At 57.7% G+C, this 55,809-nt stretch carries 59 protein-coding genes, 1 tRNA gene and 5 pseudogenes (1 of these 65 only partly in view); 34 read left to right on the plus strand and 31 right to left on the minus strand.

Translation table 11 applies throughout. The annotated features are described in order from the left end of the window. From TU79_RS26365 to TU79_RS21900, 15 genes and pseudogenes are all read left to right on the plus strand, one after another. A partial coding sequence (locus TU79_RS26365) for a hypothetical protein (protein WP_057009949.1) occupies positions 1-558 on the plus strand: 558 nt, incomplete at its 5' end. A 42-nt stretch (positions 559-600) separates the two neighbouring features. Next, a complete protein-coding gene (locus TU79_RS21860; RefSeq protein ID WP_231986815.1) occupies positions 601-891 on the plus strand; it encodes a hypothetical protein in 291 nt (96 codons plus the stop codon). 1,173 nt (positions 892-2,064) lie between these two features. Continuing rightward, positions 2,065-2,322, plus strand: coding sequence for a hypothetical protein (locus tag TU79_RS26160; RefSeq protein WP_139136811.1), 258 nt, complete (start codon positions 2,065-2,067; stop codon positions 2,320-2,322). Positions 2,323-2,371: 49 nt separating this feature from the next. Then, a complete protein-coding gene (locus tag TU79_RS21865) occupies positions 2,372-2,821 on the plus strand; it encodes a deaminase domain-containing protein (RefSeq protein ID WP_197675625.1) in 450 nt (149 codons plus the stop codon). After that, a complete protein-coding gene (gene imm2 / locus TU79_RS21870; protein WP_057009951.1) occupies positions 2,821-3,174 on the plus strand; it encodes an Imm2 family immunity protein in 354 nt (117 codons plus the stop codon). The genes TU79_RS21865 and imm2 overlap by 1 nt, the downstream gene beginning before the upstream one ends. A 375-nt stretch (positions 3,175-3,549) precedes the next feature. Beyond that, positions 3,550-3,822 (plus strand): hypothetical protein, encoded by a 273-nt coding sequence (locus TU79_RS21875; protein ID WP_057009952.1) that lies wholly within the window; start codon positions 3,550-3,552, stop codon positions 3,820-3,822. A gap of 108 nt (positions 3,823-3,930) precedes the next feature. Further along, the gene (locus TU79_RS25660) at positions 3,931-4,053 is read left to right on the plus strand and encodes a tyrosine-type recombinase/integrase (protein ID WP_231986818.1); all 123 of its coding nucleotides are present in this window, start codon (positions 3,931-3,933) and stop codon (positions 4,051-4,053) included. A gap of 99 nt (positions 4,054-4,152) precedes the next feature. Next, complete coding sequence (locus TU79_RS27100; RefSeq protein WP_139136810.1) at positions 4,153-4,350, plus strand: DUF4926 domain-containing protein; 198 nt, start codon at positions 4,153-4,155, stop codon at positions 4,348-4,350. Positions 4,351-4,601: 251 nt separating this feature from the next. Next, positions 4,602-5,012 carry a hypothetical protein gene (locus TU79_RS21880; RefSeq protein ID WP_231986820.1) on the plus strand — a complete coding sequence of 137 codons (411 nt, stop codon included), beginning with the start codon at positions 4,602-4,604 and terminating at the stop codon, positions 5,010-5,012. Positions 5,013-5,114: 102 nt separating this feature from the next. Further along, positions 5,115-6,152, plus strand: a complete 1,038-nt coding sequence (locus TU79_RS21885) for an IS256 family transposase (protein WP_057009953.1) — start codon at positions 5,115-5,117, stop codon at positions 6,150-6,152. A gap of 175 nt (positions 6,153-6,327) precedes the next feature. Beyond that, positions 6,328-6,651 (plus strand): hypothetical protein, encoded by a 324-nt coding sequence (locus TU79_RS25670; RefSeq protein WP_082638665.1) that lies wholly within the window; start codon positions 6,328-6,330, stop codon positions 6,649-6,651. 129 nt (positions 6,652-6,780) lie between these two features. Next, positions 6,781-7,008 carry an HNH/ENDO VII family nuclease gene (locus TU79_RS27105; RefSeq protein ID WP_082638683.1) on the plus strand — a complete coding sequence of 76 codons (228 nt, stop codon included), beginning with the start codon at positions 6,781-6,783 and terminating at the stop codon, positions 7,006-7,008. Next, entirely contained in the window at positions 6,959-7,456 is a 498-nt protein-coding gene (locus TU79_RS25680) for an SMI1/KNR4 family protein (protein WP_231986822.1), read from the plus strand. Before TU79_RS27105 ends, TU79_RS25680 begins: the two co-directional genes overlap by 50 nt. A 15-nt stretch (positions 7,457-7,471) precedes the next feature. Further along, positions 7,472-8,080, plus strand: a pseudogene (locus TU79_RS25685) (group II intron maturase-specific domain-containing protein); the annotation flags it as partial. After that, positions 8,049-8,879, plus strand: a pseudogene (locus TU79_RS21900) (hemagglutinin repeat-containing protein); the annotation flags it as partial. The pseudogenes TU79_RS25685 and TU79_RS21900, both read left to right, overlap by 32 nt. A gap of 280 nt (positions 8,880-9,159) precedes the next feature. On the opposite strand, the gene TU79_RS26170 reads toward TU79_RS21900, so the two are convergent. Continuing rightward, complete coding sequence (locus tag TU79_RS26170; RefSeq protein ID WP_139136844.1) at positions 9,160-9,339, minus strand: hypothetical protein; 180 nt, start codon at positions 9,337-9,339, stop codon at positions 9,160-9,162. Between the two features lie 602 nt (positions 9,340-9,941). On the opposite strand from TU79_RS26170, the gene TU79_RS21905 reads away from it, so the two are divergent. After that, complete coding sequence (locus TU79_RS21905) at positions 9,942-10,421, plus strand: hypothetical protein (protein WP_057009957.1); 480 nt, start codon at positions 9,942-9,944, stop codon at positions 10,419-10,421. Between the two features lie 12 nt (positions 10,422-10,433). Further along, on the plus strand, positions 10,434-10,676 hold the full coding sequence (locus TU79_RS21910) for a hypothetical protein (protein ID WP_057009958.1): 243 nt from the start codon (positions 10,434-10,436) through the stop codon (positions 10,674-10,676). A gap of 87 nt (positions 10,677-10,763) precedes the next feature. Here TU79_RS21910 and TU79_RS21915 read toward each other — a convergent pair whose 3' ends face one another. The 5 genes from TU79_RS21915 to TU79_RS21935 form a co-directional block, all read right to left on the minus strand. Beyond that, positions 10,764-11,204, minus strand: a complete 441-nt coding sequence (locus TU79_RS21915) for an NUDIX hydrolase (protein WP_057009959.1) — start codon at positions 11,202-11,204, stop codon at positions 10,764-10,766. A 108-nt stretch (positions 11,205-11,312) separates the two neighbouring features. Continuing rightward, positions 11,313-11,399 (minus strand) — tRNA-Leu (locus tag TU79_RS21920). Positions 11,400-11,533: 134 nt separating this feature from the next. Beyond that, positions 11,534-12,061, minus strand: a complete 528-nt coding sequence (locus TU79_RS21925; protein WP_057009960.1) for a DinB family protein — start codon at positions 12,059-12,061, stop codon at positions 11,534-11,536. 40 nt (positions 12,062-12,101) lie between these two features. After that, the gene (locus TU79_RS21930) at positions 12,102-12,713 is read right to left on the minus strand and encodes a LysE family transporter (protein WP_057009961.1); all 612 of its coding nucleotides are present in this window, start codon (positions 12,711-12,713) and stop codon (positions 12,102-12,104) included. Positions 12,714-12,752: 39 nt separating this feature from the next. Then, positions 12,753-14,036, minus strand: a complete 1,284-nt coding sequence (locus TU79_RS21935) for an arsenic transporter (protein WP_057010040.1) — start codon at positions 14,034-14,036, stop codon at positions 12,753-12,755. A 252-nt stretch (positions 14,037-14,288) separates the two neighbouring features. On the opposite strand from TU79_RS21935, the gene TU79_RS21940 reads away from it, so the two are divergent. Beyond that, a complete protein-coding gene (locus tag TU79_RS21940) occupies positions 14,289-14,504 on the plus strand; it encodes a hypothetical protein (RefSeq protein ID WP_057009962.1) in 216 nt (71 codons plus the stop codon). Between the two features lie 86 nt (positions 14,505-14,590). Beyond that, positions 14,591-14,944, plus strand: coding sequence for a hypothetical protein (locus TU79_RS21945; protein ID WP_057009963.1), 354 nt, complete (start codon positions 14,591-14,593; stop codon positions 14,942-14,944). Between the two features lie 148 nt (positions 14,945-15,092). Here the strand turns inward: TU79_RS21945 and TU79_RS21950 are convergent, their stop codons facing one another. The 11 genes from TU79_RS21950 to TU79_RS21995 all read right to left on the minus strand — a co-directional run bounded on the left by TU79_RS21950 (position 15,093) and on the right by TU79_RS21995 (position 24,810). Next, a complete protein-coding gene (locus TU79_RS21950; RefSeq protein ID WP_057009964.1) occupies positions 15,093-15,797 on the minus strand; it encodes a YoaK family protein in 705 nt (234 codons plus the stop codon). A 142-nt stretch (positions 15,798-15,939) separates the two neighbouring features. Continuing rightward, the gene (locus TU79_RS21955) at positions 15,940-17,574 is read right to left on the minus strand and encodes an ABC-F family ATP-binding cassette domain-containing protein (protein ID WP_057009965.1); all 1,635 of its coding nucleotides are present in this window, start codon (positions 17,572-17,574) and stop codon (positions 15,940-15,942) included. Positions 17,575-17,698: 124 nt separating this feature from the next. Continuing rightward, on the minus strand, positions 17,699-18,715 hold the full coding sequence (locus TU79_RS21960) for a DNA topoisomerase IB (protein WP_057009966.1): 1,017 nt from the start codon (positions 18,713-18,715) through the stop codon (positions 17,699-17,701). A gap of 73 nt (positions 18,716-18,788) precedes the next feature. Beyond that, positions 18,789-19,868: a molybdenum ABC transporter ATP-binding protein gene (gene modC / locus TU79_RS21965; protein WP_057010041.1), complete on the minus strand. Its 1,080-nt coding sequence runs from the start codon at positions 19,866-19,868 to the stop codon at positions 18,789-18,791. Positions 19,869-19,873: 5 nt separating this feature from the next. Continuing rightward, on the minus strand, positions 19,874-20,554 hold the full coding sequence (modB, locus tag TU79_RS21970; RefSeq protein WP_057009967.1) for a molybdate ABC transporter permease subunit: 681 nt from the start codon (positions 20,552-20,554) through the stop codon (positions 19,874-19,876). Beyond that, complete coding sequence (gene modA / locus TU79_RS21975) at positions 20,555-21,307, minus strand: molybdate ABC transporter substrate-binding protein (protein WP_057009968.1); 753 nt, start codon at positions 21,305-21,307, stop codon at positions 20,555-20,557. Positions 21,308-21,403: 96 nt separating this feature from the next. Beyond that, positions 21,404-22,462, minus strand: coding sequence for an NAD(P)H-dependent flavin oxidoreductase (locus TU79_RS21980; protein WP_057009969.1), 1,059 nt, complete (start codon positions 22,460-22,462; stop codon positions 21,404-21,406). A 69-nt stretch (positions 22,463-22,531) separates the two neighbouring features. Further along, entirely contained in the window at positions 22,532-23,563 is a 1,032-nt protein-coding gene (ada, locus tag TU79_RS21985) for a bifunctional DNA-binding transcriptional regulator/O6-methylguanine-DNA methyltransferase Ada (RefSeq protein WP_057009970.1), read from the minus strand. 75 nt (positions 23,564-23,638) lie between these two features. Continuing rightward, a complete protein-coding gene (gene alkB / locus TU79_RS21990; RefSeq protein WP_057009971.1) occupies positions 23,639-24,304 on the minus strand; it encodes a DNA oxidative demethylase AlkB in 666 nt (221 codons plus the stop codon). 4 nt (positions 24,305-24,308) lie between these two features. Next, entirely contained in the window at positions 24,309-24,482 is a 174-nt protein-coding gene (locus TU79_RS26370; protein WP_169793810.1) for a hypothetical protein, read from the minus strand. Positions 24,483-24,507: 25 nt separating this feature from the next. Next, positions 24,508-24,810: a DUF1883 domain-containing protein gene (locus tag TU79_RS21995; protein WP_003230751.1), complete on the minus strand. Its 303-nt coding sequence runs from the start codon at positions 24,808-24,810 to the stop codon at positions 24,508-24,510. A gap of 213 nt (positions 24,811-25,023) precedes the next feature. Between TU79_RS21995 and TU79_RS22000 the strand changes: the two genes are divergently transcribed. Together TU79_RS22000 and TU79_RS22005 are read left to right on the plus strand one after the other, a co-directional pair. Continuing rightward, on the plus strand, positions 25,024-25,374 hold the full coding sequence (locus tag TU79_RS22000) for a hypothetical protein (protein ID WP_003230749.1): 351 nt from the start codon (positions 25,024-25,026) through the stop codon (positions 25,372-25,374). 90 nt (positions 25,375-25,464) lie between these two features. Further along, on the plus strand, positions 25,465-25,695 hold the full coding sequence (locus tag TU79_RS22005) for a hypothetical protein (protein WP_057009972.1): 231 nt from the start codon (positions 25,465-25,467) through the stop codon (positions 25,693-25,695). 11 nt (positions 25,696-25,706) lie between these two features. Here the strand turns inward: TU79_RS22005 and TU79_RS22010 are convergent, their stop codons facing one another. Then, entirely contained in the window at positions 25,707-25,988 is a 282-nt protein-coding gene (locus TU79_RS22010; RefSeq protein ID WP_003230746.1) for a YgdI/YgdR family lipoprotein, read from the minus strand. Between the two features lie 143 nt (positions 25,989-26,131). Beyond that, positions 26,132-26,317 (minus strand): hypothetical protein, encoded by a 186-nt coding sequence (locus TU79_RS22015; protein WP_003230745.1) that lies wholly within the window; start codon positions 26,315-26,317, stop codon positions 26,132-26,134. 241 nt (positions 26,318-26,558) lie between these two features. Here TU79_RS22015 and galU point away from each other — a divergent pair, with 241 nt between their 5' ends. Further along, positions 26,559-27,398 (plus strand): UTP--glucose-1-phosphate uridylyltransferase GalU, encoded by an 840-nt coding sequence (gene galU, locus TU79_RS22020; RefSeq protein WP_003230743.1) that lies wholly within the window; start codon positions 26,559-26,561, stop codon positions 27,396-27,398. A 107-nt stretch (positions 27,399-27,505) separates the two neighbouring features. Then, complete coding sequence (gene gorA, locus TU79_RS22025; protein WP_057009973.1) at positions 27,506-28,864, plus strand: glutathione-disulfide reductase; 1,359 nt, start codon at positions 27,506-27,508, stop codon at positions 28,862-28,864. On the opposite strand, the gene TU79_RS22030 is transcribed toward gorA, so the two are convergent. Next, a complete protein-coding gene (locus TU79_RS22030; protein WP_057009974.1) occupies positions 28,865-29,872 on the minus strand; it encodes a DNA-binding protein in 1,008 nt (335 codons plus the stop codon). 170 nt (positions 29,873-30,042) lie between these two features. Here TU79_RS22030 and TU79_RS22035 point away from each other — a divergent pair, with 170 nt between their 5' ends. From TU79_RS22035 to ahpF, 3 genes are all read left to right on the plus strand, one after another. After that, positions 30,043-30,975, plus strand: coding sequence for a site-specific integrase (locus TU79_RS22035; protein WP_057009975.1), 933 nt, complete (start codon positions 30,043-30,045; stop codon positions 30,973-30,975). A gap of 133 nt (positions 30,976-31,108) precedes the next feature. Beyond that, positions 31,109-31,672: an alkyl hydroperoxide reductase subunit C gene (gene ahpC, locus TU79_RS22040; RefSeq protein WP_003191303.1), complete on the plus strand. Its 564-nt coding sequence runs from the start codon at positions 31,109-31,111 to the stop codon at positions 31,670-31,672. A gap of 124 nt (positions 31,673-31,796) precedes the next feature. Next, entirely contained in the window at positions 31,797-33,362 is a 1,566-nt protein-coding gene (gene ahpF, locus TU79_RS22045) for an alkyl hydroperoxide reductase subunit F (protein WP_057009976.1), read from the plus strand. A gap of 50 nt (positions 33,363-33,412) precedes the next feature. Here ahpF and gloA read toward each other — a convergent pair whose 3' ends face one another. Beyond that, on the minus strand, positions 33,413-33,934 hold the full coding sequence (gene gloA / locus TU79_RS22050; protein WP_015372046.1) for a lactoylglutathione lyase: 522 nt from the start codon (positions 33,932-33,934) through the stop codon (positions 33,413-33,415). Positions 33,935-34,110: 176 nt separating this feature from the next. Here gloA and TU79_RS22055 point away from each other — a divergent pair, with 176 nt between their 5' ends. Next, the gene (locus TU79_RS22055; RefSeq protein WP_057009977.1) at positions 34,111-34,647 is read left to right on the plus strand and encodes a DUF4946 domain-containing protein; all 537 of its coding nucleotides are present in this window, start codon (positions 34,111-34,113) and stop codon (positions 34,645-34,647) included. Positions 34,648-34,758: 111 nt separating this feature from the next. Here TU79_RS22055 and TU79_RS22060 read toward each other — a convergent pair whose 3' ends face one another. Together TU79_RS22060 and TU79_RS22065 are read right to left on the minus strand one after the other, a co-directional pair. Continuing rightward, positions 34,759-35,124 (minus strand): histone-like nucleoid-structuring protein, MvaT/MvaU family, encoded by a 366-nt coding sequence (locus tag TU79_RS22060; RefSeq protein ID WP_003230735.1) that lies wholly within the window; start codon positions 35,122-35,124, stop codon positions 34,759-34,761. Positions 35,125-35,320: 196 nt separating this feature from the next. Continuing rightward, positions 35,321-36,862: an EAL domain-containing protein gene (locus tag TU79_RS22065; protein ID WP_057009978.1), complete on the minus strand. Its 1,542-nt coding sequence runs from the start codon at positions 36,860-36,862 to the stop codon at positions 35,321-35,323. Between the two features lie 400 nt (positions 36,863-37,262). Here TU79_RS22065 and hppD point away from each other — a divergent pair, with 400 nt between their 5' ends. After that, positions 37,263-38,339, plus strand: a complete 1,077-nt coding sequence (gene hppD, locus TU79_RS22070) for a 4-hydroxyphenylpyruvate dioxygenase (protein ID WP_057009979.1) — start codon at positions 37,263-37,265, stop codon at positions 38,337-38,339. Between the two features lie 49 nt (positions 38,340-38,388). Here the strand turns inward: hppD and rarD are convergent, their stop codons facing one another. Further along, entirely contained in the window at positions 38,389-39,270 is an 882-nt protein-coding gene (gene rarD, locus TU79_RS22075) for an EamA family transporter RarD (RefSeq protein ID WP_057009980.1), read from the minus strand. 109 nt (positions 39,271-39,379) lie between these two features. Beyond that, positions 39,380-40,690, minus strand: a complete 1,311-nt coding sequence (locus TU79_RS22080) for an MFS transporter (protein ID WP_057009981.1) — start codon at positions 40,688-40,690, stop codon at positions 39,380-39,382. Between the two features lie 160 nt (positions 40,691-40,850). Between TU79_RS22080 and TU79_RS22085 the strand changes: the two genes are divergently transcribed. Beyond that, positions 40,851-41,957 (plus strand): sugar diacid recognition domain-containing protein, encoded by a 1,107-nt coding sequence (locus TU79_RS22085; protein ID WP_057010042.1) that lies wholly within the window; start codon positions 40,851-40,853, stop codon positions 41,955-41,957. Between the two features lie 90 nt (positions 41,958-42,047). Continuing rightward, entirely contained in the window at positions 42,048-43,187 is a 1,140-nt protein-coding gene (locus TU79_RS22090) for a glycerate kinase (RefSeq protein WP_057009982.1), read from the plus strand. Here the strand turns inward: TU79_RS22090 and TU79_RS22095 are convergent. Continuing rightward, positions 43,184-44,752, minus strand: a complete 1,569-nt coding sequence (locus TU79_RS22095; RefSeq protein ID WP_169793811.1) for an alpha/beta fold hydrolase — start codon at positions 44,750-44,752, stop codon at positions 43,184-43,186. The genes TU79_RS22090 and TU79_RS22095 overlap by 4 nt on opposite strands. A 199-nt stretch (positions 44,753-44,951) precedes the next feature. Here TU79_RS22095 and TU79_RS22100 point away from each other — a divergent pair. Then, positions 44,952-45,464 (plus strand): annotated as a pseudogene (locus TU79_RS22100) (GNAT family N-acetyltransferase). A gap of 13 nt (positions 45,465-45,477) precedes the next feature. Next, positions 45,478-45,591 (plus strand): annotated as a pseudogene (locus tag TU79_RS25690) (DUF4174 domain-containing protein); the annotation flags it as partial. A 58-nt stretch (positions 45,592-45,649) separates the two neighbouring features. Here the strand turns inward: TU79_RS25690 and TU79_RS22105 are convergent. Then, entirely contained in the window at positions 45,650-46,924 is a 1,275-nt protein-coding gene (locus TU79_RS22105; RefSeq protein WP_082638673.1) for a GGDEF domain-containing protein, read from the minus strand. A 373-nt stretch (positions 46,925-47,297) separates the two neighbouring features. Next, positions 47,298-47,651: pseudogene (locus TU79_RS22110) on the minus strand (group II intron maturase-specific domain-containing protein); the annotation flags it as partial. 364 nt (positions 47,652-48,015) lie between these two features. Between TU79_RS22110 and TU79_RS22115 the strand changes: the two are divergent. Further along, a complete protein-coding gene (locus TU79_RS22115) occupies positions 48,016-48,510 on the plus strand; it encodes a hypothetical protein (RefSeq protein WP_057009984.1) in 495 nt (164 codons plus the stop codon). 5 nt (positions 48,511-48,515) lie between these two features. Here TU79_RS22115 and TU79_RS22120 read toward each other — a convergent pair whose 3' ends face one another. From TU79_RS22120 to TU79_RS22130, 3 genes are all read right to left on the minus strand, one after another. Beyond that, positions 48,516-49,916, minus strand: a complete 1,401-nt coding sequence (locus TU79_RS22120; RefSeq protein ID WP_057009985.1) for a DUF1254 domain-containing protein — start codon at positions 49,914-49,916, stop codon at positions 48,516-48,518. Between the two features lie 135 nt (positions 49,917-50,051). Continuing rightward, positions 50,052-50,417, minus strand: coding sequence for a response regulator (locus TU79_RS22125; protein WP_057009986.1), 366 nt, complete (start codon positions 50,415-50,417; stop codon positions 50,052-50,054). A gap of 272 nt (positions 50,418-50,689) precedes the next feature. Then, the gene (locus tag TU79_RS22130; protein ID WP_083342416.1) at positions 50,690-54,256 is read right to left on the minus strand and encodes a hypothetical protein; all 3,567 of its coding nucleotides are present in this window, start codon (positions 54,254-54,256) and stop codon (positions 50,690-50,692) included. 274 nt (positions 54,257-54,530) lie between these two features. On the opposite strand from TU79_RS22130, the gene TU79_RS22135 reads away from it, so the two are divergent. Beyond that, positions 54,531-55,809, plus strand: the start of a protein-coding gene (locus TU79_RS22135) for a response regulator (protein ID WP_057009988.1). The gene runs 2,216 nt beyond the window's last position; only the first 1,279 of its 3,495 coding nucleotides appear in the window; it begins with the start codon at positions 54,531-54,533; the stop codon falls past the right edge of the window.

Genomic DNA, 55,809 nt, shown 5'->3' on the forward strand with positions numbered 1-55,809 from the left:
CCCGTGCCAGAAATCGACAAGCTGAAAGAAAATGTATCCGTATTTATACTGACGGGACTTTTTCCGGAATTGTTGGGCGCGCGAGCAGCTGGCTGGCTGGAAAAAATCACTGGAATGTTCAGTGAGTTTACGGAGGGAACAGCATTAGCGGGAGGGGGCACGAGGGCTGGGGCGAGTGGGGTGCTTGAGGGGGGATCAGGCGCAGAAGTTGCAAGTGGTGCAAAAGGTGCGCCCAACACATCTTTGCTTGATGAGTTAGCTGCTAATGGTGTGAAATTTACGCCAGAGAATGTCATAGCAACGACTCGCAACTCTAGCGGCCAAGTTGTATTCCTCGAGACTGGAAACTCGAAAGCCGGGTTGCAGCACATCATTGAGGAGCACGGTAGCCAATTTGCTCAGATGGGCGTGTCTGAGGCTGAAATTCCGGGTATGGTAATGAAGGCTGTTTCTGATGGGAAGCTCGTTGGCTATCAAGGTGCTGGTACTGGGCGTCCAATTTATGAGCTAACTATAAATAAATGGGCAGCCGCAGCGAATTGCTGTGACCATTGGTGACAACGGATTTGTCGTCGGTGCAAATCCAAGGGGGAGCCTTAAGTGAAAAATATAAAGTTGATGCCGGACTATCAATGTCATCCTCTTTGGAATATGTCACCCGATGAGTATGGGGACATAGCTCCTTGCGAACTTCCTATTTCTGAGGAGCTTCAGCGACGTTTATCAAAGTGGGCTGCCATGTACGATGAAACACTCGATTCTGATTATCCGCCAAATTCTGGATTCAAGAGCGAGAAATTAGAACGCGAATTCAAGCGGGAGGGCATGCTGCTAGCTGAGTGCTTGAGGGATGAGCTAGGTCCTGATTTTTCTATTTTTCTTAAAATTTAATTGGTCCAAAAGCACCTGCCCAGAGCGACAGTCCGCCCGTGAAGAATGGATGGAAGGTTTGTGATGATGTTTATAATCAAACGGCTAAAGGTAACGACCCTTCTTGGTCTGCTGTCCGGGCTAGGTTTTGGAAAAACGAGGCATCTGCTCCCGATGCTGCGAGTACATATGGATCAGAGAACCTTGATCGAATGAGTAAAGGGCTCGCACCGCAGCGATATAATGCGGATAAAGGTGGAGTTGAGTCTATGGAGTTGAGTCACGAACCCATTCCTGCTCGGGATGGATGGAAAGACTTTGTTCCTCGTTGGCCGCAAGATCACGCCGCTGTCGATCCTTACCGAAAGCCAGGATATTGATAAATGACGGAAACACTGTTTTCAATTTTTCAGCGGACTCGAGGGGCTCCTATTGAAGTTGCTGAGGGGCTTGCGCACCCGATTTTTCAAAAAAAGATTAGGGCAGGCCGAAGCAGATTCTTGGCTCGAAGGTTGAAATCATCTAAACAGCTGGTGTCTGGACTGCGTTTAAAAGTGGTAAAGGGCGAGCTAGAAGTAAATAACCAGCGTCACTCTGAAATAATTTTATGGTCTAATACTAGCCCGGGGTCAGTTTTTTTACGGTGGTTTCCAAAAAAGCTTGCGAACTAAAGGTCTGGAATGTATGGCGTGTGAACGATATCGTGCAGGCTTGGGTTGGGAACGCAGGAATTGTAATAAGTGAAGAGGGATGCATAACAAAATTGGAGTGTAGTGGCGGCACTGAGGTAGTCGACTTTTCTACTTTGGTTTTCCAGATCGAGTCGATTGATTAATATTCACTACTCGGTGCAAAAGGCATTCCCTCTATTCCTGACTCAGGAGCAAGTAGTGCAGCTAATGCTGCTAGACTCAAAATGCAAATGGTTGCTGAGCAGGCGGCCGGAGCAAGGGCACCTACACAGATCACTAGCTATTCAAATCACGCATTGGAGCAATTTGCAGGAAGGGATGGTGGCATTGGTGTAAGCCAGTCAGCACTCAGTGGAGCTTGGTCTAGTCCTCTAAAGATTAAATATGTCCCTTTAAAGTACGGTCCAACATTTAGGTATACGGGGACGGATGCAGTCATAGTGGTCAATGCTGAAGGTAAAGTTGTCACCGGTTGGGGAAAATCAGCTGCGGGGACCGGTAAATGAGTAGCCTCTTAACAAGCGCCCAATTACAGCTTTTATTGGCGTTGTGCTTTATGGCAGGAGAGCACCAACTGGCACTGGCTGAGAAATTACTTAATAGTTCATTATCCTCAAGTGAGGTGGATGAGCTTTGCGAGTTGATTTCTAATGAATTTTTAATAAATGGAATAGAGGAAAGCTTCGAGCCGAATGGTTATGGCCTTGAGCTAGAACTGCTTCTGGATGCGGTCAACAGAGGTCATGGTCAAGGTCGTTAGAGTTTCGTAATTTTTTGGCTCTTTGGTTGGTGCAAAAGCGACTGCGACCTTGATTGACACTGCTCCGATGGCCCAACGGGTCATGGGCGTGCGAGCTGGATTGCCGTCTGGTTTACGGCGAAGTGGTAACGTAGCTGTCGCGGAAATAGATATACTTGGAATACCTAATCAGATGGCCGCACACAGCCAAGTTTCTGATGCTGGTAAGGGGCTTATCGGCTCCGGAAATGGGAATTTTGTCGCTCAATTTGTACCCAATAAGGCTGGAGACTTGGTTTATCGGGGATTAGATACAGAGTACAAAATTCTAGATAATATCGCTGACCAGTTGGGGAGAAATACCTCCGTAAGCGGAACAGTAAATATCCTTACGGAGAAAGCGGCTTGTGCCAGCTGTCTGAATGTGACTGAGCAGTTTAAGGCAAAGTACCTTAATATTACCGTTAATATTCTTGACAATCAGGGTGTTATGTTACGCCCTCCGAGGAAGACGCCGTAATGGAAGATAGAGTGACTTATGGTGAAATCCGGGCTTGGTTTCTGGGTAGCTATTATAGCTATTGCAAGATCAAGCTTAGCCACCAAAGCTCATGGGCTGAAGGTGAAAGTGAAGTGGGTTATGCTTATGGCGAGCTTGAAAACTCATTTGAATTGCCTATTGAAAAGTTAATGCTAGAAGTTATAGCACTTATTCTTTCGGCAGGGCGATCTCCGGAAAAAGTCAAAAAATACCATCTGGATACCATCTCTAAATTGTTAGAGGAGATTGAAATCTCCTCGACCTTGGAAGATCTGCCTTTTGATGAAGTGGTAGAGCTCAAAAATGACCTTAGGTTATTAGGTGTATGCTAAGAGGCTAAGGCAGTTATAGTCCGAAATATTTGTTGGTGCAAAAGCAACTGGTCCGGTAGATAAGCTTCCACCTCTACGGCAAGCACATGTCGATGAAGTTAATAGTTTGTCAGAGATTAGTTTCAGTATGCGCGCAGCGGGTGCAACACCAGAGCAAGTCGCTCGCCAACTCCATCAGACACGCTGTGAGTTAGGTGTTCAATATAAGGATCTAACACCACCTGATAAGCTTGCAGAGATTTATGAGCGAAACTTTCGAGTATACGGGGACAAGCTTGGGCCATCCATTGATTGGCTGAGAGCTAAAGGCAAAAGCTGGGAGCAGATAACTGAGTCTGCAAGTCGTTCAGGCGGGAAGGATTTAGGTTTTTAAATATGACTGATGAATTTGCATCAATAGTGCTGGGTGATGAATACGATGCGGTGTTGCGTAACGCCCTACACATTGTTTTATTCAGGCTTGGTGCTGTAGGCATTGATAAGTCATGGGCGGTTGGAGGCTCTCAAGAAATTAAAGTGGCAGAGGTTGAGTTGATGGGTGGGAAAGTTAAAATTGAGTCAGAAACATTCGTAGGTCTTACTATATTCGGCCCCCAGTTTATTGTTGATGAAATAGCCGATAAAGTGCGTCAGGAACTTTCTCTATAAGGAAGGTCTGAAGTAAGCCAATTTTAAAGGACCTGAGTTGATCTGGCACCGGCCTTGCGCCGGTGTTTTGCACCCTATCTGCACCTTGGTAAGCGTGGCAGTTGCCATTTGTTCCGCCACACCATGGCCACCCTGATGCTGGAGAACGGCGCCGATATTCGTTTCATCCAGGCCATGCTCGGGCATGTCAGTCTGAACATCCCCTCATCCGAGCAGCGGTGGGTATGGTGATGGCGGTGTAGTTGCCCTGACGATTCACACTGGCATGATTCAATCGGATGGATCGCTCAAGCTGAATACACCATTTTCTGGGTTTACCAGGAGCCAAAAATGAAGTTAGCTCTATATTCTCGTGTGAAATATGTTGGCCCAAATGGGCACTATCACTGCATTGGTGACAATGAAATAGGCTACATCATAGAAGATTATGGTGATGGAAATTATGAGGTGGAGTTCTGTGAGCCTGATGGTTCCACAAGGGCCCAGTCCGTAATTCCCGAGAGTTTTTTGCAATCTGCTGAGGATTAGTTAATGCAGAAGTAGCTGGGCTGTTGTAGATGACACAATCAAGGCATTACCAGCCCCAAGGCAAATAGATGCATCGTGGAGCGCGAGCACTTATAACAAAGGCGGTTTGATGACAGGTGTTGAGCATGTATTCTATCGCCATGGACCTGACTCAAGATTTACGAATGTTAGTAAGTTTTCGCAAGGAACATCTGTTAAAGATATCTCTAGTTATGTTGATAACGCACTGAGATATGGGAAAGTAAATTCTAATGGCAGGTGGGCACGTTATTGAGTACAACGCAGGTAAGGTGATTGGAACAAACGCCTCAGGCGCTCCAACATCGACAATCAAAATAAATGTTCGGGGTGGGGTGATTCAGACTGCATTCCCGTACTGGTTAGGAATGATTATGAGCAGTGGCGGCACAATAATAGAACGATTTGTCGCTCAAGAGTTGGACGACAGCGTTCGCTCTATTTTGAAAGATGCCTTTGATGAGCGGATTTGCTCAAAGAGCGTTCTGTTTAGGGAGTTCGAGTTTAATTGCTTTGACGTTTCTTTGGACTTTGAAAAAGGCATCGTCACATTGCAAGATGTTCTTTCCGCAGGAGAGAGTAGCTTTCTTGATATACCGATACGTGATTTTATCTCTGCTTGTGGTTTGAATGTCTCTTGTTAATTGTAGAGGCCTAGATGTGATCTGACGCCGGCCTAGTGCCGGTGTTTTTGGGACTGTCATAAATTTTGTGTTCGGGCATAACATGTTGATAGAGGTGCATGTATGCCGACCAAAAAGAAACCGGGCCGTGAGGCCCCGCGAGACCTTCCATCCATTCCCCAAGAGCTGATCGACCAGTTCGTCAGCGGCCCGATGAGTGCCGAAGCCATTCAGGATGCCTCGATGGCGTTCAAAAAGGCGCTGATCGAGCGAGCCCTTGGTGCTGAGTTGGGCCACCACCTTGGCTATCCTCAGGGCGCGGAGCGCCCTGAGGAAGACGTCTCTCACAACTTCATCAGTTCTGTCACTGACGCAGTTTTGGAGGAGGTTACCGCCTGGCAACAGCGACCGCTTGAACCGATGTACCCGGTAATTTTCTTCGATGCATTGCGAGTCAAAATTCGCGACGAAGGCCTGGTTCGCAACAAAGCGATCTACTTGGCACTGGGCGTATTGCCGGACGGAACGCGAGATATCCTGGGCATTTGGATTGAAACAACCGAAGGCGCCAAGTTTTGGATGAAGGTCTTTAACGATCTGAAAACCCGAGGCGTCGAAGACGTCTTGATCGCCGTAACTGACGGTCTCAAAGGCATGCCCGAAGCGCTGAGTGCTGTGTTTCCTGAGACGGCGTTGCAGACCTGCATCGTCCACCTGATCCGTAACAGCCTCGATTACGCCCCGTGGGACAAGCGCCGTGAGCTGGCCAAGGCACTGAAACCGATCTATCAAGCACTCAATGCTGACGCCGCAGAACAAGCGCTACTGGCTTTCGAGGCCGGGCCTTGGGGTAAGCAATATCCGACAGTCGTATCGGCTTGGAAACGTGCTTGGGATCGAGTTATCCCGTTCTTCGTGTTTCCCCCGGCGATACGCAAAGTGATTTACACAACCAATGCCATCGAGAGTATCAATGCCCAGTTGCGCAAGGTCATCAAGACGCGAGGCCACTTCCCAACGGATGAGGCCGCGACAAAGCTAATCTGGCTGGCATTACGAAATATCACCGCGAACTGGGGCAGTGCGGCTCATGATTGGAAGAGCGCGATGAATCAATTTGCGATTCTGTACGGAGATCGATTTATCAGGCCGACCTGGTAAAGATAGGGCCTGCCTGACGGCAGGCCGTAACCGGCCCGAACACAAAAAATCTGACACTCTCCATGAAAGATTTGTCGAATAAGATGAGTGCCCAAGCAGGGCGCGAAGTTAATTTTATGATCTATGACTCTGCGGCAACAGCCGCAAGTCGTGCTCCGAGTGCGGTGTTACCGAAATGACTATTGTGTATGATCTCTATGGTGCGGAAAAATCATGTCTTCTGTCGGCGAGAAGTGATCTGGAAAGAGCGCTGGGAGAGACTTTTGAGGAAAGGGATAGCTCTTATCAAGGTGGTATTTACTATATGTGGGGTAGGAATGATTCAGAGAATTTTGTTTTAAAATTAAATATTGATCCTTTTGACGGCGATCCAGTAGAGCAGGACTACGCGAGCTATAAAGTCTTGCTCTATGTAAACGCTACAAATCGTTCATCGGATATAGAAAAATTGATTAGTCAAGTTAGTGTTTTTAAGTTACTGAGGCATGAAATTCTTTAAATAACACCAAGGCTAGTCGGTGCAAAAGGTGTACTTCGAATAGACCCAAATGGAAGCTTTACTCAGAGGGATGAATTGGTTGACCCGAGTAGGGTGGATAGCCAAACTGGTCTGACAAATTTGGATCTCATGAAAAATGGATTGGCTCCATATGGGCCTGATGGAAAGAAGGTAAATCTGCATCATATGCTGCAAATCCAAGACGGTCCAATTGCTGAGGTTACGCAAAGCTTTCACCAACAAAATAGTGGTGCTATTCATATAAATTCGGGTTCTGATATTTCTTCTGGAATCAACAGGTCACAGTTTGAAAAGTGGAAAAAAGACTATTGGAGAAGCCGAGCAAGTAATTTTTGAATTATGGATTTTAGTATTGGAAGTTATTATGGATATTGATATAAGAGATGTTGTCGAAGAGCTGAAAAGCGTTCGTATGCCTCTTCCAAATGCGCAGCGACTTCCTGATGATGCTTTAATTATTTCTTATGAGCGTGAACTTGGTATCTCATTTTCGGATGAGTATAAAGTTTTTGCCAAGGAGGCAAGTGATAGTATTTTTAATGGTAAGGATGCGCTTCGATTAACCGTGGACAGACATAGCCCGAGAGAGCTTCTGAACGTTGTTGCGGAGGCTCGAGAGCAAGGAGTCCCAAAGTCGTGGCTCCCCATTTGCGAGGATAATGGGAACTACTATTGTCTTCTTGAGGATGGCTCTGTCAGTTACTGGGCGCATGATGGGCGCTCCAATGAAACTTGGCCCAGTCTCGCTAGCTGGATAAAACATGCATGGATAGATGGTAAGTAGCCTTGATAGGAATAACTCGACCGCGAACTGGAACGGCGAGGCCATCGCTTCGTGCGTTATGCCGACGACGCGAACATCTATGTGCGCAGTCAGCGAGCTGGCACGCGGGTGATGGCCGGTGTTGAGCGTTTCCTGAATCAGCGCCTGAGACTGACGCTGAACCGGGAAAAGAGCCACGTAGCACGGCCTTGGGTCTGCGACTATCTGGGTTATGGGATGAGCTGGCATCAGCAACCGAGGCTGAGAGTGGCGACGATGAGTCTGGGTCGCTTGCACGACCGGTTAAGAGACCTGATGCGCGGGGCGCGGGGCCACAAGATGGCGAATGTCATCGAACGGATAAACCCTGTGCTGCGCGGGTGAGCAGCCTACTTCAAGCTCAGTCAGAGCAAACGGCCACTTGAGGAAATTGACGGCTGGGTGCGGCGCAAACTTCGCTGCGTCGCCTGACGTCAATGGAAGCGGCCCTCAACGAGGGCACGTAACTTGATGCGCCTGGGGCGTAGCGAAGCTCGCTCCTGCAAATCAGCCTTCAATGGCCGAGGCTCATGGTGGAACTCGGGAGCATCTCATATGAATCAGGCGCTGCCGAAGCAACGAACAGGTCGCCGCGCTGACCCATGACATCGTGTGGCTGGAAGAGCACGAAGTGAACGGCGAAAAAGTCCTGGTGCCGGTGCTCTACCTCGCCAACGCCGGCACCCTGCGCGCCAGCAACAACCTCTCGGCCGCCGCCGGCAACGACCTGATCAACAGCGGCCGCATCGAAGCAGGCAACCGCCTGGACCTGCTGGCCGGCAACAACCTCGTCAACCAGTCCGGCGGCGTGATCGCCGGGCGGGATGTAACGCTGACAGCCGTGAAGGGCGATGTGATCAACGAACGCAGCCGCACCGGGCTGGGCATGGGCGAGGACAACCGCAGCTACTTCGGCGACGCGGCCCGCGTGGAAGCGGCCAACGACCTGACGATCAAGGCGGGCCGCGATTTCACCAACAGCGGCAGTGTGCTGAAGAGTGGTGCGGATACACTGATTAATGTTGGGCGGGATATCAATATTGTCGCCACGCAAACCCTCGATTCCGGCGACGGGGGCATGTGGAAACACACCTCCAACACCACGCAAAGCGGTTCAACCGTCAGCGCCGGCCGCGATGTGCAAATGAACGCCGGGCGCGACCTCAACGCCATTGCCAGCGTGATCGACGCCAAGCGCGATATCGGCCTGTCGGCCCGAGAAGACATGAACCTGGCCTCGGCAGCGGACGAGGACCACTCGCTGGCCAAGAGCAAAAAGAAAACCACCCAGGAAGATCACGTCAGCCAGGTCGGCACTGTCGTGAGCGCCGGGGCGGATATCCGCCTGAGCGCGGGGAATGGGGCGCTGAAATTTCGAGGAAGTGAAATTTTGGGCGGTAGTGACCCGCGAGAATCTATTGTGGCGTCTCATGGGAAATTAAAATTTTTCTGCGCTTTACGTCTTTCAGAATTATCTATCGGTACTGTAGTTGACGTAATCATTGACGAACGCTGTTCATATATTGTCGCGACACCCAAAAGTTTTGATATTGAACCCATTCTTGATGTGGGGTGGTCCGGAAGTTTGGCTGAGGATTTTAGTCTTTGTGGTCGTATCTGCGAAGAGAAGGGATTGCTTTTTAAGCCGGTTGGTGAGTTTGATGATCACGAGTGGGGTTTTGTGTCTATTGGGTCGCCGGAAATCCTGAAAAAATTATTGAGCTGAAAAATCCCAAAATCGAACCAACGAGAAGCTGGTCAGCTAGCTTGGCATGCAGGGCATTCCACGCCGTGCGCTTGGTGTCCCAAGCGCTAACAGCTGCAACGCTGGCCAGTGCAGTGCTCTTGTACATGTAGTTGCTCATGGTTTTGCTCCGGGAAAGCGCAGCCCTCCGGTTGCCCGCTGCAGCAAGTAGATTGAGCTAGTGGCGTATTGCAATTATGATCGTGTCCTTCACATGAGAGTAATTTGATGTTTCCACGATATTTTCGCTGGATTTCGATGCTAGGCATCCTTGCGGCAGTTGTTGTCTTCGTATTTGCTAGCCTGCAAATTTTTACCGGCATGGCGCCGGCGACAGATCTGATTCGACCGATCATCGCAGCGATCGCATTTGGATGGGCTTTCACGCAGTCCACAAAGGTCTGAGTCTGGACAAGGCTTCACTTAGATTTGTGCGTTATTCGTCGTCTTCGGCGTTCATCTGGAGCGACTCGGCGAATCCCGCTTGCCGTAACTTGCGCGCCACGTTTAAGGAAAGCACCGCACGATATCAGCCTTTTTTGATGCATCGTTACAACTGGATTCGGCTTCACCAATTCAACGATGGGTTGGCGCGGAAAACTTAACGTCGTCTCCGGGATTAGTTGACCACGACACAACGCACCTTGCCCTCCAGGTGAAATAATTTGAATTCAACGCGCGCCTTCTAGACAATCTCACTCCTGGTTCGAAAGGAGGCGTGCAATGAAGTTCGAAGGGACTTTCCAATACATCGGCAATCACGGGATCGTGTTCAGCGTCTCGCAGATCACCCTCACCGACAGCGAACGCGGGCGCCTGCGCGAGCTGCATTTTGGAGAGGCGCAAAACGCGCACTACGAGGTCAACCGTAAGGTCGTCGAGGTATATGACAAGATGTTGGCCAAGAACCTGCCGTGCCTGATGATGATCGGCATCTCCAAGCCGCTGACGCGGCAGCAGGGCGATGTACTCAACGCTCAACGTACCAAGATCGCCAATCTGGCGGCCTCGGCGTTCGCTGGCGCCACCTCTTATGTTGCCTCCCCCTATGTGGGTGCCCCTGTCGGCGCCGGTGTGCGCATGTATGTGAATGAAACCCTGCCCACCTATCATGCAGGCGACATACTGGTGAGTATTGAGGCTCAGGTGAATGGCGGCATCGGCCCGCAACGTACCGCCTCGACACTGATCATCAAGACCTGACGGAAGAAACCCATGTCTGACATTACCCAATTGGCCGCTGCTCTGGTGCTGTTCTTTCTGCTCGATCGGTTTCTTAAGTCGTATCCGCTTCGCAAATGGTTAGGGGTACTGCTGGTAGCGATAGGTGCGGCCGGTTGCGTTGCCGCGAGCCAAATCCGCTTGTCTGGATTTGACCTGGGGTTGCTGTCGATCTTTTCCGTTGCACTGGGGATGGGGTTGTTCCTAAAGCGGCGGCGGTTCGAGCAGATGGGTTGAAGGTGGCAGGTCTTTGCGTGGATTAGCACTCCACAGCCGGCCATGCGGTGGCGCCGAGGCAGTGGCTGTTTTCCATGGGGCTCCGTTCTACTTCTGCACCCACCCCAGCAGCTCGGAGAGCCCCTCAGGTACTAACTGGGATCCAGCATTGAAGCTTGAGCCAAAACGCCATGTGGCTTGAAACGCTGCCCCATCGCTTTCATGGCCCTCCAGCCAGGGTTTCTCATAGACTTCTGCGTCGTCGAACCTTGCATCATAGACGAAGACTATTTCATGCCCTGGCTTGCCTGCGTAGGTGAAAATACTTTCCAGCGTGCCAATCAATCGAATGTCGCTGATCGAAAGTCCCAGCTCTTCCTTCACTTCACGGGCGATGGCATCCACACCTCTCTCGCCGAACTCAATACCGCCGCCAATGGGGCGAAAGAGGGTTCGTGCTTCAACAGCGTCGTGGAACTGATTGACCAGTATTTTTCCGTGATGGTGAAAGACACATAGAGCAAGCGCTCGAATACGCGGTTCTGACATGAGAGCAACTACCTAATGTTCGTCCGGCAGCATGCCGCTGGAGGAAAATTACGGAACAAAAAAGACAAGGGCTTGCGCAGGTTTCCCTGGCAAGCCCTTTGATATCCATGGTGCCCGAACCCGGAATCGAACCGGGACGCCCTTACGAGCGGGGGATTTTAAGTCCCATGCGTCTACCAGTTTCGCCATTCGGGCGGTAGCGCGGTGCAGCAGGGTTGGGAATATATAGTCCCGGGCGTTTCGATGCAAGGTCGAAGGAGGCTTTTATCGATCCTCTGCGCGGGCTAAAAACCTTGGTAGATCAGTTATCTACAGAAAAATCCGACGATTCAATCCATCAACGCCAGCAGGTCTGTATCACCCACATCCTGTCCGGCCTGGCTCAATAACGTTGTGACCTGGCCGCGGTGGTGAGTCTGGTGATTGAAAAAGTGCACCAGCAGGCTGAAGAACGGCTTGCTGGCCGCGTCACCCGCCATGGTGTGGTAGCTCAATTGCTGGTCGAGGTCGCCATCATTCAAGGTGGCGGCCCAGTCGATGATCATCTGGTCCATCCACACGCGTAGGGCGGTGAGTTCCTGCAGGTCGGTGAATGCCAGTTGTTTCAGATTGGCGGGGGTGGCGAGGGTATTCAAGGGGGTCAGCGCCGAGAACCCGGCCGGATGCGTGGCAAAGCGTTTGAGCCAGACGATGTCGCCCAGGGCCAGGTGGTTCAAGGTGCCGAAGATCGAGGCAAAGAACGCCTGGCGGTCCCTGCGCAGGGCTTCATCGGTCAGTTGGGCGGCCGCGTGGTAGACCTTGCGGTTCATCCACTGGTTGTAGTTCGCCATCAGCGCAATCTGTTCGATCCGGTTCATGGGTCAGCGTCCATTCAGATAACGATTGGTATACATCGCGTCATATACCCTGCGCCGCGAGCACAGCCAGGTAAATCAGCACCAGCCCGCACATTGCGTAGCTGACGCGCTGCCAGGTGGGCGAAGCGTTCTGGCGCAGCAGGTTCACCAGTCCCGCCACCAGAAAGCACGACAGCACCGACGCGACCATGAAGCCTGCAAAGAACATCAGGGTCTGCCCGTGGCTGGGTGTGGCGCCGACGATGCCGGACAACGCGCTGCCCAGGGCGCCCCAGTAAACGATGTTCTTTGGGTTGGCCAGGGAAATCGCCGCGCCCACCGCCAGCGCACTTTGCCGGGAGCTGGCGGAGGCGTTATCGGCTGCCGGCAGGTGCCAGGCATCGATCAAGCTGCGCACACCGAGCCAGGCCAGGTACAACGCGCAAACCACGGTCAGCGGTACGCGGACGGCATCGTGCTGGATCAATAGCGCGATGCCGGTCAGGCCGATAACGGCCCATACCGCGTCGCCCACCAGCGAGCCGACCTGCACCAGCAGCGCCGGGGTGAAGCCGTGGAGCAGGCCACGGCGCAGGGTTTCTGCCAGAACGGCGCCGGGCGAGAGGCAAAACACGAAGCCGAACACCAGTGCGTATACAAAGATCGACAGCATGCCCACGTCCTTTTGACAAAAGCCGAGAGCATAGAGCCGTCAGAGACTCAGGCGCAAGGCGAGGGCGGCGAGGGTGATCAACAGCACCGGCAGGGTCAGCACGATGCCGACTTTGAAGTAGTAGCCCCAACTGATGGTGATGCCTTTGCGCGCGAGGATATGCAGCCACAGCAGGGTGGCGAGGCTGCCGATGGGGGTGATTTTGGGGCCGAGGTCGCTGCCGATGACGTTGGCGTAGATCATCGCGTCCTTGACCACGCCCACGGCATGACTGGACTCGATGGACAGCGCGCCGATCAGCACGGTCGGCAGGTTGTTCATCACCGACGACAGCAGTGCCGTGAGCACCCCGGTGCCCATGGCCGCGCCCCACACGCCGTGGGTGGCGAAGGTGTCGAGCCACGTCGCCAGGTAGTCGGTCAACCCGGCGTTACGCAGGCCGTAGACCACCAGGTACATGCCCAGGGAAAAGATCACGATCTGCCACGGCGCGTCCTTCAATACCTTGCGCGTGGAAATCGTGTGGCCCTTGGCGGCAATCACCAGCAGGAGCACCGCACACACGGCGGAAATCGCACTGATGGGAATGCCCAGGGGTTCCAGGGCAAAACAGCCGACCAGAAGAATACCCAGCACCCACCAGCCGGCGCGGAACGTGCCACGGTCACGGATCGCGCTGGCCGGGTCATCCAGGTCGGCGGGGTCGTAGGTCTGCGGGATGTCGCGGCGGAAAAACCACAGCAGCACCGCGAGGGTTGCGGCCACGCTGACGAAGTTCACCGGCACCATCACGGCGGCATATTCATTGAAGCCGATCTTGAAGTAGTCGGCGGAGACGATGTTGACCAGGTTCGATACCACCAGCGGCAGGCTCGCGGTGTCGGCGATAAAGCCGGCGCCCATCACGAACGCCAGGGTCGCCGCCGGCGAAAAGCGCAGGGCCAGCAACATCGACATCACGATTGGGGTGAGGATCAACGCCGCGCCATCGTTGGCAAACAGCGCCGACACCAGCGCACCCAGCAGCACCATGTAGGCAAACAACCGCCGGCCGCGCCCACGGCCCCAGCGTGCCACGTGCAGCGCGGCCCAGGCGAAGAACCCGGCCTCGTCCAGCAGCAGGCTGATCACGATCAACGCAACAAAGGTGCCGGTGGCATTCCAGATGATGTGCCACACCACTGGAATATCCGCCAGGCTGATCACGCCAAAGGCCAGGGCCAGGATCGCGCCCATCGTCGCGCTCCAGCCGACCCCGAGGCCCTTGGGCTGCCAGATGACCAGCACGATGGTGAAGATAAAAATGCCAATTGCGACAAGCATGTATGAACGCTCCAGGGGACCAACAGCCAATGCGCAGGCCTGCGGCGGCCTGACGTGCAGAGCATGGATCAGTTCGCCGACATAAAGTTCGCCTGCGCCGTCAACCGCCAGCATATTGCCAGATATTTCTGACAAAGCCTGTTGCGATTGATCTGGATCAAACGGCGGCGGATTGACCACAACTGTTTGAAATTAAAATGAAACATCCATGTCCTACAGTGCCTGCCCATTGCTGAAGAAGGAAAAATCCGCGTGACCCGTGCCACTCGCAACCTGCGCAAAACCCTCGACGCCGTCGCCGATAACAACGAAACGGCGGCGTACGAGTTGATGCGCGCCGTCGAAAAGCTCGGCGATGAAGTACTGCGCCAGCGCCTTCTCAACACCATTCACCGGCTTAACCAGGACGCCTGCGACTTGCGCGCGGCGCGCGATTCGGTGGAGCTGGTATCGGTCAGGCTCGCTTGAGCAGGATGGTCACAGGCAACGGCCCGATCAGGCGAAAAAAGCCCGCTGCAGTGGTAGAGTCGCCTTTTTTCCAAGGAAGCGATGGCATGCGCAACGTGGTATTAGGTGCATTGGTAGCGGCAACCCTGACGGGGTGCGCCGGTTCGAAGATGAAAGAGGCGCGCGCGGGCAGCCCTTACAAGACACTGGCGTCGGACAAGGCCACGCTGGTGGTTGCTCAATGCATCCAGTACGGCTGGCAGGATGAAAGCGTGTTTGGCGTGGATGCCGGCGGCTTCAAGGAGCCGAGCGGGGCGGGCGGTTTCACGGTCTACACCACCGGCGGCGATTACTTTGTGGACGTGCAAAGCGCAGGCGCAGGTTCCAGCGTGAAGTATTACGCCGCTGCCGACAGCATGCCCGCCAAGCGTCGCTTGGCTGCACTGGCGACCTGCCTGTAATCCTTGCCTCAGCGGTTTTCGGAAATGCCTTGCGGGACAGTTCTGGGGCATTGGCCTATGATTCACCCGCCCGCTCGACGTAATGGCTCTTTACCGGTACAGGGATGTCGAGGCCTTGACGTCGAGCGGGCCTCGCATTTACCGCTCTTCAACGTGGCATGAAGCTCAACTGCCAGCGCCGTGGAATCTTCAGCGACACCAGCCCCAACACCCCCGCCAGCACGCCGCTGACCCACAATGCGCGCATGCCCATCTGCTGTTCCAGCAACGCACCGATCACCGCACCGACAAACATGCCCGTCCACGGGATCAATTGCACGCGCCAGCCATTGCGCCGTTCCCCCAGCATCCAGCGACCCAGCCCGCGACCAAACCGCGAGAGCGCCCCCGTCACATAGGTGAGCCCCACCGGCAGTCCGTTCACTTCTTCGACGGCCGCGTTGAGCATGCCCATCGCCACAATCGCCGCCAGCAGCGCGGGCAGCGTATCGGCCAACGGCCAGAGCGCGGCGGCGCAGAGCAGGGCGGCGATGCACAGCAGCAACGGCAATGCCCGGCGTTTGCCCAGCCGGCTGACGACCACGCCCAGGGCGTTACCCAGAATAAAGGTGGCGACCAGCAGCAACAGGCGCGCAGTCAACCCCAGGTCACCCGCGCTGATCGCCACTGCCAGGCGAGTGGTATTACCGCTCATGAACGACACAAAGTCGCCGCTGGCCATAAAGCCAATGGCATCGGTCATCCCCGCCAGCACCGACAGCCCGGCCACCAGCATCAGGCCCACGCGCCCGCGCCAGAGTCGCCGATGGGCGAGCGCAGCGCTGGCGTACGGTTTGCGGGATGAAGGCAGCATGCGCGCGGCTCCTGGGTGAGATTAATCGGCCATTACCGTAGAACGCTTTGAACGGCGGCGCAATGCGTGGATGGCCGGCATGATCCATCCCAGCCGATCACACCCTTGTGGCAAGCCTGCTCACCACAGGGGCGGTTGGGGCTCAAGTACGCACCAGTTGCCAACCTTTTTCTTGCCAGGTCAACAGGTGAGTCGGCTGGATGGCCTGCAGGAAGGCCTCATCATGGGAGACCACCACCATTGCCCCGGTAAAGTGCTTCAAGGCTTGCTCAAACGCCACGACCGACTCCAGGTCCAGGTGATTGGTCGGCTCGTCCAACAGCAGCAATTGTGCCGGCGTCCCGCGCCACAGGGCGATCGCCATCGCGGCTTTCAGGCGTTCGCCGCCGCTGAGTTGCCCGGCCGGTTGGGTCACACGCAGCGCATCCAGTTGCAGCAACGCGAGGCGGGTGCGCAGTTCGGCTTCGGCCAACGGCGTGGCGAGCAGGTTGAGCTGTTCGACCACGGAACGCCCGTTATCCAGCAGCGCCAGATGCTGGTCGATATACGCCGTCGACAGATGCACCGAACAGACCCCGCTGGCGACCTGCAATTGACCGGCCAGCAGCTTGAGCAACGTGGATTTGCCGCAGCCGTTGGGTCCCTTTGCGGCGATGCGCACGGGCCCGGCCAGGCTGAGCGTCAGCCAAGTTGAAGGTACCAGTGGATCAAGCCACGGCAGTTGCGCTCGCTCAAGGCTCATCACCTGACGACCGTTGGGCACTGTCGAGGCCGGCAAGGCGAGCAGGGTGGGTGTCTCGTGTGCCACGTGTTGGCAGGCCTGGCGCACCTGGGCATCGAGTTGGCCCTTGTGGGCCTGCTGCACACTGCGCACCTTGCTGACCACTTCGGTGGCGGCACCTTTCCAGCGCGCCCGGGTAAGCCGGTCGACGTTGGCATTCTGCGCATGCTGGCGCGAGCGCGCGGCGTGGCGTTGCAGATCATCGTTCTGGCGTTGCAGGCGTTGCCTTTCGCGGCTGCGCTCAACGCGCGCGCGCTCCAGTTCGGCTACTGCCGCATGCTGCTGCGCCTCGCGCTGTTGGCGATAGTCCTCGTAATTGCCGCCGTACAGCCGGGCACCAAGGGGCGACAGCTCAATGATGCGGCCCATGGCATTGAGCAACTGCCGATCATGACTGACCACCACCAGACCCCCTCGCCAGAGGTGCAGCACTTGCAGCAGCCAGGCGCGTCCGGCGCTGTCGAGGTGGTTGCTCGGCTCATCGAGAATCAGCAATTGTGGCGCCGCCAACTGCGCACCGATAATCGCCACCCGCGCCAACTGACCGCCGCTCAGATGTTCGGCCGGCGTCTGCGCGTCAACGCCAGGCAAACCGGCGGCATCGAGTGCGGCGCGCAAGCGCTCGGCCAGGTCCCAGCGATCATCGATCAACTCCACATCGGCGCCCTCGGCGGTGCCGGCAGCCATGCGTTCAAGCGCCGCGAGGATGGGGGCTGTTGCGCTGAGATGGGCGACGGTGTCGCCCGCCTGAATCTCCACCGTCTGCGGCACGTACTTCACGCTGGCAGACCCTTTCACGCTGCCGAAAGATGGCGTCAGCACACCGGCGAGCAGCCGGGCCAGCAGGCTTTTGCCGCAGCCATTGCGGCCGACGATGCCGGTCGGGGTGTGATCGATGGACAGGTTAAGGTCTTCCAGCAGGGTTTCGCCGTTGGCGAACTGGAAACACAGGTGTTGCAGGGAAACCAATACGGGTAGCCGCTTGACGTGAGTCACAGGCACCTCCAGAAAATGTCGAACAGGCCAACAGGCACGTAGGGCGGCCTGTTGCAGATACATTTTTGAAAGGCTCAGTTGTTCACGTCGGCAGTCGTCCGGTCAGCGATAAAGGAGCTGAAGCCTAGCTCGCCTCAGCCAGTTGTTCAAGAAACATGGCCAGTGCCACTTCCTCCGCCTTGAGCCCTTTGCGCAGTCGTGGCGGGGGTAGCTTGGACAGCTCGCCCAGGCTGAAATGCTCTAGCACGGCCGGGTGGATATAGCACTTGCGGCACACCGCCGGAGTGTTGCCCAACTGCTTGGCCACGTCCTTGACCATGGTTATCACATGGCGTTTGGCATCGGATTCGGGCTGCCACTCCAGCTCGCGCAGCACCGCGAGCGCCATGGCGGTGCCGGCCCAGGTGCGGTAATCCTTGGCGGTGAAGTCCGCGCCAGTGAGGCTGTGCAGGTAGGCGTTCACATCGTGGGAGCTGACGGTATGGCGCTCACCGTCTTCGTCCAGGTACTGGAACAGGTTTTGCCCCGGTAATTCCATGCAGCGCTTGACCACGGTCGCCAGGCGCCGGTCCTTCACGCTGATCTGGTGCTCAACGCCGCTTTTGCCACGGAACTGGAACTGGATTTCGCTGCCCTTGACGTCCACGTGGCGGTTACGCAACGTTGTCAGCCCGTAAGATTTGTTGTCGCGGGCATACTGGGTATTGCCGACGCGAATCAAGGTGGCATCGAGCAACATCACCACGGTTGCAAGCACCTTTTCACGGGTGAAACCGGGCTCGGCCAACTGCGCCTCCAACTGTTTGCGCAGTTTGGGCAGGGCCTTGCCAAAGGCCTGCAGGCGTGAGTATTTGTCGCTGTCGCGCACTTCGCGCCAGCGCGCGTGATAGCGGTACTGTTTGCGCCCGCGCGCATCGCGTCCGGTGGCTTGCAGATGGCCGCGCGGGTCGGCGCAGATCCAGACATCGGTATAGGCCGGCGGCACGGCCAGGGCATTCAGGCGCTTGATTTCATCGGCATCGGTGATGCGCTCGCCTTTGGTATTGAAATACTGGAATTTGCCGCGCAGCAGCTTGCGGGTGATGCCAGGTTGGGCGTCATCGACGTAGTGCAGGTCACGGGGCAGGTCGGAATCGGGCATGGGCAACTTCCTTGGCAACAGATCAGGCCGGTATGTCTGATTGACCGCAGCGATGTGCGGTCGTGCCAAATGGTTACGCCAGCACCGCGACCGCCTTGATCTGTGCCCACAACGTCTGCCCGGGGTGCAGTTGCAACTGGTCGCGGGAGTACCGTGTGATCCGTGCCAGCAGCGGTGTGCCGCCGGCGTCCAGGCGCACCAGCACGTGGGCGCTGTTATCCGCCGGGATTTGCTCTGTGACCGTCACCGGCAGGCGGTTGAGGATGCTGCTGTGCTCCTGCGCCTGCAGGCTCAGGCTCACATCCCGCGCCTGCACTTTCACCCGCAGCGCCCGGCCCGGCACCAGCGGCGCGTGGGCGACACGCATATGCAAGGTGCTGTCGGGCAGTTGCAGGGTGAGCAACTGATAGGCCGCGTCATAGGCGCTGACGGTGCCGTGGATCACCACGCCGGCATCGTCGCCCCGCGCCAGCGGCAGGTCCAGGCGCGCCAGGGTTTCGCCGATAGGGCCGCTGGCCAGGGCCTTGCCGTCGCTGAGCAACACGATGTGATCGGCCAGGCGGGCGACCTCATCCTGGGCGTGGCTGACGTAGAGCAGCGGAATATCCAGTTCGTCGTGCAAACGTTCCAGGTACGGCAGGATTTCGCCCTTGCGCTGGCTGTCGAGGGCGGCCAACGGTTCGTCCATCAGCAACAGCTTGGGACTGGTGAGCAAGGCGCGGGCGATGCCGATGCGTTGGCGTTCGCCACCGGACAGATGCCCGGGGTTACGCTCAAGCAGATGGCCAATGCCCAGTAATTGGGTGGCCTGGTCCATGTCGACACGACGCGCCGAGCGTGGAATGCGCTTGAGGCCGAATTCGAGATTGGCCTGCACCGAGAGGTGAGGAAACAGGCTGGCTTCCTGAAACACGTAGCCCAGCGCGCGTTTATGGGGGGGTACAAACAGCCCGTTGCGGCTGTCCTGCCAGACTTCGTCGTTGACCTGGATAAACCCGTGTTCGGCCCGCTCCAGCCCGGCGATACAGCGCAGGCAGGTGGTCTTGCCGGAGCCGGAGTGCCCGTATAACGCCGTCACACCGCGCCCGGGCAGGTGCAAATCCACATCCAGCGCAAAATCCGGGTACTTCCTGTGCAGGCGCACTTGGATCATCGACATCAGCTCCAGCCCATGCGGGTTTTACGGCCAGAGTACAGCGCCAGCAGCACAACGAATGCAAATACCACCATGGCGCCCGCCAGCCAATGGGCCTGGGCATATTCCATGGCTTCGACATGATCGTAGATCTGCACCGACACCACGCGGGTCTTGTCCGGGATATTGCCGCCGATCATCAGCACCACGCCGAACTCCCCGACGGTATGGGCAAAACCGAGGATAGAGGCGGTGATGAATCCAGGGCGTGCGAGGGGCAGGATCACCGTGAAAAACGTGTCCCAGGGGTTGGCGCGCAAGGTGGCAGCGACCTCCAATGGACGCGTGCCGATGGCAGAAAACGCGTTCTGCAACGGCTGCACCACGAAGGGCATGGAATAGATGACCGAGCCGATCACCAGCCCGGCGAAGCTGAAGGTGAGGGTGCCCAGGCCCAGCCATTGGGTGAACTGGCCGACGTAGCCGTGGGGCCCCATGGTCAACAGCAGATAGAAGCCGATAACGGTAGGCGGCAGCACCAGCGGCAGGGCAACCACCGCTCCGATAGGCCCGCGCCACCACGAGCGGGTGCGCGACAACCACAGCGCAATGGGCGTGCCGATCACCAGCAGGATCACCGTAGTGAGTGACGCCAGTTTGAGCGTCAACCAGATCGCGGAAAAATCGGCGCTCGACAGCGGCATTTACAGCTCGTAACCGTAGGATTTGATGACCGTTGCGGCTTTTGGTCCCTTGAGGTAGTCAACGAGAGCCTTGGCCGCCGCGCTGTCTTTGCCTTTTTTGAGGATCACCGCGTCCTGTTTGATCGGGTCATGCAGTGACGCCGGAACGATCCACGCCGAACCGTGCGTGACCTTGCCGTCCTTATAGATCTGCGACAAGGCGACAAACCCCAGCTCGGCGTTACCGGTGGACACGAACTGATAGGCCTGGGTGATGTTCTGGCCTTCAACGAGCTTGTGCTTGACCTGCTCGGTCAGGCCCTGTTTGGCCAGCACCTGGGTGGCGGCCAGGCCGTAAGGCGCAGCTTTCGGATTGGCGATGGACAGGTGTTTGAACTGGTTTTCTTTCAGCACCTCGCCCTTGGCGTCCACATAACCGTCCTTGGCTGACCACAGTGCGAGGGTGCCCACGGCGTAAGTAAAGCGCGAGCCCTTGAGGGTGTCGCCTTCGTTTTCGAGTTTTTGTGCGGTGGTGTCGTCGGCGCTCAAGAACACTTCGAACGGCGCGCCGTTCTTGATCTGGGTGTAGAACTGCCCCGTTGCCCCGTAGGACGCAACCAGCGTGTGGCCGGTGTCTTTCTCGAAGTCGGCGGCAATCGCCTGGATCGGCGCCGTGAAGTTGGCGGCCACGGCCACCTGGACCTCATCGGCCTGGGCTGACCCAAAGGCGAGGGCCGCGACCAGGACGGCCAGGCGAGGGGCGTGAATCTTCATGCAGCAGCTCCTTTGAGGGTGTGCGGCGCGACAAGGCGCAATCGCTGTGTAGGCAAATATATAGCGCCTGGCCATTGTCGGTACAGCGTGAAGTGCCTACTGCAGTTTTGCCAGGGCTTGTTCGGCCAGCTCGCGGGTCAGTGCGCAGGTTGAAATGTCTTTGCCCAGGCGCACTGCCTGGCCGGCCCACAGATTGCTGAAGCCCGCTTCGTCCCTGGTTTTGAGCGGCATCAACGCACCACCGGCCTTGGGGAACGCAGGGGCTGCGGGGTTTATCGCGCCGAGTTCACGCATGACCCGGTTGACGATGCCTCGCGCCGGGCGCCCCGTGAACAGGTTGGTGAGCGCGGTCTCGCTGGCCTGGGCATGGCGCAGCGCATGGTGGTGGGAAGCCGTCACCGTGGCCTGCGGCGTAAACAGATACGCCGTGCCGATCTGCACTGCTGACGCGCCCAGGGCAAAGGCGGCGACGATGCCCCGCGCGTCGGCGATGCCACCGGCGGCAATCACTGGCACGCTGACGGCGTCGACAACTTGCGGCAACAACGCAAACAGGCCGATCTGACTATTGATGTCGTCACTCAGAAACATCCCACGGTGCCCGCCGGCTTCAAAGCCCATGGCGATGATGGCGTCGCAGCCGTGTTGCTCCAGCCAGAGCGCTTCCTCAACGGTGGTGGCCGATGACAGCACCTTGGCACCCGTGGCTTTCACCCGGTCGAGCAGGGATTTTTCCGGCAGGCCAAAGTGAAAGCTCACCACTTCGGGGCGAAATTCCTCGACCACTCGGCACGCGTCGTCGTTAAACGGTGCGCGGTTGGACACGGGCGTTGGCGCATCAAAGTCGGCGCCCAGTTCGCGGTAGTAGGGTTCCAGCAACGCTTTCCAGCGGGTGTCGCGCGCTTCATCCGGGGCAGGCGGTTGATGACAGAAAAAGTTGACGTTGATTGGCCGGGTGCCAGCCTGACGAATCGTGGTCAGGGCTTCACGAAGCTGCTCGATGCTCAGCGCCGCGGCGGGCATTGAGCCCAGCGCACCGGCCTCGTTGGCGGCGATGACCATGGCGGTGGTGGTGGCACCGGCCATGGGCGCTTGAATGATGGGCACCTCAATGCCCAGGAGGTCGAGAATGCGGGTGTCTGGCCAGGTGCTCATGGGAGGGGGCTCCAGCGTGGGAAGGCGGTTCGCTGTTTTAACAGGGTCGTCGTCATCCGACCAGTCCATTCAGCCCTCGCGTTCTCGTTCCAGCAGCTGCCGCTTACGTTCCACCCCCCAGCGATAACCACTCAAATCGCCATTGCTGCGCACCACACGGTGACAGGGAATGGCCACCGCCAGGCTGTTGGCCCCACAGGCTTGCGCCACCGCGCGGGATGAGGTGGGCGCGCCGATGCGCTGGGCGATCTGCTCGTAGCTGGCGGTACTGCCCGGAGGAATATCACGCAAGGCTTGCCACACTCGCTCCTGAAACGCGGTGCCGCGCAGGTCCAGCGGCAGGTTCAGGCCCAGGCCTGGCGCTTCGATAAAACCCACGACCTGAGCGATCAGTTGTTCGAAATCGTGATCCGCGCCGAGCAGTTCGGCCCTGGGGAACTTGTCCTGCAGGTTTTGCACCAGCACGTTTGGATCGTCGCCCAGCAGGATCGCGCACACGCCTCGCAGACTTTGCGCCACCAGAATCGCGCCCAACGAGCACTCACCCACGGCAAAACGGATCTCGCTGTTGGTGCCGCCGGCCTTGTAGTCGCTGGGTTTCATGCCCAGCATTTGCCCGGCCGACTCATAAAAGCGGCTGTTGGAGTTGAAGCCTGCGTGGTACAGCGCGTCCGTTACGGTGCCTGGCTGTTTGAGCCCATCGCGCACCCTGCGTGAACGTTCGGCGCGCGCATAGCCCTTGGGCGTGAGGCCGGTGATCGATTTGAATACCCGATGAAAATGAAAAGGGCTCAGTCCGGCCTGCAGGGCCAGAGTTTCAAGGCTGGGTTCAGTGTCGGCCTGTTCGATCTGGCGGCACGCGTCGGCCACACGCCTGGCATGTTGCATCGCGCTCTCGGTGCGTTTATTCGGCCGATAACCGGCCGCTTCGGCTTGTTGAGGCGTGTCAAAAAACTCGACGTTCTCCGGGCGCGGCCGGCGTGCGCTACTGCTGGGCCGGCAGTAGACGCCGGTGGTTCTGACGCCATAGACGAACAGAGTGTCGGCCTTCGGGTCTCGGGCGAGGACAGCGGTCCAGCGTGGGTCTTGTTCAATGTTCATGGCCTGGACTCTTGACGGTTCACGGGCAGATTAGCCGTACGATTGGCCCGTGGCACTCTGAAGCTTGCGGTCAAATCAGCCGGCGGTGCGAAAGGTGAGGTTGATGCGTTGCGCGCCCATGATCGGGTGTTCGCCGTTCTTGATCGGCATCACGCCATGAAAGCGCAAGCGATCGACGCCGCCCCAGACCACCACATCGCCATGGAACAAAGAGACTTTTTGCGGCGTGTCACTGCGCGCGTGGCCGCCGAACAGAAAGATCGCCGGCAGCCCGAGGGACACTGACACCACTGGCGCCGTGTAGTGACGTTCGTTTTTGTCCTGGTGCAGGGACATCTTGGCGCCAGGCACGTAGCGGTTGATCAGGCACGCATCCGGCGCGAAGTCAGCGAACCCCGCGTTCGCCGCAGCCTGCTCGGCCAGTTGGCGCAAGGCATCGGGCAGGGCTGGCCAGGGCTGTTGGTTGTTTGGATCAATCGGGCTGTAGCGGTAGCCGGTGCTGTCGGTGGTCCAGCCCAATGCGCCACAGCTGCTCAGCGCCGCCGACATGGTAAAGCCGCCGGGTGTGACCATTCTGCGAAAGGGGGACCGCGCCAGTACGCTTCTCAGCTCGGGCAGCAGGCGATCAATCCAGGGCAAGGCAAAGCCTCTGAGCACCCAGGATTGTTCGCCGATCTGCTCGCGGCTTGCCGGTTGCTGCAAGGCCTCGTCGGCAAACAGGTCGGCAGTGGGGCCGGCCATGGGCTTACAGCGCCTTGCTCACGGTGATTTCGCTGATTTCGTCGTTGGCCTCATGAATTTTCGCCAGTGCTTTACTGGCTTCTTCAGTGCTGTTGGACTCAAGCTGGGCGAATTCAAAGCGGCGTTCGCCGTTGAGCCTGTACTTGATGACGTATTTAGTTTTAGTGGTGGTGATCACAGCTTTATTCCTGTCAGTGCGCGGGTCAGCTCAGCTTGCTGCTGGTACGGCGGACGATGCGGATCTTGTGGGACAGCGCCGGTTTGCGGGTAACGCTGATGGCGCGGCGGGTGACCACATCCAGCGTGATGTTCCAGAAACCGGTGCTGGGCGCGGTGATTTTTGCCGGGAACTGGTCGAACGCGCCACCGTGGTAAGTGTGGCGACCGCCGTTCTTGAAGCTGCGAAAGTTCGCGTCGCTCATCAGACGGATATTACAAGTTTGCGAGCATTCGATGACGACGATGTCTCCCTCATTGAGGTGCTCACGCTGGTGGATGAATTTCATGAGGTGTCTCCAGAAGGGCTTTTTCTGAAAAATCAGAACGATACGTAGGTTAAGATGGAGTTTATCAGCCCCAGCGCGTTTATTATCGGGCCGTCGTCGACGACTTCGACAATTTAAAACAGTTTATCTACCCAGTTATTAGAGATAAATCCTACTTTTGCGGGAGAAAATTCCTATGCCCGCTGTCGTAGGGTCTTTATCGGAGGTTTTTGTATGAAGTGGAGTGTGTTGGTTCTGGCGTTGGCGATCGGCGGGTGTGCTTCGGTTGCGGACATCAAGCAGACCCCGCCCACACTGGCGGTCATTTCTGGAAAGAAGCCTCAGGATTATGCGGCGTGCATTGTGCAGAAGTTGTCCAGCACGCGTCGGCCATCGCAGATAGAACCGCACAAGAACGGGGTGCAGGTGATCGTGCCACAGAAGTTCTCGGCTGACCCTTCGGCGATCTTTGAGATTGAAGACCGCTCCAGCGGCAGCAGCATCAAGCTTTACGAGAGCATGTCCAACGTGCCGATCCGGCCGGGTGACGTGAAGAAAGCCGGGGAAGATTGCATTTCCGGTTGAGCGCCATCACCGGCCCAACCTTTTGAATCCGATAAAAATGCCGCTCGACGTTGAGGTCAAGCGGCATTTGTGTATTTTTGGAACGCCGTCATGAAACGTGAACACGTCACAAGCTGTCAGGCCGAGGGTCTGATTTCGGCCACCCACATTATCCAGAACCCTGCCGACCTAGGTGAATGGATTGTCTTCTTCAAAAAAAGCGGTGGGCGCAGTTTTTTCCTGGTGGATGATCAGGATGAAGTGGAGTCCTTCGCGAGTCTGGATGACTTGACCGATACACTGCGGGGGTTGGGCATCCGTTTTGCCGAGATCCAACTGTAGACGCGCAGCGCCTATTTGCAGACCACCACAACGCTGCGGCCTTTGAAATTGCCGACATCCTTACCCAGCGTCTTGTCTTCCTCGCTCAACGCCGGCGTGCCCTCGGTGCCGATAATGCGGTAACCGGTGCCGGCGCAGGAGGCATCGGCCTTCTCGTAGCAACTGGCCCAGGAGTTGACTTCGCCTGAGCAATCGATGGTCAGGCCTTGTTCGCCATTTTTGAGGACCACGTCAGAGGTGGTGGTGCAACCGGCCAGCGCCAGTACGGCAGTCAGTGTCAGGATCTTGTTCATGGTGAGGTCGTCGTCAAAGGAGGTGTAAGGGCGCTGACACTGTCGTGGGGCGTTTGCGCAAGATTATAGCGATCTGCCATCTTGGTACAGACAAACACAAAAAAGCCCCGGTTATCGGGGCTTTGTAGGCAGGGCAGTGAGGCTTATTTGCCTTTGGGCCGCTTGCTGGACGCATGGCCTGCCTCATCCACGAACACTTCGGCAACCGCAATTGCCATGCTTTCGCTGGCGAACACGCCTGCGACGCTGTCACCGTGGAAGTTGATCAAGTGCCAGCCGTCTGCTCGCTTCGTGATCAGGTAGCCATTTACGCCTTTGGGTTCTGACATCTATTAACCGTCTCATGATGTGATTCAAGGCCGTAATGATAGCGCCAAACGTTGCGCTGCGGCCCAAGTTATTGCCTGTCCATGGGGTGGGTGAGGGCATTTGTCGCAAGATAAGTGGAACTTACGCAGAATTTTTTTCTCTATGTTGCTATCGCAACGCCAGCAGGACCCATTGTAAGGTGACTGCTGCCTCATTAGACTGCGCCGAATTCCGTACGCACAGCCCTTTGTAAGGACTCATATGATCAAGAAATGCTTGTTCCCAGCAGCCGGTTACGGCACTCGCTTCTTGCCAGCGACCAAGGCCATGCCCAAAGAGATGCTGCCGGTGGTAAACAAGCCACTGATCCAGTACGGCGTCGAAGAGGCACTGGATGCCGGTCTGAATGAAATTTCCATCGTCACCGGTCGCGGCAAGCGCGCACTGGAAGACCACTTCGACATCAGCTACGAGCTGGAAAACCAGATCAAGGGCACCGACAAGGAAAAATACCTGGTCGGTATCCGCAAGCTGCTCGACGAGTGCTCGTTCTCCTACACCCGTCAAACCCAGATGAAAGGCCTTGGCCATGCCATCCTCACCGGTCGTCCATTGATCGGTGATGAACCGTTCGCCGTGGTCCTGGCTGATGACCTGTGTGTCAACCTGGAAGGCGACGGCGTACTGACCCAGATGGTCAAGCTCTATCAGAAATACCGTTGCACCATCGTGGCTGTGATGGAGGTCAATCCGGCCGAGACCAACAAGTACGGCGTTATCGCCGGCGACGACATTGGTGATGGCCTGATCCGCGTTCGCGACATGGTTGAGAAGCCCGCACCGGAAGACGCACCCTCGAACCTGGCGATCATCGGGCGTTACATCCTGACCCCGGACATCTTCAAGTTGATCGAAGAAACCGAGCCAGGCAAGGGCGGCGAGATCCAGATCACCGACGCGCTGCTCAAGCAAGCCAAAGACGGTTGCGTGATTGCCTACAAATTCAAGGGGCAGCGCTTTGACTGCGGCGGCGCTGAAGGCTACATCGAAGCCACCAACTTCTGCTACGAGCACTTCTACAAGACGGGCAAGGCTTACTGATTCACGCCTGCGTCGTTGTGTTTGAAGCGAAAGCCACCCCCGGGTGGCTTTTTCGTTTTTCAGCCCCATCTAAGTCGGTATGCTGATGCGCTGCCGAGGAGAGTGAAATGGCCTACGATTTTGACCTGTATGTAATTGGCGCCGGTTCCGGCGGTGTTCGCGCGGCCCGCTTTGCCGCAGGCTTTGGTGCCAAAGTGGCCGTGGCCGAAAGCCGCTACCTGGGCGGCACGTGCGTCAACGTCGGTTGCGTGCCGAAAAAACTGTTGGTGTACGGCGCGCATTTTGCCGAAGACTTCGAGCAGGCCGGCGGTTTTGGCTGGTCCCTGGGCGAAGCGAACTTTGATTGGGCGACGTTGATTGCCAACAAGGATCGCGAGATCAACCGCCTCAATGGTATCTACCGCAAGCTGCTGGTCGACAGCGGCGTTACGCTGCATGAGGGGCATGCGCGGTTGGTCGACCCTCATCAGGTGGAAATCAATGGCGAGCGGTTCACCGCCAGACACATTCTGATCGCCACCGGTGGCTGGCCGCAGATTCCGGAGATTCCAGGGCGCGAGCACGCGATTGGCTCCAATGAGGCGTTTTTCCTCAAGGAACTGCCCAAACGTGTACTGGTGGTGGGTGGCGGCTACATCGCGGTCGAGTTTGCCGGGATCTTCCATGGCCTTGGCGCCAGTACATCGCTGCTGTATCGCGGCGACCTGTTTCTGCGCGGCTTCGACGGCTCTGTGCGTATCCACCTGAAAGAAGAGCTGACCAAGCGCGGCCTGGACCTGCAGTTCAATGCCGATATCGCACGTATCGACAAGCAGGCCGATGGCAGCCTCAAAGCCACGCTCAAGGATGGTCGCGTGCTGGAAGCCGATTGTGTGTTCTATGCCACAGGCCGCCGGCCGATGCTGGATAACCTTGGCCTGGAAAATACCGGCGTCAAACTGGACAAGCGCGGCTTTGTGGAAGTGGACGAGCTGTATCAGACCGCTGAAGCGTCGATCCTGGCGATTGGCGACGTGATCGGCCGTGTGCAACTGACCCCGGTGGCCCTGGCCGAGGGCATGGCGGTAGCGCGTCGTCTGTTCAAGCCCGAACAGTATCGCCCGGTGGATTACGCAATGATTCCCACAGCGGTATTCAGCCTGCCGAACATCGGCACCGTTGGCCTGACCGAAGAAGACGCAAAAGAGCAAGGCCACACAGTGAAGGTGTTTGAAAGCCGCTTCCGGCCGATGAAACTCACCCTCACCGGGTGCCAGGAAAAGACCTTGATGAAGCTGGTCGTCGACGCCGACACCGACAAGGTGCTGGGCTGCCATATGGTCGGCCCCGATGCCGGCGAAATCGTGCAGGGCCTGGCCATCGCGCTCAAGGCGGGCGCGACCAAGCAGCACTTCGACGAAACCATTGGTGTGCACCCGACGGCCGCTGAAGAGTTCGTCACCCTGCGCACGCCTGTAGCCGACTGATCAGGCGTCAGGCGTTGCCTCTGGCGTCGTCGCAACGACGGCCGCCAGGCGTAGCGCCTCGATGCTGGCCTGGGCCTTGATCAGGTCCAGTTCCAGCGTCTTGTTCCTTTGTTGATGCTCGGCCAGCGCATCCTGGCGTGACTGGCTGTCCAGCATGGCCACGCGCAAACGTTCCTGCAGCAGGGCGCGTTCGCTTTCAATCCGGTTTACCTGTTCGCTCAGCGCGAGTTGCCGGGCCTGGTCTTTGCGGGTCTGTTCCTGCAGCGCATTCAGTTCCCTGGCCGTGACGCGCTGCTCGCTCAGCAGGCGCTCGTTGTCACGGTGCAACTGGGTGATCTCGTCCTGACGCACCATCGCACTTTGCTGGGCCTGGCGCAGTTCGGCCTGCACCTGCTGCAACTGGCCTTCGTGACGGCGCTGCTCCTGCTCGCGCTGTTCCTTGATTGCGTTGCGGTAATGCTCCAGCGCGTCGCGTGCGTGCAGGTGCTTGTCTTCCAGCGAACGAATCTGTTCGTCCTTGTCGTTGATCCTCAATTCGTAATCGCTGCACGCCTGGCTGAGCCCGGCGTTGCGTGTCTGCTCGGTTTGCAGGCTGGTGCTGGCGGTCTGCAGCGCAGCACTTTCTTCTGCAAGCGCTGCCGCCTGGATATCGAACTGCTGCTTGAGCTGGCTGTGGGCAAGCTCAAGTGCTTCCAGTTGGCCGAGCAGGGCGGCTTTGTCCTGTTCGAAGCGCGCCTGGGCCAGGTCGATTGGCTCCTGGGCTTTTTCCTTGAGGCGCTGGGCCAGCCGTGACACCAGCTCGCTCAACTCGTCGTCGATGGGCGCCTGGGTGATGGTCGCCCGGGTTTCGCTTTCGTCCAGCTCCTTCAAATACCGATGAATAGTGGTTTTCGAACCGGTATTGCCCATCTCGATGCGTACCGCGTCGATGCTGGGGTTTTCGCCGCGGGCGATGATCGCCGCACGGGCTGTCTGGACTACTGCCTTGTTAATGCCGCCACGAGCCATGGGGTCTCCGTCGATTTCGTACTGTGGTACAGGGTATGTAGTTACATACCGTATCATAAATATAAAACTCTTTAAATTCATGATTTAACAGATGGGATATTGGCGTATTATCCCGTGTCATGCGCATTGTGAGCGCAAATACCCCCGCCATCAGTACGAAAAGGCCTGGCATGAGCGATCTGGAGCGGTATCTCAACGCGGCTACCCGCGACAACACGCGCCGCAGCTATCGCGCGGCCATCGAGCATTTCGAAGTGAATTGGGGCGGATTCCTGCCCGCCACCAGCGACAGCGTGGCGCGCTATCTGGTGGCGCATGCCGGCGTGCTGGCGGTCAATACGCTGAAGCTGCGCCTGTCGGCGTTGGCGCAGTGGCACACCAGCCAGGGTTTTCCCGATCCGACCAAGACGCCGGTGGTGCGCAAGGTGCTCAAGGGCATTCGCGCCGTGCACCCGGTTCAGGAGAAGCAGGCCGAACCGTTGCAGCTCATTCACCTGGAGCAGGTGGTGGCTTTTTTGCAGGCAGAGGCGCAGGAGGCGAGCGATCAGCAGGATCAACCCGGAGTCCTGCGCGCCAGGCGCGACATGGCGTTGATCCTGCTGGGATTCTGGCGCGGGTTTCGCAGTGATGAACTGTGTCGCCTGCAGATCGAACATGTGCAGGCCACGCCCGGCGCTGGCATCAGTCTGTATCTGCCGCGCAGCAAAAGCGATCGTGACAATCTCGGCAAGACTTACCAGACGCCTGCGCTCTTGAGGCTGTGCCCGGTACAGGCCTACAGCGAATGGCTGAGTGCCTCGGCGCTGGTACGCGGCCCGGTGTTTCGCGGCATTGACCGCTGGGGCAACCTGGGCGAGGAGGGCTTGCATCCCAACAGCGTGATCCCCTTGTTGCGCCAAGCGCTTGAGCGTGCAGGGATCGCCGCCGAGCAATACACCAGCCACTCATTGCGCCGGGGCTTTGCGACCTGGGCTCACCGCAGTGGTTGGGACTTGAAGTCGTTGATGAGTTATGTCGGCTGGCGCGACATGAAATCGGCCATGCGCTATGTTGAGGCGACCCCCTTTACCGGCATGACGTTGGCGAGCCAACCGCTGCTGTGAGATTTCTTCTATTAATACAGTGACCTGATAGGGAAAACCAATCGCGAGCATCAGGTTTGCCAATGAGCCATCGGTGTGAAGAGTGGTTAGGATTCACCCCATCAACTTCATAACCCCTGACGGAGAGTCAACGATGCCTATCATCAACAGCCAAGTAAAACCGTTCAAAGCCACCGCATTCAAAAACGGCAGCTTCGTAGATGTGACCGACGCTGACCTGAAAGGCAAATGGTCCGTTGTGTTCTTCTACCCAGCCGACTTCACCTTTGTTTGCCCAACCGAACTGGAAGACCTGGCTGACAACTACGCCGAATTCCAGAAACTGGGCGTCGAGATTTACAGCGTGTCCACCGACACCCACTTCGCCCACGCTGCCTGGCACAACACCTCGCCAGCCATCGGCAAAATCCAGTACACCATGATCGGCGACCCGACCCTGACCATCTCCCGCAACTTCGACGTGCTGATCGAAGAAGCTGGCCTGGCGGACCGCGGCACTTTCGTGATCAACCCGGAAGGTCAGATCAAGATCGTCGAACTGAACGACGGTGGTGTTGGCCGTGACGCTTCCGAGCTGCTGCGCAAAATCAAGGCTGCCCAGTACGTTGCTGCCCACCCGGGCGAAGTGTGCCCAGCCAAGTGGAAAGAAGGCGAGGCCACCCTGGCTCCGTCCCTGGACCTGGTCGGCAAGATCTAAGTCCGTGAAGCACCCAGGGCGGGTATCCGCACCTACTCAGTAAGCCGCAACCGCCCTCAAAAAACGCCCGGGCGAGATTCGCTCGGGCGTTTTTTTATACCCGTAATTAAAGGAAATCGCCCGTATGTTGGACGCCACTCTTAAAGCTCAGTTGAAGTCATACCTGGAACGCGTCACCCAGCCGATTGAGATCGTCGCCTCCCTCGATGACGGCGCGAAGTCCCAGGAAATGCTTGCCCTTTTGCAGGACGTGACCAGCCTCACCACGCTGATCACTCTGAACACCGATGGCCATGACGCGCGCAAGCCGTCGTTCTCCATCAACCGACCGGGTGCCGATATCAGTCTGCGTTTTGCCGGCATCCCCATGGGCCATGAATTTACTTCGCTGGTGCTGGCCCTGCTGCAAGTCGGCGGCCACCCTTCGAAAGCCAGTGTCGAAGTGATTGAACAGATTCGCGCCCTCAAAGGCGAGTTCAACTTCGAGACTTACTTCTCGCTCTCCTGCCAGAACTGCCCGGATGTGGTCCAGGCGCTGAACCTGATGGCCGTGCTCAACCCGAACATCCGCCACGTCGCCATCGACGGCGCGCTGTTCCAGGCGGAAGTCGATGAGCGCCAGGTCATGGCAGTGCCCAGCGTCTATTTGAATGGTGTGAACTTCGGCCAGGGCCGCATGGGGCTGGAAGAAATTCTTGCCAAACTCGACACCAGCGGCATCGAAAAAGCCGCCGAGAAAATCAGTGCCAAGGACGCGTTTGATGTTCTGGTAGTGGGCGGTGGCCCGGCCGGTTCTTCGGCTGCGATCTACGCTGCGCGCAAAGGCATCCGTACCGGTGTGGCGGCCGAGCGCTTTGGCGGCCAGGTGCTGGACACCATGTCCATCGAGAACTTCATCTCGGTGCAGGAAACCGAAGGGCCGAAACTGGTCAGCGCCCTGGAAGCCCATGTGCGTCAGTACGACGTGGACATCATGAACCTGCAGCGCGCCAGCAGCCTGATTCCGGCAAAAAATGCCGGCGAGCTGCACGAAATTCGTTTCGAAAGTGGTGCCACTCTCAAATCCAGAACTCTGATTCTGGCCACCGGCGCCCGCTGGCGTGAAATGGGTGTGCCGGGCGAGCAGCAATACAAGGCCAAGGGCGTGTGCTTCTGCCCGCACTGCGATGGTCCGCTGTTCAAGGGCAAGCGTGTTGCGGTGATCGGCGGCGGTAACTCCGGCGTTGAAGCGGCCATCGACCTGGCCGGCATTGTCAGCCACGTGACTTTGCTTGAGTTCGACAGCAAACTTCGCGCTGACGCCGTGTTGCAGCGCAAGTTGCACAGCCTGCCGAATGTGGACGTGATCACCAGCGCACTGACCAGCGAAGTCAAAGGTGACGGTCAGAAAGTCACCGGCCTGGTGTACAAGGATCGCGACAGTGGCGAGTTCAACACCCTCGACCTGGAAGGCATCTTTGTGCAGATCGGCTTGTTGCCTAATACCGACTGGCTCAAAGGCACCGTGGAGCTGACACCACGCGGCGAGATCATCGTCGATGCCCGTGGCGAAACGTCACTGCCAGGCGTGTTTGCCGCCGGCGACGTGACGACCGTACCTTACAAGCAGATCGTGATTGCGGTGGGCGAGGGCGCCAAGGCCTCCCTGAGTGCTTTCGATCATTTGATCCGCAGCTCCGCCCCGGCTTGATACCGGGCCTGCCAATGAAAAACCCCATGAGCGATCATGGGGTTTTTTCGTTACAGCGGCGCGGGCTGAATGATCTCGACCCAGTACCCGTCCGGGTCCTTGATAAAGGCCAGGCTTTTCATGCGGCCATCCGTCAGGCGCTTCTGGAAATCGCAGCCCAAGGCTTCGAAACGCTCGCAGGCGGCCACGATATCCGGCACCGAGATGCAGATATGACCAAAACCGCGCGGGTCGGTGTTGCCGTTGTGGTAGGCGAAGTCCGCGTCGTTTTCGGTGCCGTGGTTGTGGGTCAGCTCCAGGATGCCCGGAATCGACTTCATCCACTGGGTACGCGCGGCGGCGTCCGCTGGAATCTGCGCTTTATCGACGAGGGCGAGGAAGTACAGGCTGAATTCGGCTTCCGCGAAATCGCGCTTTTCCACCAGGGAAAACCCCATCACGCGCGTATAGAAGTCCAGCGACCGAGTGATGTCCTTGACCCGCAGCATGGTGTGGTTGAACACGAAGTTCGAGGTGGCGGTGTCAGGTTGGGCGGTGACGCCCGGCAAGGTGTTCAGTTCATGCAGGCTCATGGGCCCTCCAGGAAAAATGGGGCAAAGCGGTCCCTTGGCTTGCGGCAAGCGTCCGTGCTGCGCGGTCATGATACGCAACGCCTGCCGCCAGCGCCAAAAGAAAAGGTCACGCAGGCCTTGCGAGTCGCGGGTCTGGGGGCTCAAACTTTGACGCTTGAACCTTGGGCGTTTTTGCAATGATCCAATCACGTAAACCGCTGTTGAGTGCCTTGTGTTTATTGTTGGTCAGCCCGCTGGCATGGGCGGCCGACCCGGAAGTTCACTGGCCCAGTGGCTGGCAGGTAGAGGACGTGGCGCCGGACGTCCAGGCGCCCTCGGCTACCGCAAGCGTGTCCCGCCAACGGGCAATCAAGAACGACGAAAACGGCGCGACCCTGATGGTCATGGAACTGACCGCCACGCCGATTGAGGCAGGGCATAAGGTCAATCTGCAAGGCGTGTTGCTGGAGATGCGCAAATCCATCCAGAAGGATTTCGCCCAGGGCGGTTATCAAAGTGTGTGTACCAAAATTCACCCCAGCACCTTGAGCCGTCTCGATGCACTGGAGTCTACTTGCGTGATTACCGAGAACGGCAGGCATGTGCTGTCGCAAACATTAGTCGGCGCTGTCGATACCGATAAAGCCTACGTGTTTTCATTCGCGGGTCAGGCCGAGGCTTATGAAGCGAGCAAGAGTGAAGTCAGTTCAGTGCGCGACACGCTCAAACTTTAAGTGTGGGGTACTTATCGATATTTAACAAAATGAAATAATATTTAAGTTCGATTGCGAATCTTTCAATAAAAAAGCCCCGCGCAAGCGGGGCTCTTTGTTAGTGCGCTGTGATCAGCCGCGCAACCAGGAGTCTACAGTGGCGGCGCCATACTGTTCTTTCCAGGCTTTAAGGCCGCGATGGTTGCCGCCCTTGGTTTCGATCAGTTCGCCAGTGTGCGGGTTGTGGTACACCTTGACCACGCGTGCACGGCGCTGTTTCGGTGCAGCGGCAACTGCAGCGCCGGCCTTGCCCGGGTTAGGATCAAGGATGGAGATGATGTCGCGCAGGCCTTTGCCGTAATGCTTCATCAGCGCCTGAAGTTTTTCCTCGAATTCGATTTCTTTCTTCAGGCCGGCGTCGTTCTTCAGGGACTCCAGCTGGGCGAGCTGCTCTTGAAGGGCTTTTTCTGCTGCGCGAAATTCGGCGAGTCTGGACAAGATCTTTACTCCAATAGTGTATGTGGCTGACATCAACTGCAGACAACGCTATAAGCCAAGCGCGTTAAGACGACTCAAGTAAGATGGCGTCTGCGGGTGCTGCACAGGCAGGAAAAATTGTAGTAGTTAATTCCTCTTGAGTAAATCAAGTCTTTCGTCTGAACTCTATTATTTCACATCGCTAGTCGCTGGCTATTCAATGGCGAGCCAGGGATTTAATGAATTCAGTACCGGGTAACGGCCGTCCGAACAGATAACCCTGCAGGAAATCCACACCGTGCGCGGTGAGATATTCGTGTTGTTCGGCCGTTTCAACGCCTTCGGCAATGATCGTCAGGTCGAGCTTTGCGGACAGTTCGATGATGCTGTCGAGAATATGGCGGGAGAGCGCATCGACGCCGATCATGGCGACAAAACTCTGATCGATCTTCAAGTAGTCAACATGGAAGTTGCGCAAGTAACCCAGGCTGGAATGTCCGGTGCCGAAGTCGTCTATGGCAATCATCACGCCCAGCTCATGCAGCGCGGTGAATAAGCGACGAGTGATATCGGTGGGCTCGATCAACTCGCGCTCGGTAAGTTCCAGCACCAGCGTGACGTGACCGGGCGGGAAGGCCGCAAGAAATGCCCGGCAATCCTCCACCAGCTCCAGATTGCGGCAGTGCCGGGCCGTGATGTTCACCGCGATGTGAAAGCCCGGTTTGAGAAGCCCTGCGTGCGGCGCCAGTTGTTCGGCGGTCTGGCGCAGCAGGGCCCGGGTCATCGGTACGATCAGGCCGCAATCCTCGGCCAATGGGATAAAGAGGTCGGGCCGTACCAGACCTTCCTTGGGGTGCTGCCAGCGCATCAGCACTTCGCAGCCCGCCCATTCGCGGGTATCGCCGCGCACCACCGGCTGGAAATACGCAAGAAACTCATTGGCACCCAAGGCTCGCCGCAGCTCATGGGTCGGCGGTGATACACGTTTTTGCAGACTGTGTGCGAGCAGGCCCGCCAATACGGAAAAGAACAGCACCATGCTGAACATGGCCGGGTAGCGCGCCTGCATGTGGCGCCAGACTTCACCTGCCGGCATGCCGGCGGAGACGCTCAAGTGATAGCGTTCGGAAGCGAGGTGGTAAGGGGCCACGGCAAATATCGGAACCGCCGTGGCGTGCGCCTTGCCGTCGTCCCCCAGCCAATTGGGCCCCACTTGCAGCACCATTTGCGCATGGCGGCTGAGCAGGCGCAGGGTATTGGTCAGGTGATAGCCATCGATTGAGGCGAAGGCGCCCCGGTCACCGTCCACCCGTCGGTACACCAGCAGTGCCGTGTCCGGCGTCACCGGATTGCCTTTCATCAGCCACAGTCGGCCCTCCACGTAGTCGGCCGGGTCGATGCGGGATATGTGATCGCTGCCGAACAGCGACGTGCAGTACATGTTTTCCTGCCAGGACAAGGTCGTTGCCCGCACAAACGGTCCCCGTGTGACCTGCTCACGCAGCGCCAATTGCGCCGTCTGGTCGCAGGGTTGCCCGGCCAGCGGCAGCAGTGCCTGGGTGGCAAGGGCGGTTTGGTCGAGCATGAGTTCGAATTGACGCACGGCTTCCTGGGCGGCTTGCACTGCGTTGTGCTTCAGGGTGCGCTCGGCTTGCCAGTGCAGGATGAACACGCCCAGCGCCAGGGGCACCAGCGCACAGAAAACGCTGATGGAATGGCGGACGAGGGGATTGCGCGGGCCTTTGACGGATAAGGGCATAAGCGGCCTGTCAGGCGAGTGGGGCGCCAGTGGGCCGGCGACAATATAGCGATGATAGTTGCCTGGACTGAAATATGCTTGTCGCGCAGCACTCCGGCATCGTATCGACTGGCGTTACAAACACCTTGCACCGTGCAGCGCATTGGCGCTCTGATAAGACTGCGGACAAACAAGGTTACGCTGTGTAGAATCGATTTACGCATACAAGAATATGGACTTGCGCTCACGCAAGCCTCTGCCGTCAGAGACTGATGACACCATGAAGCTACTCGGTTCCCCCCTCATCTTCGGTGACTTCCTCGCCCGCAGCGTGCGAGGCCTCTCCTGCGCGCCACCCTCAACCCTCATCCCTGCTCGCAACTGACCAATCGTCAACCACCCGCATGATGAGGCGCCGACCATGGCAGACCACTACGAAAACCCGATGGGCCTGATGGGCTTTGAATTTATCGAGTTCGCATCACCGACCCCGGGCAACCTGGAGCCGATCTTCGAGATCATGGGCTTCACCAAGGTAGCCACCCACCGCTCCAAGAACGTGCACCTGTTCCGCCAGGGCGAGATCAACCTGATCCTCAACAACGAACCCGACAGCCTGGCTTCATATTTCGCGGCCGAACACGGTCCGTCGGTGTGCGGCATGGCGTTTCGCGTCAAGGACTCGCAAAAGGCCTATACCCGGGCGTTGGAACTGGGTGCCCAGCCGATTCATATCCAGACCGGTCCGATGGAACTCAACCTGCCGGCCATTAAAGGCATCGGCGGCGCACCGCTGTACCTGATCGACCGTTTCGGCGAAGGCAGTTCGATCTACGACATCGACTTCGTCTACCTCGACGGCGTGGAGCGCAATCCAGTCGGTGCGGGCCTGAAGGTCATCGACCACCTTACCCACAACGTGTATCGCGGCCGCATGGCCTACTGGGCGAACTTCTACGAGAAGCTGTTCAACTTCCGCGAGGCACGCTACTTCGATATCAAGGGTGAGTACACCGGCCTGACCTCCAAAGCCATGAGCGCGCCCGACGGCATGATCCGCATTCCGCTCAACGAAGAGTCGTCCAAGGGCGCGGGGCAGATCGAAGAGTTCCTCATGCAGTTCAATGGCGAGGGCATCCAGCACGTCGCGTTCCTCACCAACGACCTGATCCAGACCTGGGACGCACTGAAGCGAATCGGCATGCGCTTCATGACTGCGCCGCCGGACACCTACTATGAAATGCTCGAAGGCCGCTTGCCCAACCACGGCGAGCCGGTCGACCAGTTGCAAGCGCGCGGCATCCTGCTGGACGGTTCGTCGATTGAAGGCGACAAACGCCTGCTACTGCAGATTTTCTCGGAAACCCTGATGGGGCCAGTGTTTTTCGAATTCATCCAGCGCAAGGGCGACGATGGGTTTGGCGAGGGCAACTTCAAGGCGCTGTTCGAGTCGATCGAGCGCGATCAGGTGCGTCGTGGTGTGTTGAGCACCGACTGACGCATAAATAAAAAGCCCGGCGTCGGCCGGGCTTTTTATTGCCTGCAATTCACGCCCGACGCTGGCGCACCAGATGCTTGAAGCCTTCGAACACCAGCACCATCACCGCGATCCAGATCGGAATGTAAGTCAGCCATTCGCCCGGTTTGATGCCCTCGCCGAGCAGCAGTGCCACTATCAGCAACAACACGGGTTCCACGTAGCTGAGCAGCCCGAACAGGCTGAACGCCAGCAGTCGACTGGCAATGATATAGCTCACCAGTGCCGAGGCACTGATCAGGCCGAGTATCGGGATCAGCGCATAGAGTTTCGGGCGAGCCTCCATCACCGCAAATCCCTGTTCGCCGCTCTGCACGAACCACCAGGCGACCGGCAGCATCAGCGCCATGTCCAGCCATAGCCCGCCCAGGTGGTCGGTCTTGAGGTATTTGCGGATGATGAAATACAGCGGATAGCCGATGATCACCACCAGCGTCGCCCAGGAGAAGCCTCCGGCCTGGAACAACTCATTGACCACCCCGAGACCGGCGAAGAACACCGCAATCTTCTGCAGATATGACAACTGCTCGCCCCACACCAGGCGCCCGGTGAGCACCATGGTCAGCGGCAGCAGGAAGTAGCCCACCGATACGTCCAGGCTGCGCCCGTTGAGCGGCGCCCACATGAACAGCCATAACTGCAGGCCAAGAAAGGTCGAGGACAGCATCGCCCCGACGATCAACTTCGGCTGGGCCGCGAGCCTGCGCAACAACGCCCATGCACGCCGCCACTCCCCGGTGACGACCATGAACACGGTCATGCAGGGCATGGTCAGCAGCATGCGCCAGCCGAAAATCTCCAGGCCGCTCAATGGCGTCAGCAGCGATGTGAAGTAATACATCACAGCAAACAACACCGAAGCCGATACGGATAACACAACACCTTTAGACACCGCTGCCCTCGCGCAAACCGTTTAATCCCATTTCAAGCGCAGATTATGGTGGTTTTAGCGAAGCAGCGTCGCGCTATTTTGGGGCGTTTTTTGATGGATCCTGGCCCGCTCAGGTCTGCAGGCCACGGGTCATGCGCAGGGCCAGCACACTACCGGCCACAATCACCGCCGCCAGCAGGTACAACGCCATATCCGTGGACCCGGTGGCATCCTTCACAAAGCCGACGATATACGGGCTGAGGAAACCGGCCATCTGGCCCATGGAGTTGATCAACGCCAGGCCGCCCGCCGCCGCGCCTGCACTGAGCATGGCAGTGGGCACCGGCCAGAACATCGGCAGGCCGGTGAGGGCGCCCATGGTCGCAATGGTCAGGCCGAGAATCGCGATTGCCGGCGTGGTGGCGAAATTCACCGCGATCACCAGGCCGATGGCGCCCATCAGCATCGGTACCACCAAGTGCCAGCGCCGCTCCTTGCGCAAATCGGCGGAACGCCCCACCAGCAGCATGAACACCGCCGCCAGCAAATAAGGAATCGCGCTCAGCCAGCCAATCACCAGATTATCGCTGAACCCCAGGTTCTTGATGATCGACGGCAGCCAGAAGTTGATCGCGTACACGCCGCTCTGGATACAGAAGTAGATCAGGCCGAACGCCCAGATGGCCGGATTCCTGAACACGGCAGCGAGCGAATCGGTGCTGGTTTTCGGTTTGTTCGCCAGGTCCGTGGCCTGGTCGGCCTCCAGCACCGCACGCTCGTGGGGCTTGAGCCACTTGGCATGGGCAAAGCTGTCGCTGAGCAGGAAGTAGGCGAGGGCACCGAGGATCACGGTGGGAATGCCCTGCAACAGGAACATCCACTGCCAGCCGGCCAGGCCGCCCTGGCCCGCAGCGAAATGGTTGAGGATCCACCCGGAAAACGGGCTGCCAAGCAGGCCGGACACGGGGATCGCCGACATGAACAAGGCCATGATGCGTCCCCGGCGAAAGGTCGGGAACCACTGCGAGAGGTACAGCACCACGCCCGGGAAGAAGCCCGCTTCGGCGGCGCCGGTAAACAGGCGCAGGGTGTAGAAGTGCGTCGGCGTGGTGACGAACAGCAGGCAGGTCGACAGCGTGCCCCACACGATCATCATCAGGGCGATCCAGCGCCGCGGGCCGAACCGGGTCAGCGCCAGGTTGCTCGGCACGCCGCACAGCACGTAACCGATAAAAAATATCCCGGCCCCCAGGCCGTACACGGTTTCACTGAACTTCAACGCGTCGAGCATCTGCAACTTGGCAAAGCCGACGTTGACCCGGTCGAGGTAGTTGAACAGGTAGCAGATGAAGATAAAGGGAATCAGGCGCAGGGTGATGCGCTTGTAGATGGCGTTTTTAACGTCATCGGTGGCCGGGGTTGCAGCGGCGCTCTGGGACATGGCGGTCTCTCTTTATTATGATTTTTTGCGATGCACAGGTAACGTTGATCGCCCAACGAGTCTCGGCCAACGGGCAGGCTGCTGTCTTTGTGCCCGCGCACAGTCAGTCATGCGTTGCGCTGTGCCGATGAACAACCTCGCTTTCAAGGAAAACAGCCCCATGTTCGAGCTTGATCATGACCTGGCGCAGGATATCGTCAATCGCACCATGGCGATCCTGCCCTACAACGTCAATGTCATGGACAGCCAGGGCCTGATCCTCGGCAGCGGCGAGCCGGAGCGCGTCAACACCCGTCACGAAGGCGCGCAACTGGTGTTGGCCAACGGACGCGTGGTGGAAATTGACAGCCAGACCGCCAAGCACCTGAAGGGCGTGCAACCGGGCATCAACCTGCCGCTGCTGCATGATCAGCGCCTGATTGGTGTCCTCGGCATCACCGGCGAGCCGCAAGGGTTGCGTACCTACGCTGAACTGGTGCGCATGACCGCCGAGATGCTGGTGAGCCATCGCCATCAGCAAATCGAACAGCAATGGCGGCGCCAGCGTTGCGACGACCTGCTGGCGCTGCTGTTGGCCGACAACGGCGATTCGCCGCGCCTGGTGGATGAAGCGCAACGCATGGGCCTCAAGCCGCAAATGGTGCGCACACCGTACCTGTTTGAGCTGGGGGCCGGGCAATCGGCTCAGGACTTGAGTGCCTGGCTGGCCTCGCGTTACCCGGACAGCTGGTGCGTGAGTTCAGCGCCATCTTCTCTGCTGTGGTGCCGTCCCGCCGCCGTGCCGCTGGATAATCCACGCCTGCTGGAAAAACTCGACGGCCTGGGCTGGAACGTCGTGCGCGTGGCCATTGGCGGGCAGGCCGAGGGGCTGAGCGCATTGCGCCGCTGCTATCGGCGCGTCGGCGATTTGCTTGCCTACGGCCGCGATGTACTGCCGCAATCGCGCGTGCTGACCCTCAACCGCTGCCGCCTGCCGGTGATGCTCTGGCGCCATCGCCACGAAGACGCTCTGGATGAACTGCTCACCCCGCTGCGCCAAGTGATGGCCCGGGACAACAACGGCCAACTGCTGGCGACGTTGCGCAGTTGGTGCGAACACGACGGCCAGAGCCAGGCCTGTGCCGATGCCCTGGGCATCCACCGCAACAGCCTGCGCTACCGCATGGAGCGTATCGCCGAACTCAGCGGCGTCGACCCGCTGACCCTGGACGGCATGCTCGCGCTGTACCTGGGCGTGCAGCTGTTGCCCCAGCCATTGTCACAATGAACAATAAACCTGCGCCGCACTTGTGCATCGGACAGGCGTCATGGCCGGTTGCAACTGGCAGCATGGACGTTATAAAAACCGGAGAACGCCATGAAAATCATCATCGCCCCTGACTCGTTCAAGGACAGCCTGAGTGCCGCAGGCGTGGCCCACGCCATCGCCGAAGGGCTGGCCCAGGTCTGGCCGACTGCCGAACTGGTGCAATGCCCGATGGCGGACGGCGGTGAAGGTACGGTCGATGCCGTGCTGGCGGCGTGCAACGGTGAATTGCGCAGCCAGCCGGTTCGAGGGCCATTGGGCGTTACGGTTCAAGCACGTTGGGGCTGGTTGGCCGACAGCCACACGGCCATCATCGAAATGGCCGAGGCCAGCGGCCTGCAACTGGTCGCGCCGGGGCAGCGCGACGCCTGTTCGAGCAGTACCTATGGTACGGGGGAGCTGATCCGCGCAGCATTGGATCTCGGCGCCCGTCGCATCATTCTGGCCATCGGCGGCAGCGCGACCAATGATGGCGGTGCCGGGGCGATGCAGGCTCTCGGCGTGCAACTGCTTGATGCCGATGGTCAGGCGTTGGCGCCAGGTGGCCTGGCGTTGACGAACCTGGCGCGTATCAGCCTCGAAGGCATCGACGCGCGCCTGGCGCGGGTGCGCTTTGAAATCGCCGCCGATGTGAACAATCCACTGTGCGGTGCCCATGGCGCCTCGGCGATTTTCGGCCCGCAGAAAGGCGCCAGCCCCCGGCAGGTGGAGCAACTTGATGCCGCGCTCGGGCATTTCGCCGACCATTGCGCCAGCGTCCTCGCTACGGATGTGCGTGACGAGCCCGGCAGCGGCGCCGCCGGCGGCCTGGGCTTTGCCGCCAAGGCGTTCCTGGGGGCACAGTTTCGGGCGGGAGTGGACGTGGTCGCCGAACTGGTCGGCCTGGACGCGGCCGTTCGTGGTGCCGACCTGGTCATCACCGGTGAGGGCCGCTTTGACGCCCAGACCCTGCGCGGTAAAACACCGTTTGGCGTGGCACGCATTGCCCAACAGCACAAGGTGCCGGTGATTGTGATCGCCGGCACGCTGGGTGAAGGCTACGAGCACCTGTATGCCCATGGCGTTGACGCAGCCTTTGCCTTGCCTTCAGGCCCCATGACCCTGGAGCAGGCGTGCAGCGAGGCGCCACGCCTTTTGCGTGAGCGCGCATCGGATATTGCGCGGGTGTGGCGGCTGGGGGCCTCGGCTTAATCGGTGCCGAAGCAGATCAGGTAACGCTCTGGTTTACGACCGTATGCCAGGTAATCGCCGACGCTCCGATTGACGCAGGCGCTGCTATCGGAAAAAGACACGCCGTGTTGATAGCCGCCCTTGAGCAACGTCATGTGGGTGTTCGGCAAGCTTTTGAAGGCTTTTAATGCGCCCGCCGCGGGCGTCTGATCGTCGAACTCGGCCTGGACCATCAGAATGCTGTCCACTTGTTTCAGCCTTTTCAGCGGCACGCCGGTCAAGGGTTGAGCGCCCCACCCAGCGCAGTGCGCCGCCTGAAAAAAGCTGCCACCCACCGGGTAGTGGGTGGCATACCGGCTTTCCCTGTCGGTCCAGAAGGCCTGGCCCGCCGTCGGGGTGTCATTGCATAAAACGGTGCTGCGTACGGAATCTGCCGGCGTCAGCTTCAGCGGACCGGGTACCAGGCCATTCCAGGGTTCAGGGTTGCGGATGAGCGTGAGCAAGTGCATGAATGCGCTTTTAGCCGACTGATCCACCCCTGCATCCGGACTGAATCGATGGGCGCGCGCCCTGGCCAGCAGGGCGGCGTCGCTCTTGTCGGGCGTTTCACGCAACGACTGGCTGAGCAGGCGTGCTGCCATTAAATAGGCCGCAGAGCTGTAAAGCTCGTTGTCGGACCGCAGGGCCACGCGCACCTCGGGTACCAGACCCAGGAACACGTCGCGAACTGCTTTGGGGTCGTTACCCAGTTGATAGACATGCGGGCGGCTGGCGGCTGGCTGCGCGACAAAACGCTCAAAGATTCTTTCCTTCTCTGGCGCCTGAATGAGTGAGGCTTCCTGAAAAGTCGATGTCCAGTCCGTGTTTGAGTCAAGCACCATGCGGCCAACCTGCTCGGGGAACAGTCCTGCATACCAGGCACCCAGCCAGGTGCCGTAGGAATTTCCAAAATAATTGAGTTTTTTCTCCTTGAGTAAAACCCGCACGAACTCCATGTCGCGCGCGGTTTGATCGGTGTTGATGTAAGGCGTCAAACGCTGACTGGCACAACCACGGGCCAGCACGGCGGCGTTGTGTTGCTGGGCCATGAGGTTGGCGGGGCTGCGGTCTTCGGTAATGTCGTTCTGCGCGACGATCAGTTCATCGGACTGGCACACCAGTTGAGAATCCTTCGTGCTACCCATTCCTCGCGGTGTGAGGCCGATGACGTCATGGGTGTCGATCAGATGCCGATACGCTTCGCCGCCGGCCCTGTCGGCGTAGTTTTTCCAGATGGAAGCCAGCAGCACCGCAAAGCCATCGGCTTCAGCGCCGGGTCCGCCCGGGTTGGCGAATATCGCGCCTTTTCGCTTGTCTGGCCGGCGCGCGATTACCCGGGTGATATCCAGGTCGAGCGTGCCGAGCGACGGTTTCAGGTGATTCAACGGCACGCGGACAATGCCGCACTCCGTTCTGGCAACGACTTCCGGGTCCAGACCGCTGATGGGCCGTCCGTCACAGTTGGGGAGCCATCGAATATTTTCCGCCTGTTTCCTGGTGGCACAGGCTCCGCTCGCCAATAGCGCCATGACAAGAAGGCTGCCCAATACTGCTCGTTGCTTGTTCACTGTTTGAAGACCCGGCCTGTGGTTGGATGGCCGGGAGTATTACAAGGCCGGTCTGGCCGTGAATGTAGGAAAACACAACGCTTGTTACCGGCAGGCTCCGGGAACGTTCGGCACTTTCCTTTGCGACGACTTGAGCCCTACACTGGGCGGCCATGTGTCTTTCAAAGGATGAAACACAATGCATGTGCCTGACACCCCGATCGTGATCCAGCGCTTCACCGAGGCTCATCTGGAAGGCGTCACCGCCCTCTATAACGAGCCGGCGGTGTGCTGACAGGTGCTGCAGATGCCCTTCCAGTCGGTCGAAGCCTGGCGCAAACGTCTGGTGCTGGATAACGAGCGCCGACTCCAGCTGGTTGCGCTGCATGGCGGCGAGGTGGTTGGCCAACTTGGCCTGGAGCAGTACCTGCGGGTGCGCCAGAGCCATGTCGGTTCGTTCGGCATGGGGGTGGCGACGGCCTGGCAAGGCAAGGGAGTGGGCTCCCGGCTGCTGGCGGCCGCGCTGGACGTGGCCGACAACTGGATGAACCTGCACCGGGTGGAACTGACGGTGTATGCCGACAACGAAGCCGCGCATCACCTGTACCGCTAGTTCGGCTTCGAGGTGGAAGGGCGCTTGCGCGACTACGCCCTGCGTGACGGTGTATTTGTCGATACATTGACCATGGCGCGTCTGCGCAGCTCGATCTGATCCCCAAACAGCCGACCAAATGTTGGTTAGCAAAGACGGGGGCACGAAAATCGACCCGTACGCACCGTTGGACGCCAGGGCAATCTTCGACACCATCGACAAAATGCCGATGCGCCAGAACCCTTAGCCTATTCGCCCCGCTTCCCCTGCAGGGCTCCCCCGGTCAACAGCTCATGACCTGAAAGCTACCGGGACTGTGAAATGGCATTTTTTGAGTTGCCAAATCCGATGGTCTCAACTGTGGAAGAGCGTTCACTTGAAACATCGGCGCAACGAATACAGTCCCGCCCTGCGTGTTTGGCTGAATAAAGCGCAGCGTCGGCGGCGCCGATCAAGGCACCTGCATCGCTTTGCGGTGCTATTGCCGCCGCCAGTCCCAGGCTGATGGTGACGCGCGCGCCCTCGCCTAATATCGGATGAGGCACGTTGAGCGCCGCGACGACATCTCGCAGGTCTTCAGCGAGATGTCTGGCCTTACTGACATCTGCATTCATCATCAGTACCAGAATCTCTTCACCGCCAAAACGAAACGTCAGTGCATCTCTTTTTTGTGCAGCTTGCTTGATAGCACTGCTCAACAGCTTTAGGCACGTGTCCCCCTGCGGATGACCGTAGTTATCGTTGTAAGCTTTGAAATTATCAATATCGAGCAGTATGACCGCGACGCTGGTAGGCGTATGCGATGCGTACTCCCAGACCGATGTCAGCACTTCCTCCTGATAATGACGGTTGAATAGCTGAGTAAGCGCGTCAGTACGCGCGAGTTCCATCAGTTGGGCCTGTAGAAGTCGCCCGCGCAGTGCGAACAGATAGCTCAGGCGGCTCCCGCGTTCCAGAAACCAGGACGCCATCAGCAGCAATGCCACCGCCGAAGCAAACAATAAAAAGTTGGCTTGCCAGATCAGGAAGTCAGAAAAGTCTGCGATATAGGTGGTGACCAGTTGGATGATCAACATGAGGCTCATTGCCACGGCAGCGTAACGCAATGGCAATTGCTGAATCATGGAGCAATAGACCATGAGCAGCAACATGCCAAGCTGATAATGCAGCCGGTACGGGCTGTAGCTATATATCATTACCACCATTGGCATTAACGATGCGAGCACCGGGCCGGCGGCAGTAATGGCTTCCAGCGTCCAGCGCCGATTGACACGCTGGATCCAGAGGAGCAACACAATGAACATGGGCGTGATCAGGCACAGACGACCCAGTACCAAGTAGGTGAATACATCATTGAGCGTCAGCCAGTCACTGATCAGAAACAGGTTGTAGACCAGTAGCCCACCAATGCCAACGGTAGTGAGGGATTGACGGCGCTGTTCCAGGGTTTCCGCTTCATAGCGTTGTTCAAGATCACCGCTAAAACGTAAAGCGCGACCTCCTGAAGCAATGACCTGCTCAACCTCAGCCAGCGTCTGATGATCTGTTGCACTGGTGCGGTCCAGTGACGTGTTAAGCATGCTGCACCGACAGGTGCTTGGCAGATAAGACGGTTTTCATAACGTTCTCACAGCCCTCATGGGTAATTGCGGCGGTAGGGTGAGAACGATCCTTTTTCTCAATTCATCAAGGCGTCTTTGATCCTTTTCAATGTATTTTCGGGCGCACATACTTAATGCCAGCAGGTAATGGCTATAAGACATCATGCTCACTAAACCTCGGACTGGTCAATCATGTGACAGTTGCGCCGTTCACTACTGCTTCGGCAGTATTTCGCGTTTTGGTGAGCGCTCCTCGACGAGTGGCAGCGATCGGCGGTACGTCTGCCGATACCTGGTGTAAGGTTTTAACCGTGCTTAATCCTATGGAATGGATGAATGCAGACCGATAAATATCAAGGGGCTGTCTACTCTGGCTAAGCTTGAAGTAGCCCGCCCAGCCACGGAGCGCCCGGTTGATCCGCTCGATGACATTTGCCATCTTGTGGCCCCGCGCTCCGTGAAGCAGCGCTTTAAGCCGGTCACGCAAGCGGTTCAGGCTCATGCTCGCTACCCTCAGCTTCGGCTGTTTATGCCAGCTCATCCCATAACCTAGGTCATCACAGGCCCAATGCCTTGCCAAACGGCTCTTTTCCCGATTCAGCGTCAGTTTCAGACGCTGATTCAGGAAGCGCTCAACCGCGGCCAACACTCGTTCGCCAGCACGGCGACTGCGCACATAAATGTTGGCATCATCGGCGCATTGCACCCTGCTTCAGCTCGAAAAAGCGGAGGAAGCGCAGTTCGGATTGATGGCTGCGGCAGCGGTGATGCTGGGGTGAGATGACGGCTCTTTTGGCCAGTTGGTCGATACCGATGGGAGCCTCACCCTGTCACACCAAACTTCAGACATCATCACCCCGAAAGCCCTACTGCTGGATGAGCGGCTAACACCGCTGGAGCGCAACGCCTGGCTGACTTTCCGTTCCCATGTCTTGCCTTTGCGGGGCTGGGTAGATGACTTGGCCGGGCGCATACGACCAAATGCCCCGAACAGTTTTTAATCCGTACGCCGTTCGGGCGCATCTGCCATGATCAGGCTTCGCACCCTGGCTCACCCAAGGATTTCCAAAATGGACGATGTACACCAACTGGGCGAGATGCTTCGTCACTACGCGGATAGCGAAGCGCATAAAAAACAGCTGTTCGATGTGCAGTCGGCGCGCTGGGCGCACAAACTCGGCGAGCTGTTCCAACTGATTGAACAGTGGCTGGAACCGGTAAAGCGCGCCGGATTGCTGGAAGTGAGCCGTGAAGCCTGCGTCGCCAGCAGCCCAAGCGCAGCAGCGCAGACATCGGCCTTCAACACTGAAAAGCTCAATGTGCTGATCACCGGCAAAACCGTGGAGTTCGTGCCGGATGTGATGGGGGCGGGCGGGTTGATCTCTGTGGCGGTGACGGGCCTGACCGCAACGCGTCATGGCAGCATATCGCTGGTACTGCCGGCGGACAAAAACGATTGGCTATGGAAGAAAACCAATGGCCTGAAAGACCCGGACACCTATGCCTTCGATGCCAACTTTCTGGCATCGCAGCTACAAAGCCTGATTCCCCGCGAACGCGCCTGAAACGTCTATTTCAACGGTGTCAACGGTGGCAGTTTCCATTGCCCATTACCCACTTCGGGCTTGGGCAGGTACACCCGCAGCACGGCATAGAACGGGCCTGGAGGAGCCGGCAGCCAGTTACTCTGTTCGGCCTTCGGTGGCTCATGGTGCTGCAGCGCCAGGGTCAGGCCACCGTCGGCGTCGCGCTTGAGGGCGGGCAGCATGCGTGAATTGATCAGGTAGCGTTTCTTGTGATTGGGCACCAGCAAGCGGGTCCTGGCGTCATACATCGTCAGCGACCAGAACGCATCGGCCGGCGGCAATTGATCCTTGGCAAAGTGCACCGTGTAACTGTGGCGCGCACCGTTGGCCGGCTTGCCTTCACTGTCGACGAGGTATTTGAAGTAGGCCGCTTCATCACCTGAGTTGCCGAACATGCCCGTTTCGGCACCGGCAAAACGGTACAGGTAATTGTTCTGCAGGTGGTCGCGGCTGCCGTAGAGATCAGCGCTGGTGACCTGATGGGTGTCGATTCTGTCTTTCTTCAACGCAGCGAATTCGGCCTTGGCGTCGGCGATGCCGTCTTCAAGCGCCTTGCGTTGCTCTGCCGTCAACTGTTTAACCTTGAACGGCGCGCCCGGCGCAATGCCGATTGTGGCAAAGCGCGCGAGCAGCTCCTGTTCACTGTCCTGCGGCGCGGCAAAGGCCAGCATGAAGTTCAGGTAACGAAACAGCTGCGGGCCCTCGGTCATGGTCGCCATCGGCTTGGGCCAGTCGATTTTCGCCACCTTGGGTGGGGCGGCCTGTTTCACATAGCTGCTCAGCGGCTGCACCTTGTAGCCGTCCTGAATCTGCCTGACCTTGCTCAGGTCCTTTTCATCAAACAACTGCGTGCGGTACAGGGCGTAGGCGATATTGCTCTCGCTGTAGACCACGCGGTCGACGTCCACCGGCTGCTGACCTTTCCAGTCAGGCCCTGCGATCATGTAGTGACCGCCATTGTTGCCCGTGCTGCGGGTGCCCAGGTAGGCAATATTCTGGGTATACAGGTCGATTAACTGCACCGAGTAGTAGCGGTCGTCTTCTATCCTGGGCAGGGTCAGTACCAGCGGTTCCCTGCGCAGGTCCATCCATACGAAGGAGTAGGGCGTGTCTGCGTTCGGGCTGGGCAGGGCAGTGTCCCTGGGCGTCACCACCTGCGCGGCATTGCCGATCTGGTTGAACGGTGCCTTGTAGTTCACGCCACCCTTGTCCACCGCCTGGGTGTAGAGCGTCTTGTACATCTGCACCACCGGGAAGCCATACAGGTAGGCTTCCTTGGCAATCGCCCGCGCTTGCACCGGCGTCGCCGTGAAGTCGGCCCATGCGCCGGTACTCATGAGGAGGGAGAGGCTCGCCAGCACCAGGCGCGCAGGTTTTCCGATCATGTTGTTGCGTCCTTCCAGAGTTCTTTTGACTGACGGGAGATGAAGGCGACGAGTTTCCCGTTTTATTGGCCAAACGTCACGTAAATCCCTGCAAACACGCTGAACTGAGCAAGTGGATAAGGGGAAGGGCAGGTATCAGGCTGCGGGGAGCATGGACTTGACCTTGTCGCGCAGTTGATCGATCGAGAACGGCTTGCCAATCACCTGCATGCCGGCAGGCACATCGATGTTGTCGGCATAGCCGCTGGCAAACAGGATCGGCAATGCGGGGCGAAGCTCACGCACTTTGGTTGCCAGTTGCTTGCCGTCCATGTCCGGCAGGCCGACGTCGGTCATCATCAGACTGATGACCTCATCGCGATTCTGCGCGAACGCCAGCGCCTGTTCAGCGTCAGCAGCCTCCAGCACAGTGAACTCCAACTCTTCGAGTACATCGACGATCAGCATGCGCACGATGTTGTCGTCTTCTACTACAAGGATGGTGGAGGGGGTGGAGGACATAATGAGCATTCCTGAAAAGTGAGGGGCTTGACGTGACGAGGCAGAAGCTAACTCGGTAGAGAGTGATAACAATGCCAGCAAGTTCAAAATGAATTGCTGGCATTGTGACCTCAAGCGCGCCGGATGTCCCGTTGGCTTTCTGGTTTACTTACAACGCAAACCCAACCCTGTGTTTGACTGCCGAAGGGTGTGACCAGCCTTGAAGTAGCAGTGGGGGGCGCACCTGGCGACCGGTTTTTGAAACCCTCTTGCATGAAAGCGTGAGTTTGGGTTCAAAGAGCAGCATTGAACAGCGCGTACGGGTTGTTATAAGGCACTGTCATTAGAAAGTCGGAATCGTTGAAAAGACTGACATTGAATTGCGGCTTGCCGCCGATAATGGCGACGGGGCTCAGTGTGCCCGCTGTTTTTCCGCTATTTAAACAGGCCTCTATTCCGTGCTGCATCGCGGCTTCGCTCGCGAACGTCGCCAGGCCGAAATTGGGGTCAAAGAAAAACCATTCCTTCTGTTTGTTGCTATTCAACATGGCCCCCGCAAGCAGACCGTGGTTTTGCGTAGCGATCTTCATCATGTAGGGCGGGGTCGCTCTGCTCAGGGCAGCGCTGATGTCAATGTGTGACATTTGGGAGACCGCTTGAACACCATGAAAATTGCTGCGCACAATCTGATGCATATCGTTCAGTTGCTTGCGAAACGCGGCGATTCTGGGGTCACTGCTCTTTATGCTCGCTTTGAAAAAATTATCGATCAACGTCTGTTGGCGCCCGTTTTGAATGGCCAGGGCCATGGAATTGACCAAGGCCGCGCATTCGCCATTCGATGCAAGATCTCCCTGGCTCAAGTAGAAGTTTTGCGGCATCAGCGTGGTTTTTCCGCCACTGGCGGCGATTTGTTCGCTGAACACTCTGGCGCCTTCAAGGCTATTGCGCGTCATTCTGGTTTCTATCACTTTGGCCAACGACCCGATCTCTTCGGGCGTGCGCCCCGGGCTGATTGCCAGCTCCTTGAGGTCCGAAACATTCATCGAGGTGTAGTACCCAGGGATGTTTTCGATTTTGCCAGCATCATAACCTCGGTTAAAGGCGGCAAGGTCATTAGTCCTGGCCCTTGCCAATGTTCCTTTAAGGACATCAGAAATATTGGGCGTTCTCGGGGTTGGAGCCACAACAGCGGTCAACCAATTAATCCAGTTGCCGTTTATCTCACCGTTGGCGGCGACCGTTACCGGTTTGAAGTCCGCTAAGGCCGTTCCATAAGGGCCAGTGACCGGGTCCAACAGGTACCATTTGCGATTTTCAAAGACTGCACCGCCTTCGACCACTTCGTCTGCCAGCTTAAAGGTGCCGGTCGCTACGATGCGATCATTTTTACTGGCTGCTTTGAGCACATCGTAACTGCCACTTGCGCCCCTGAGCGCGGCGACCGCATCGGCCCCCTTGGCAAACCCTCTTCCAATCAGTTTGGCTCCTCCCACCAACACGTCGCCCAACCCGCCCACGGGATTGAGAAACTCAATAGCCGCCGCGCCAAGAAACTTTACCGCTTTGGTTGCCTTGGCAGCGGCGTTCAAACCCGACATGCCCTTGCCAAAGACTTTTACCGCTTGCGCAGCCTTGCCCGCACCCAGCGTGAGCAGTCCGAACGCATCAATAGCCAGATCACCGACCCCGTCAAGGGTGTTGCCTTGCAGGAAATTCTTGATAGCCGATCGAAACGGAATCAGGTTGAGAAAAAACTCATCGATCACGCTACCTAGCGCCCGACCTTTGTCGAAGGACGTAATTCCTCTGGCGTGATTCAACAGGTCCTCGCCATCCAGCGCGAGCGCTTTGACGTACATGTCGGCAATAAAGTCGGTGCGCCTGGAGCGATAGCTGTCGGGGGGTTGAGCAGTAACGGGCTGCTCTGTCGTTTCGCTGTCTCGAGCCCCCTTGTAAGGGTTCAGTACGGACCTTCGCGTAATGATATTCGCGTCTCTGGAATCCATCTTATTAGTGCTGTAGGGCTCGCTGAATTTCTGGATCAGGTAATTCTGTTTTTCAATGGTCCCTGTGCGGGAGTCGATTTCATACACGTTGACCTCGCCATTGAGCGTGGTTTTCACATGCATCGTGCGTGCACGATTTACCAGTTCGAGCGGTGAAGTGAGATCGTGTGCAATTTTGTAATCGTTGGTGTGAAAAAATTTCACCTCGCCATATTCAAAATTCTTGCGATCAGCCAGTGGCAAGTTGGAGACCAGCTGTTTGACAAACTCATGGTGGCCGTCACCCAGCGATTTCATGGCGGCTTCATAATGAGTGTCGAATAACGTTGTGACCTCAGTATGTTTTTTGGTTTTTAAGTAAGTGTTGAACGAGGCGATGGGAATTCGCGTGTCCGGCGTGACCCATACGTGATGCTTGTCGAGCGGTTCGCCCTCCATCACGATATCAAGCATCGAGCGTCGCGTAAGATGAGCAGCGTATACGCGGAGTGCGTTCTGGTTGCGTATTTGCAAATTCTTAATTGCAAAGACGGAAGGATCCACGTGAGGAAATTCAGCTTTCAGGTATTCCAGCGCGATGTCCTTTCGACTGGGCACGGGCGTCTCCAGTAACGACGAAGACTTCACCAGTGCGTTGAGTTGATCGTTATAGGCAGTCTTGGCCTGTTGTATCTCGGCCGCGGAATGTTCGGTTTCGGAGGGTTTCAGTACTCCATTGGCGACGGCCCAATCACTCAGGGCGTTGCGTTGAGCCAATTGATTGGCGTAAGTGTCAGTCGCCATGGGCTCCGCCTGGGCGATAACCTCAGCGTAGGTCATGTTCTGCACCCGACCCGGCGTCTGCGCCTCGATCCTGGCTGCGGCAATCGTCAACTGCGTCCACATGGCAGAGCCTACCCTGACGCTGCCGGGAATGTCTTTAACCAGAAAGTGCGGTGCTCTGGTGGCCAATAAAAGGTGGGTGGCGAGCTTGGTTGAAATCGGCGTGGCGCGTCCTTTGTCAACCAGATGACGGCTCAGCTCGCTGACAACTTGCGACGGAGCGAGGCCCCAATGTTTTGGATGCAACAGATCGAAGTGGGCTATTTTGTTGCGAGTTTTCCGTACAGAAGATTCCTGATCCAGGCGAAGGTGAATCGCCGTCAATATATAGTCATAAATACTGGTGTCCGAAGATACCCCGCCAAGGTGCGCCTGGAGGGCTTGCCCAAGCGCCATGACCTTTGGGTTGTCGAGCAACTTCTGCAATGCCAGGGCAGGGTCTTCCAGATCATCGAGTGTCACTGAACTGCCAATCAATAAATAATCCAGGACACCCTTGTCAGTGGGCAACGGTAAGCCCGGCAGACCTGTCTTGTTGGAAAACAGGAATTGAGCGATGCGGTGCTGGTCAGTGCGCGACATGGGTCTCGGCCAGGACAGTCCTCCACCCCAATCACGCAGAAGAGGCACTGAGGCTCTTTTCTCCAATACGTCTGCCAGCTTTTTGGCTTCACTGACATTCTGCGGCAAGTCATAGCCCAGGTCCGTAATGACGGTAGCCAGGTTAGGAGCGGCGGACGTCAACGTGTGGGAGGAGCCTACAAAGGGCACCAGCACATCGTTGTTCAACTGGTATGAAAATTTGTGATCAACCCAGGTTGTCAGGCCTCGAAGCTTATCGGCAAGGCTGAACATATCCTGTTGGTCCGCGAGCAGTTGCCGCACGGTTTTGACAGTGGGCGTCGACACTGCAGGCGAAGGGTTACGGGGAGCGGGATTCGCCATTACCGCACCAGCATTGTTTGCGACATGTTCAGGTTCCCCGGTGGAAAGGTTCATGGTTCGATGCGATACGCTGGTGATGCTCATTTGGAATACCTTGGTATGTCAGAAAGACGCCTTCCCGTTGGATCCTCCCTGTTCCTGAGGCGTAGTCCTGAGTGCCAGATCCATGTCAGACGTTCCAACTTCGCTGTGGCCATCTGTAATCAAAGTTGTAAATGAGCTGACGAAACGGGCGATGAGCAGTGTGATATTTATGCATCGAGTCAGTCGTCTCGCATCAAATCAGCGCACAAACATAGCCTCGGCACATGATATTCGGGCAAACTCCCGGGTTTTCCGTATTGGCCAAGGCATGCCCATGACTCCTGCGTCATCCGTCGATGAAAAGAGCTTCCGTACCCTGTTGGGCCGAAACGTCGCACTCCCTTTAAGTGTCGGCGTGCTCAGCGCGGTGTTTTTCGTCTGCCTGATCACTTATTTGTTGTCAGTGATCCAGTGGGTGGAACACACCGACAGAGTCATCAACAACCTCAATGAATCGTCGAAACTCACGGTGGACCTGGAAACGGGCCTGCGCGGCTTCCTGATCACCGGCGACGAGCATTTTCTTGACCCGTACGAAGTGGCCAAGCCACGCATCATTGGCGACCTGCGTAATTTGCAGGAGCTGGTGGCGGATAACCCGCAGCAGGTGGACCGCCTCAAACGCCTGGAGGCGATGCAGGGCGAGTGGAACACGTACGCCCAGTCGATGATCGACCTGCAGCGCACCAGCGGTGATTACCGCTCGGCGGTCAAGGCTGGCCGGGGCAAGGGGCTCACCGACGCGATTCGCCAGGAATATGCGGATGCGGTGGCGATGGAGCAGCAGTTCCGGATCGCGCGCAACAAGGACGTCACCCGCACCACCATTGTCAGCGTTGCGCTGTACCTGGCGTTCGTATTGGGTCTGAGCGGTTTTCTCGCCTATATCGGCCGAAGAAATTTAGTCGCGCTATCAGATAGTTATAGTGCAAACCTCGCGTCCCAACAGAAGATTGCACGGCGTCTTGAGCAACAGGCCTGGCTGCGCAACGGCCAGACCGAACTGGCCGAGCAGGTCCTCGGCCAACTGACCCTGAACATGCTGGGCCGCAATATCCTGCAGTTCTTCGCTCAATACATGGGCTCTGCCGTGGCCGCGTTGTACGTGCGTCAGGAGCACGGCGGTCTCAAGCGTGTGGCCACTTATGGTTTCTCACGCGAGCAGGAACAGCTGGAACAGTCGATCTACAGCGACGAAGGCATCGTTGGGCAGGCTGCCCAGCTTGATCGCCTGATTCGCCTGGACGATGTGCCGGTGGATTACTTCAAGGTCAGCTCCGGGCTGGGCGAGGGCTCGACGCGCAGCGTACTGGTGGTGCCGACCAGCGACGAGGACCGTGTCAACGGTGTGATCGAACTGGGTTTCCTGCGCCCCCTGGATGAACGCGATGTCGAGTTGCTGGAACTGATCGCCGGCAATATCGGCACCTCCATCGAAGCCGCGCGCTACCGTCAGCGCCTGCAGGAAGTGCTCGCCGAGACCCAGCAGCTCAACGAAGAGCTGCAAGTGCAGCAGGAAGAACTCAAGACCGCCAACGAAGAACTCGAAGAGC

It is taken from the genome of Pseudomonas trivialis (genome assembly GCF_001439805.1).
Classification (GTDB): Bacteria; Pseudomonadota; Gammaproteobacteria; order Pseudomonadales; family Pseudomonadaceae; genus Aquipseudomonas; species Aquipseudomonas trivialis.

Excerpts from the sequence above, each read along its gene's own strand:
- TU79_RS26160 (WP_139136811.1), top strand. The coding sequence starts at position 2,065 with ATGAGTAGCCTCTTAACAAGCGCCCAATTACAGCTTTTATTGGCGTTG.
- imm2 (WP_057009951.1), top strand. The coding sequence starts at position 2,821 with ATGGAAGATAGAGTGACTTATGGTGAAATCCGGGCTTGGTTTCTGGGT.
- TU79_RS21875 (WP_057009952.1), top strand. The coding sequence starts at position 3,550 with ATGACTGATGAATTTGCATCAATAGTGCTGGGTGATGAATACGATGCG.
- TU79_RS27100 (WP_139136810.1), top strand. The coding sequence starts at position 4,153 with ATGAAGTTAGCTCTATATTCTCGTGTGAAATATGTTGGCCCAAATGGG.
- TU79_RS21880 (WP_231986820.1), top strand. The coding sequence starts at position 4,602 with ATGGCAGGTGGGCACGTTATTGAGTACAACGCAGGTAAGGTGATTGGA.
- TU79_RS21885 (WP_057009953.1), top strand. The coding sequence starts at position 5,115 with ATGCCGACCAAAAAGAAACCGGGCCGTGAGGCCCCGCGAGACCTTCCA.
- TU79_RS25670 (WP_082638665.1), top strand. The coding sequence starts at position 6,328 with ATGACTATTGTGTATGATCTCTATGGTGCGGAAAAATCATGTCTTCTG.
- TU79_RS27105 (WP_082638683.1), top strand. The coding sequence starts at position 6,781 with ATGAAAAATGGATTGGCTCCATATGGGCCTGATGGAAAGAAGGTAAAT.
- TU79_RS26170 (WP_139136844.1), bottom strand. The coding sequence starts at position 9,339 with ATGAGCAACTACATGTACAAGAGCACTGCACTGGCCAGCGTTGCAGCT.
- TU79_RS21905 (WP_057009957.1), top strand. The coding sequence starts at position 9,942 with ATGAAGTTCGAAGGGACTTTCCAATACATCGGCAATCACGGGATCGTG.
- TU79_RS21910 (WP_057009958.1), top strand. The coding sequence starts at position 10,434 with ATGTCTGACATTACCCAATTGGCCGCTGCTCTGGTGCTGTTCTTTCTG.
- TU79_RS21915 (WP_057009959.1), bottom strand. The coding sequence starts at position 11,204 with ATGTCAGAACCGCGTATTCGAGCGCTTGCTCTATGTGTCTTTCACCAT.
- TU79_RS21925 (WP_057009960.1), bottom strand. The coding sequence starts at position 12,061 with ATGAACCGGATCGAACAGATTGCGCTGATGGCGAACTACAACCAGTGG.
- TU79_RS21930 (WP_057009961.1), bottom strand. The coding sequence starts at position 12,713 with ATGCTGTCGATCTTTGTATACGCACTGGTGTTCGGCTTCGTGTTTTGC.
- TU79_RS21935 (WP_057010040.1), bottom strand. The coding sequence starts at position 14,036 with ATGCTTGTCGCAATTGGCATTTTTATCTTCACCATCGTGCTGGTCATC.
- TU79_RS21945 (WP_057009963.1), top strand. The coding sequence starts at position 14,591 with ATGCGCAACGTGGTATTAGGTGCATTGGTAGCGGCAACCCTGACGGGG.
- TU79_RS21950 (WP_057009964.1), bottom strand. The coding sequence starts at position 15,797 with ATGCTGCCTTCATCCCGCAAACCGTACGCCAGCGCTGCGCTCGCCCAT.
- TU79_RS21960 (WP_057009966.1), bottom strand. The coding sequence starts at position 18,715 with ATGCCCGATTCCGACCTGCCCCGTGACCTGCACTACGTCGATGACGCC.
- modC (WP_057010041.1), bottom strand. The coding sequence starts at position 19,868 with ATGATCCAAGTGCGCCTGCACAGGAAGTACCCGGATTTTGCGCTGGAT.
- modB (WP_057009967.1), bottom strand. The coding sequence starts at position 20,554 with ATGCCGCTGTCGAGCGCCGATTTTTCCGCGATCTGGTTGACGCTCAAA.
- modA (WP_057009968.1), bottom strand. The coding sequence starts at position 21,307 with ATGAAGATTCACGCCCCTCGCCTGGCCGTCCTGGTCGCGGCCCTCGCC.
- TU79_RS21980 (WP_057009969.1), bottom strand. The coding sequence starts at position 22,462 with ATGAGCACCTGGCCAGACACCCGCATTCTCGACCTCCTGGGCATTGAG.
- ada (WP_057009970.1), bottom strand. The coding sequence starts at position 23,563 with ATGAACATTGAACAAGACCCACGCTGGACCGCTGTCCTCGCCCGAGAC.
- alkB (WP_057009971.1), bottom strand. The coding sequence starts at position 24,304 with ATGGCCGGCCCCACTGCCGACCTGTTTGCCGACGAGGCCTTGCAGCAA.
- TU79_RS21995 (WP_003230751.1), bottom strand. The coding sequence starts at position 24,810 with ATGAAATTCATCCACCAGCGTGAGCACCTCAATGAGGGAGACATCGTC.
- TU79_RS22000 (WP_003230749.1), top strand. The coding sequence starts at position 25,024 with ATGAAGTGGAGTGTGTTGGTTCTGGCGTTGGCGATCGGCGGGTGTGCT.
- TU79_RS22005 (WP_057009972.1), top strand. The coding sequence starts at position 25,465 with ATGAAACGTGAACACGTCACAAGCTGTCAGGCCGAGGGTCTGATTTCG.
- TU79_RS22010 (WP_003230746.1), bottom strand. The coding sequence starts at position 25,988 with ATGAACAAGATCCTGACACTGACTGCCGTACTGGCGCTGGCCGGTTGC.
- TU79_RS22015 (WP_003230745.1), bottom strand. The coding sequence starts at position 26,317 with ATGTCAGAACCCAAAGGCGTAAATGGCTACCTGATCACGAAGCGAGCA.
- galU (WP_003230743.1), top strand. The coding sequence starts at position 26,559 with ATGATCAAGAAATGCTTGTTCCCAGCAGCCGGTTACGGCACTCGCTTC.
- gorA (WP_057009973.1), top strand. The coding sequence starts at position 27,506 with ATGGCCTACGATTTTGACCTGTATGTAATTGGCGCCGGTTCCGGCGGT.
- TU79_RS22030 (WP_057009974.1), bottom strand. The coding sequence starts at position 29,872 with ATGGCTCGTGGCGGCATTAACAAGGCAGTAGTCCAGACAGCCCGTGCG.
- TU79_RS22035 (WP_057009975.1), top strand. The coding sequence starts at position 30,043 with ATGAGCGATCTGGAGCGGTATCTCAACGCGGCTACCCGCGACAACACG.
- ahpC (WP_003191303.1), top strand. The coding sequence starts at position 31,109 with ATGCCTATCATCAACAGCCAAGTAAAACCGTTCAAAGCCACCGCATTC.
- ahpF (WP_057009976.1), top strand. The coding sequence starts at position 31,797 with ATGTTGGACGCCACTCTTAAAGCTCAGTTGAAGTCATACCTGGAACGC.
- gloA (WP_015372046.1), bottom strand. The coding sequence starts at position 33,934 with ATGAGCCTGCATGAACTGAACACCTTGCCGGGCGTCACCGCCCAACCT.
- TU79_RS22055 (WP_057009977.1), top strand. The coding sequence starts at position 34,111 with ATGATCCAATCACGTAAACCGCTGTTGAGTGCCTTGTGTTTATTGTTG.
- TU79_RS22065 (WP_057009978.1), bottom strand. The coding sequence starts at position 36,862 with ATGCCCTTATCCGTCAAAGGCCCGCGCAATCCCCTCGTCCGCCATTCC.
- hppD (WP_057009979.1), top strand. The coding sequence starts at position 37,263 with ATGGCAGACCACTACGAAAACCCGATGGGCCTGATGGGCTTTGAATTT.
- TU79_RS22080 (WP_057009981.1), bottom strand. The coding sequence starts at position 40,690 with ATGTCCCAGAGCGCCGCTGCAACCCCGGCCACCGATGACGTTAAAAAC.
- TU79_RS22085 (WP_057010042.1), top strand. The coding sequence starts at position 40,851 with ATGTTCGAGCTTGATCATGACCTGGCGCAGGATATCGTCAATCGCACC.
- TU79_RS22090 (WP_057009982.1), top strand. The coding sequence starts at position 42,048 with ATGAAAATCATCATCGCCCCTGACTCGTTCAAGGACAGCCTGAGTGCC.
- TU79_RS22105 (WP_082638673.1), bottom strand. The coding sequence starts at position 46,924 with ATGCTTAACACGTCACTGGACCGCACCAGTGCAACAGATCATCAGACG.
- TU79_RS22115 (WP_057009984.1), top strand. The coding sequence starts at position 48,016 with ATGGACGATGTACACCAACTGGGCGAGATGCTTCGTCACTACGCGGAT.
- TU79_RS22120 (WP_057009985.1), bottom strand. The coding sequence starts at position 49,916 with ATGATCGGAAAACCTGCGCGCCTGGTGCTGGCGAGCCTCTCCCTCCTC.
- TU79_RS22125 (WP_057009986.1), bottom strand. The coding sequence starts at position 50,417 with ATGTCCTCCACCCCCTCCACCATCCTTGTAGTAGAAGACGACAACATC.
- TU79_RS22130 (WP_083342416.1), bottom strand. The coding sequence starts at position 54,256 with ATGAGCATCACCAGCGTATCGCATCGAACCATGAACCTTTCCACCGGG.